The sequence below is a fragment of the Brevundimonas sp. genome (genome assembly GCF_029945885.1).
Lineage (GTDB): Bacteria > Pseudomonadota > Alphaproteobacteria > Caulobacterales > Caulobacteraceae > Brevundimonas.
Genome location: NZ_JAQSDK010000006.1, coordinates 169,148 through 224,624, shown reverse-complemented (window position 1 = coordinate 224,624; position 55,477 = coordinate 169,148). Strand labels below are relative to the sequence as shown.

Below are 55,477 nucleotides of genomic sequence, written 5' to 3'. Positions count from 1 at the left end.
AGGACAATACGCCCCACTGGTCACCGGCTGATCTGGCCGGGGTGACCGACGCCGATTTGGATGCCCTGTTCGCGCCCCTGCCGGCGGACGCCGAGTGGACGCCACTCTGAGTCCTCTTGCGTCCGCGCCGCAATCGGGGCGTATCTGCCACAACGCCATTCGGGAAATCGCCATGTTCAAGACCCTGCTTCTCGCCGCCGCCGCCTCGGTTACGCTGTCCGGCTGTCTGATCATCGCCGCCGACGGCGGGGAGCGCACGGTGGTGACGACGTCCTCATCGGCCGCCGCCTACAGCGCCCCGGCTCCGACGACCGCCTGGTACCAGGCCGCCGTGGCCGATACGCGCCGCCCGGCGGAAGAGGTGGCGCGGGACGCCCTGCGGCATCCGGTCGAGATGCTGGCCTTCATCGATCTGGCGCGCGGCAACCGCATCGCCGACATCCGGCCGGGTGCCGGCTATTTCACCCGTCTGTTCTCCAGCGTCGTCGGCCCGACCGGTCAGGTCTATGCCTTCGTGCCCAACCGCACGGCCGTGCGCGAGAACGGGGCCGCCGACGCCCTGGTGGCCAGCTACGGCAATGTCAGCCGGGTCAACGGTGACCTCGACACCATGACCTTCGACCAGCCGCTGGACGTGGTGTTCATGAGTCAGGAGTATCACGACTTCCACATCCCCGGCTTCGGCGTCGACGTGGCGAAGATGAACCGCGCCGTCTATGCGGCCCTGAAGCCCGGCGGCCAGTTCGTGGTCATCGATCATCAGGGCGCGGCCGGGACCGGCAACAGCCAGGTCTCGACCCTGCACCGGATCGAGGGCGACTTCCTGCGCCGCGAAATCGAGGCCGCCGGCTTCATCTTCGAGGGCGAAAGCCGCGCGGTGGCCAATGCCGCCGACGATCACAGCCTGAACGTCTTCGATGACGCGATCCGCGGCCGTACCGACCAGTTCGTCTACCGCTTCCGCAAGCCGGACTGACAAAACCGCCCCGGCTGCGCTGGCGAAGCGGGGCCGGAGAGGCTAACCCTGCCGCAAAATCGCACAGGGAGACCGCCGCCATGACCCGCAAGATCGCCTTCATCGGACTCGGCAACATGGGGGGCGGCATGGCCGCCAACCAGGCGAAGGCCGGGCACGAGGTCCGCGCCTTTGACCTGTCGCCGGCAGCGCTGGAACGGGCCGTGGCCGCGGGCTGTGTCGCCGCCGGGTCTGTGGCCGAAGCGGTGCAGGATGCGGACGTCGTCATCACCATGCTGCCCGCCGGGCCGCATGTGCTGTCGGTCTATTCGGAACAGATCATCGGCACCGCGCCGAAGACCGCCCTGCTGCTGGACTGTTCGACCATCGACGTCGACACGGCGCGCAAGGTCGCCGGCCTGGCCAAGGCCGCGGGCTATGCCTTCGCCGACGCCCCGGTCTCCGGCGGCACGGTCGCGGCCGACGCCGGGACCCTGGCCTTCATGGTCGGCTGTGACGAGGCCGATTTCGCCCGGGTTGAGCCGGCGCTGGAGCCGATGAGCCGGGTGACGATGCGCGCCGGTGACCACGGGGCCGGGCAGGCGGCCAAGATCTGCAACAACATGATCCTGGGCATCACCATGATCGGCACCTGCGAGGCCGTGGCCCTGGCCGAGAAACTGGGTCTGGACCCGGTCAAATTCTTCGACATCGCCTCGAAGTCGTCGGGCCAGTCGTGGAGCGTCAGCAGCTATTATCCGTGGCCCGGCCCGGTGCCGACGGCCCCGTCCAACCGCAACTATGACGGCGGCTTCGCCACCGCCATGATGCTGAAGGACCTGAAGCTGGCCCAGGACGCGGCGGCCAAATCGGGGGCCTCGACGCCGCTGGGGGCGCAGTCCGAGGCGCTGTTCCAGCTGTTCGACCGGCTGGGCTACGGCGGACGGGACTTTTCGGCCATCCTGCAGCTGCTGCGCGGCCAGCTGGATCAATTGCCGAAATGATCCAGATCAAGGCGGCCTGATCCCGACCCGGGCAGGAAAACAGCTTGCGGAATCGTCGCGAATCCAGAGTTGAGAACCGTTATCAATTAAGGGTTTGCGGCGATTTGTCCGTGCGTTTGCGTGGACAGACGAAGCCAATCGGCGCAATACGCGATCGTCTTTCCGGGCGAATCATGTAGCGCCCGGAGCGGAAAAGAGCTGTCATCTTGTACGACTACAAGGCTGCATTCGAGACCGCCGTCGAGCAGGTCAAGAGCGAGGGGCGCTACCGCGTCTTCGCCGACATCAAGCGCGTGCGCGGTCAATTCCCGATGGCGACCCGTCGCCGCGAGGACGGATCCGAGCAGGACGTCGTCATCTGGTGCTCGAACGACTATCTGGGCATGGGCCAGCATCCGGCCGTGGTGGAGGCCATGCAGGCCGAGATCGACCGTGTCGGTGCCGGATCGGGCGGGACGCGCAACATCTCGGGCACGACCCGGTCGGCCGTCGACCTGGAGGTCGAACTGGCCGCCTGGCACCAGAAGGAAGCGGCGCTGCTGTTCACCTCGGGCTATGTGGCCAATGAGGCGACCCTGACGACCCTGCAGCGCATCCTGCCGGGCCTAATCATCTTCTCCGACTCGCTGAACCACGCCTCGATGATCGCGGGCATCCGCAACGGCGGTTGCGAGCGGCACATCTATGCCCACAACGATCTGGTGCACCTGGAACGCCTGCTGCGCGACGCGCCGGCCGAGGCACCCAAATTGATCGCCTTCGAGAGCGTCTATTCGATGGACGGCGACATCGCCGACCTGACCGGGACCATCGCCCTGGCGAAGCAATACGGGGCCATGACCTATCTGGACGAGGTCCACGCCGTCGGCCTGTACGGCGCGACCGGGGCCGGCGTGGCCGAGCGCGACGGAGTGCTGGACGGGATCGACATCGTCGAATGCACCCTGGGCAAGGCCATCGGCGTGATGGGGGGCTATATCGCCGCCGACGCCATGATCATCGACGCCGTGCGCAGCTGGGCCGCGGGCTTCATCTTCACCACCAGCCTGCCGCCGGCCCTGACCGCCGGAGCCCTGGCCTCGGTGCGCCATCTGAAGGCCAGCCCGGAGCTGCGCGTCGCCCACCAGGAACGCGCCGCCACCCTGAAGTCGCGCTTCGCCGCCGCCGGCATCCCGGTGCTGCCCAGCGAGAGCCATATCGTACCGGTGCACGTCGGCGATCCGGTCCACTGCAAGCTGATCTCGGACATGCTGCTGGAAGAGCACGGCGTCTATGTCCAGCCGATCAACTATCCGACCGTGCCCAAGGGCACCGAGCGGCTGCGCTTCACCCCGTCGCCGAACCATACCGATGCGATGATGGACGATCTGGTCAGGGCGATGGACCGGCTGTGGACCCACTGCAATGTGGCGCGCAGGCCTGTCGCCGCCTGATGAGCCAGCCGGACATTGGCGGGATCATCCTCGAGAAGGTCCGCAACGGTCTGTATCTGAAGGTTTCGGCCATCCACGTCGCCACCGGGCGCGAGGTCTGCGCCGTTGGCCCGGCGGCCGAGCCCAAGGCGGTCGAGCGTCTGGCCATCGCCAAGCTGAAACGGGCCATGGCCGCGGGCTGACCACCAGATGTTGTGGCCGGACGCGCCACGGCCTAGATATATCGCCTTCCACATCCAGCCGTGAGCCCTGCCGTGACCGTACCCTTCGTCCATGACGCCTATTTCTCGCGCGGCCTGGCCGAGGCCGATCCGGAGATCGCGCGCGGCATCGCCGGCGAACTCGGCCGCCAGAAGGAACAGATCGAGCTGATCGCCTCGGAAAACATCGTCTCGAAGGCGGTGCTGGAGGCCCAGGGGTCGGTCCTGACCAACAAATACGCCGAGGGCTATCCCGGCCGCCGCTACTATGGCGGCTGCGAATATGTCGACGTCACCGAGAACCTGGCGCGCGAGCGGGCCAAGGAACTGTTCGGCGCGGGCTTCGCCAATGTGCAGCCGCACTCGGGGGCCCAGGCCAACCAGGCGGTGTTCATGGCCCTGCTGCAGCCTGGTGACACCTTCCTGGGCATGGACCTGGCCTGCGGCGGCCACCTGACCCACGGCAGCCCGGCCAACCAGTCGGGCAAATGGTTCCGGCCGGTGACCTACAAGGTCAAGGAAGACGACCACCTGATCGACTACGACCACGTCCAGGCGATGGCCGAGGCGGAAAAGCCCAAGCTGATCGTGGCCGGGGCCTCGGCCTACAGCCGACACATCGATTTCAAACGCTTCCGCGAGATCGCCGACAGCGTCGGGGCGTATCTGATGGTCGACATGGCCCATTACGCAGGCCTGATCGCCGGTGGAGCCTATCCGGATCCGGTCGCTCACGCCCATGTCACCACCACCACCACCCACAAGACCCTGCGGGGCCCACGCGGCGGCATGGTGCTGACCAATGACGGCGACATCGCCAAGAAGATCAATTCCGCCGTCTTCCCCGGCCTGCAGGGCGGACCGCTGGAGCATGTGATCGCCGCCAAGGCCGTGGCCTTCGGCGAGGCGCTGAAGCCCGAGTTCAAACTCTATGCGCAACAGGTCGTCGACAATGCCCGGGCCCTGGCCAGGGTGCTGGAGGAGCGGGGTCTGGCCATCGTCTCGGGCGGCACCGACAGCCATCTGATGCTGGTCGACCTGCGGCCCAAGGGTGTGACCGGCAAGGCGACCGAGGCGGCCCTGGAGCACGCCCTGATGACCTGCAACAAGAACGGCGTGCCGTTCGACACGGCCCCCTTCACGGTGACCTCGGGCGTGCGGCTCGGGACCCCGGCGGGGACGACGCGCGGCTTCGGCATCGCCGAGTTCCAGCAGGTCGGCCACTGGATCGCCGATGTGATCGACTCCATGCAGGGCACGGACGAAGCCGACGCCACCGTCCAGGCCCGGGTCGCCGACGAGGTGCGGGCCCTGACCCGTCGCTTCCCGATCTATGGATAGACGCCGATGAAATGCCCCTTCTGCGGCCATCAGGATACCCAGGTGAAGGACAGCCGCCCGTCGGATGACGGTGCGGCCATCCGCCGTCGCCGGTCCTGCCCCAACTGCAACGGGCGTTTCACCACCTTTGAGCGGGTGCAGCTGCGCGAGCTGATGATCCTGAAGCGCAACGGGCGGCGGACCCCGTTCGACCGTGACAAGCTGGAGCGGTCGCTGGGTATCGCCCTGCGCAAGCGGCCGGTGCAGCCGGAGCAGATCGAACAGCTGGTCAGTCGTATCGTGCGACAGCTGGAAAGCCTGGGTGAGACCGAGATTCCGTCCAGCACCGTCGGTGACTTCATCATGAAGGCGCTGAAGGGCGTCGATGAAGTGGCCTATGTCCGCTACGCCTCGGTCTACAAGGATTTCCGCCACACCGGCGATTTCGCCAAATTCCTCGGCGACGAAGGGCTGGATGAGCCCGGTCGCAGCTGATGCGATCGCGCGTTACCCTGAAATTGGCGACGTCGCTGGACGGTCGCATCGCCACGGCGTCCGGCGAGAGCCGCTGGATCACCGGTGAGCCCGCCCGTCAGGCCGGACACCGGCTGCGCGCCGCCCATGACGCCGTGCTGGTCGGGGTCGGGACCGTGCTGGCCGACGACCCCGAACTGACGGTGCGTCTGCCGGGGCGGCCGGTCGACCAGCCGCTGCGGGTGGTGCTGGACAGCCGGTTGCGCACCCCGGCCACGGCCCGGATCGCCGGGACCAACACCCTGATCCTGACGGCGGCCGAGCCGTCGCCGGTCGGCGAGGCTGAGGTTGAGCGGGTCGAGGCCCCGGACGGCCGACCGTCCCCGAAGGCGGTTCTGGCGGCCCTGAAGCGGCGCGGCATCGGCATGCTGATGATCGAGGGCGGCGGCGAGGTCGCGGCCTCCTTCATCGCCGCCGGTCTGGTCGATGCACTGGAGTGGTTCCGGGCCCCGATTCTGCTGGGCGGCGACGGTCGCGCCTGTGTCGCCGGCCTGGCCCTGGCCCGACTTTCCGACGCACCGGCCTTTCGGCGCCTTGCGGTTGAACCCTGCGGTGACGACCTGTGGGAACGTTACGAGAGGGTCTGAATGTTCACCGGCATCGTCACTGACATCGGCAGGGTTCGCGCGGTCAGCCAGACCGCGCGGGATCGCCGCTATGAGATCGAGACCGCCTGGGACACGGCGACGCTGGATCTGGGGGCCTCGGTCAGCCACGCGGGCTGCTGCCTGACCGTGGTCGAGACCGGGCCCGGCTGGTTCGCGGTCGAGGTCTCGGGCGAGACCCTGTCGAAGACGACCCTGGGCGAGTGGCAGGCCGGAACACGGGTCAATCTGGAGCGGGCCGCGAAACTGGGCGACGAACTGGGCGGTCATATCGTCTCGGGCCATGTCGACGGTCTGGGCCGGGTGGTGGCGATCACGCCGGAGGGCGGGTCGCACCGGCTGACGATCGCGGCCCCGGCCCCGTTGCACCGCTATATCGCCGCCAAGGGCTCGATCACCATCGACGGGGTGTCGCTGACGGTGAACACGGTCGAGGGCCGGGAATTCGGCCTGAACATCATCCCCCATACCTGGACGGCGACCACCCTTGGGACGCTGAAGGCCGGCGATCCGGTCAATATCGAGATCGACATGCTGGCGCGATACCTCGCGCGGTGGCAGGAGACCGCGTGATGCAAACCGCCGCCAACCACAACGACAGCCCCATCAGCCCGATCGAGGACATCCTCGAGGATGCCCGTAACGGCAAACCCTATATCCTCGTCGATGCCGAGGACCGGGAGAATGAGGGCGACATCATCATTCCGGCCCAGTTCGCCACGCCGGACCAGATCAATTTCATGGCCCGCCACGCGCGCGGCCTGATCTGCCTGGCCATCACAAGCGAGCGCGCCCGCCAGCTGCGCCTGCCGCCGATGGCCGCCGAGAATCGCGAGAGCATGGGCACGGCCTTCACCGTCTCGATCGAGGCGAAGGAGGGGGTGACGACCGGCATCTCGGCCGCCGACCGCGCGCGCACCGTCCAGGTCGCCGCCGACCCGACCCGGGGTGCCGACGACATCGTCTCGCCCGGCCATGTCTTTCCGCTGGTCGCGCGCGACGGCGGGGTGCTGGTCCGCACCGGCCATACCGAGGCCGCCGTCGACATCAGCCGGATGGCCGGCCTGACCCCGGCCGGGGTGATCTGCGAGATCATGAATGACGACGGCACCATGGCGCGGATGCCGGATCTGGTGGCCTTTGCCCAGCTGCACGGGCTGAAGATCGGCACCATCGCCGACCTGATCGCCTATCGCCGCCGCACCGAACGACTGGTCGAGCGGGTCATGGATACGCCGTTCGAGAGTGTCCACGGCGGCCCGTTCCGCCTGATGCTGTTCCGCAATGCCATCGAGGGGGTCGAGCATGTCGCCCTGGTCAGCGGCAAGATCGACCCGGCCAGGCCGACCCTGGTGCGGATGCACCAGGTGGATTTCGCCGCCGACCTGCTGGGCCATGTCGAGGCCCGCCAGGACTATGTGCCGCTGGCCCTGAAGGCGATCAGCGCCCATGACGGGGCCGGGGTCACCGTCTTCCTGCGTGATCCGGAGCTGCATGGTCTGGAAGAGCGGCTGTCCGGTGTGAAAAAGCCCGCCTCGGCCGACCGGTCGATCCGCAACTATGGCGTCGGGGCCCAGATCCTGCTGGACCTCGGCGTGCGGGACATGATCGTGATGAGCTCGACCCGACCGTCACCGACCGCGCTGGAAGGCTATGGCCTGCGCATCGTCGGCTGGCGTGACATGGACGGAGAAGACCAATCCTGACCGAACCTGACCGCGTCCTGATCGTCGAGGCGCGCTATTATGATGATCTGGCCGACGCCCTTCTGGAGGGGGCGAAGAATGCCCTGACGGCCCGCGGGGCGCGATTCGATGTCGTCACCGTGCCCGGCGCGCTGGAAATCCCGACCGCCATCGCCCTCGCCGAAGAGGCCGGTCGCTATCCGACCGCCCCGCGCTATGACGGCTATGTGGCCCTGGGCTGTGTGATCCGCGGCGAGACCTATCATTTCGAGATCGTTTCGGATCAGTCAGCGGCCGGTCTGTGCCAGCTGGGCATCAAGGGACTGCTGATCGGCAACGGCATCCTGACCGTCGAGGACGAAGCCCAGGCCTGGGCCCGGGCGCGGCTCAGCGAGGGCGACAAGGGTGGCGGCGCGGCGCGTGCCTGTCTGGATCTCATTGCGTTGAAGAAGCGCCTGCGCGTAGGACTGGCGTCGTGACCGAACCCAACAGCATCCAGGCCGTCATCGCCCAGCTGGCCGAAGCGCAAAAGCAGCGCGCCGAGCCGCATCTCACCTCGCGCCAGCGTCGTGCCCGCACGGTCGCCCGCCTGGCCGCCGTCCAGGCCCTGTACCAGATGGAACTGGCCGGGGAGGGCGTCGACACAGTGATCACCGAATTCCTGTCCCACCGCTTCGACTCCGACCTGGAGGGCGAGGTCATGGCCGAGGCTGACGAGGACTATTTCCAGGAGATCGTGCGCGGGGTGATCGGCGGCCAGCGCGACATCGATGCGGCGATCAAGGCCCGACTGGCGTCCAACTGGCGCATGGAGCGGCTGGATTCGACCCTGCGTGCCCTGCTGCGGGCCGGAGCCTGGGAACTCCGCGAGAGGCGTGATGTGCCGCGCGAAATCGTCATCGACGAATATGTCGAACTGGCCAAGGCCTTCTTCGACGACGCCGAGGCGAAATTCGTGAACGCGGCGCTCGACGGCGTGGCGCGTGATGCCCTCGGTTGATGTCGCCGGAGAATTCGAGACCATCCGGCGGCTGCTCGCGCCGCTGGCCCATCCTGAATGGGGCCGGAACCTGCTGGACGATGTCGCTGTCGTGCCGTCCCGGGCCGGATACGATCTGGTCCTGACCAAGGACTCGATCGTCGAGGGCGTTCATTTCCTGCCCGAAGACCCGATGGATACGGTGGCGCAGAAGCTGCTGCGGGTGAACCTGTCCGACCTGGCCGCCAAGGGGGCCGAGCCGTTCGGCTATCTGCTGGGCTGTTTCTGGTCGACCCGCTGCGGCTGGCCCGAACGCGAGGCCTTCGCCGCCGGTCTGAAACACGACCAGACCGAATTCGACGTCGCCCTGCTGGGCGGGGACACGGTCGCCACCTCCGGCCCGGCCAGTTTCTCCCTGACGATGCTGGGCTGGACGCCCAGGGGCCGGACCGTCGGCCGCGACGGGGCCCGACCCGGGGATGTCGTTCTGGTCACCGGGGCGATCGGCGACGGCTTTCTGGGGCTGCAGGCCGTCAGGGGGATGCTGTCGCTGGAACCCGGGCGGATCAGGGCCCTGGTCGATCACTATCGTACACCGATGCCGCGGGTGGCCTTTGCCGAACAGATCCGCGACCTGGCCACCGCCGCCATCGACGTTTCGGACGGTCTGGTCGCCGACCTCGGCCACCTCGCCGTCGCCAGCGGGGTGGCGCTGCAGATCGATCTCGGCACCCTGCCGGTGTCGGCCGCCGGTCTGGCGTGGCTGGACGGCCGGGTCGACCCGGAGGACGCCCGGGTCCAACTGGCGACCGGGGGCGATGACTACGAGATCGCCTTCACAGCCCGCGCCGGCGACGAGGACAACCTGCGCCGCGCGGCTGAACGCCAGCATCTGCGGCTGACGACCATCGGCCGGGTCGTCGCCGGGACCGGCGTCACGGTGCGTTCGGGCGGCAGGGTCGTCGCCGTCGGCCAGCCGGGCTGGACCCACGGCTGAGCGCAACGGAATCCTAAGGGATCGTCGCCATGATGTGGTCATGCGTCGTCGTGATCTCATTGCCGGAACCGTTGCCGTGGCAGCCGCCGCGCCGTCTGTGGCCCTGGCCTCGGAGAACGAATCACCGACGGACTCCGCGCCGCTCGCGGTTGCCGGTGTGGGCCTGCCGATCATCGCCGGGGGTCGAGTTCGCAACTACATCTTCGTCACGCTGCGCCTGCATCTCGGCCGCGGCCAGACGGCGGAACGGGTCCGGACGAAGGAGCCCTATCTGCGGGACGCCCTGACCCGGGCGGCCTACCGAACCCCCTTCACGGTCGCGGACGACTGGAATGTGATCGACGTTGCGGCCCTGTCCGCGAGCCTGATGCGGTCGGCCACGACCCTGGTAGGACGCGGGGCGGTGACCCGGGTCGAGGTGTTCAGCCAGGTCCCCCGCCACCGGACCCGCACCCCGGCCGGCTGACCCTGTAAAAACCGTTGTTGCGTCTGACCGGCGCATTTGGCAACTTTCCGCCGCAATTCCCCATGGACGCATTGTCGCGTCCGTTGCGCACGGGGGGACCGGAAGGCGGAGAGAGGCGAAAACGCCCCACCGCGCCAAGGGTCCGGGCGCCATGTTTGCACAGGGAAACGAAACGCCATGACGTCATACCTATGGCTGGTCATCGCAGCGGGGGCGCTCGGCGTGCTCTTCGGTGCCGTCCAGACCGCCTCGCTGATGAAGGCCAGCACCGGCAACGAGAAGATGCAGGAGATCGCCGCCGCGATCCAGGAGGGCGCGTCCGCCTACCTGCGGCGGCAATATACGACCATCGCCATGGTCGGGGTGGTCATCCTGATCGCCGCCTACCTCCTGATCGGCGTCTATGCCGCCGTCGGCTTCGTGATCGGTGCGGTCCTGTCGGGCCTCGCAGGCTTCGCGGGCATGCTGATCTCGGTCCGCGCCAATGTGCGCACGGCCCAGGCCGCGTCCGAGAGCCTGTCCAAGGGTCTGGACCTGGCCTTCCGCTCCGGGGCCATCACCGGCATGTTCGTGGCGGGCGGTGCCCTGCTGGGCGTCGCCGGCTACTACGGCATCCTGACCGAAGGTCTGGGTCTGGACCGCACGGGTCGTGAGGTCATCGACGGCCTCGTCGCCCTCGGCTTCGGGGCCTCGCTGATCTCGATCTTCGCCCGTCTCGGCGGCGGTATCTTCACCAAGGGTGCGGACGTCGGCGGCGACATGGTCGGCAAGGTCGAGGCCGGTATCCCCGAGGATGACCCCCGCAATGCCGCGACCATCGCCGACAACGTCGGTGACAATGTCGGTGACTGCGCCGGCATGGCCGCCGACCTGTTCGAGACCTATGCGGTGACCACGGTCGCCACCATGGTGCTGGCGGCGATCTTCTTCCGCGGCCAGCCCTATGTCGACGTGATGATGCTGCTGCCGCTGGCCATCTGCGGCATCTGTATCCTGACCTCGATCATCGGCAGCTTCTTCGTCCGTCTGGGCAAGAGCCAGAACATCATGGGGGCCCTGTACCAGGGTCTGATCGTCACCGGCATCCTGTCGGCGATCGCCGTCTATGTCGTCATCGACAGGCTGGTCACCGGCGCGATCACGACCAACAACGGTCTGGTCATCGAACCGATGAGCCTGTTCTGGTCCGGCATGGTCGGTCTGGGCGTCACCGCGGCCATCGTGGTGATCACCGAATACTATACCGGGTCGAATTTCCGCCCGGTCCGTTCGGTGGCCAATGCCTCGGTCTCGGGCCACGGCACCAATGTCATCCAGGGCCTGGCCGTCTCGCTTGAGTCGACCGCCCTTCCGGCCCTGACCATCATCGTCGGCATCATCGTCAGCTTCCAGCTGGCGGGTCTGTTCGGCATCGCCATCGCCACCACCACCATGCTGGGTGTGGCGGGGATGATCGTCGCCCTGGACGCCTTCGGCCCGGTCACCGACAACGCCGGCGGCATCGCCGAGATGGCGGGCCTGCCCGCGGACGTCCGTCACGTCACCGACGCCCTCGACGCGGTCGGCAACACCACCAAGGCCGTGACCAAGGGCTATGCGATCGGTTCGGCGGGCCTCGGCGCGCTGGTGCTGTTCGCCGCCTATACGTCGGACCTGCAGTATTTCGCCGCCAACGCTGCGGAATATCCGTTCTTCGCCAATATGGGCGAGATCGATTTCGGCCTGACCAATCCGTATGTCGTCGTCGGCCTGCTGTTCGGGGGGCTACTGCCCTTCCTGTTCGGCGGCATGTCGATGATGGCCGTCGGGCGCGCCGCCGAGGCCGTGGTGGCCGAGGTCCGGCGTCAGTTCCGCGAGAACCCCGGCATCATGACCTATGAGGTCAAGCCGGAGTACGGGCGGGCGGTCGACATCCTGACCAAGGCCGCGATCAAGGAGATGATCGTGCCCAGCCTGCTGCCGGTGCTGTCGCCGATCGTCCTGTTCGTCGCCGTGCTGTCGATCTCGGACAAGGCCACCGCCTTTGCCGCGCTCGGGGCCATGCTGATGGGCGTGATCGTCACCGGCCTGTTCGTGGCCATCTCGATGACCTCCGGCGGCGGGGCCTGGGACAATGCCAAGAAGGTGATCGAGGAAGGATTCACCGACAAGAACGGCGTCGTCCACGGCAAGGGCTCCGAAGCCCACAAGGCCGCCGTCACCGGCGACACGGTCGGGGATCCCTACAAGGACACCTCCGGCCCGGCGGTGAACCCGATGATCAAGATCACCAACATCGTCGCCCTGCTGCTGCTGGCGGTGCTGGCGAGCGGCAAGATCGTCTGATCGTACGCGCCCCGGGTCCTGCCCGGGGCGCGGACCGGTTCTTCCGGTTTCCACCGAAACGAAAGACGCCCCGGAGAGCAATCTCCGGGGCGTCTGTCTGTCTGGATGCCGGCCGGCTCCCTAGTCGGGGCGGCGCTGGCCCGGCTGGTTCTCGTCGGTCTGGGGCAGCTGGCCGCGGCCGACGTTGCCGAGCAGCTGTTCCATGATGGTCAGCTCACGGCCCCGCGTCGGGGTCTCGCGGCGCTGCATGTCCAGGTCCTGGCCGTCCTCGAGACCCAGGGTCCGGACCGAGGCGACCTGTTCGGCGTCGTTGAAGACGATCTCGGTCACGCTGCGCTGGGTGACCTGCGGCAGGTTGTAGGTGTATTTTTCGGTCGTCTGGCTGATGTAGTACCAGATGCTGTCGCCCTCGAAGGTCGAGGTGGTCGACGGACTGCCCAGCCGGGCGATCACGGTTTCCTTGGTGTCGGTCCCCGCGACGATGTCGGTCGGCTTGACGTCAACGTTCTGGAATCCATTGACTCCGATAGTCGGGGCGCAGGCCGTGGCCAGGGCCGCCATCGAGACGAGGGCGAGCAGTCGGGCGGTGGAAAACGGCGTCAAACGGGGCATATGCAGGAGCCTGTGACAGAACAAGGTCTTTGACCTAACCGGACCCGCGTCCTAGTTCAACGGCGCGGCAGAAAAGGGGCCGTAATATCATGCTCAAGAATTTGCTCCGATCCCGCCCGGCCGCCGTCGATGGCGACGCCCTGTATGCCCTGGCCGTGACCCAGGCCCGTCGCCCGGACTTCTACACCCGCCTGGGGGTGGAGGATCGGATCGATGCACGGTTTGAACTCTATACCCTGCATGTCCTGCTGCTGGTCCTGCGCCTGCGCGACGATGGCGACCGTGGCGGCGAGGCCGCCCAGGTCCTGTTCGACACCTATGTTTCAGCCCTGGACAACACGCTGCGCGAACTGGGCGTCGGCGACGTGTCCGTGGGCAAGAAGATGCGCAAGCTGGGCGAGTCGCTCTACGGCCGGATGGCCGCCTATGAGGCCCCGTTGCGGGCCGCCGACCCTGACGCCCTGGCCGCCGGCCTGGCCCGCAACGTCTATGGTCATGATGACGGGGCCGCCGCCGCCGCCCTGGCCCGTTACGCGATTGCCAGCCGCGCATGCCTGGCCGGCCAGGATTTCACGGCCGTGGTCCGGGAGCCCGAATGGGCGGAGATTTCAGCATGAGCGTCCTGCCCGAGCTTCCTTTCAGCGTCCCGGTCCGCCTGAACCAGATCCCCGGCGGGGTGACGCGCACCCTGGAACCCGACGTCGCGGCCCGCGCGCGGATCGCCCGGGCGCTGGACCTGGCCTCGCTGGATGCCTTTGTCGCCGATATCAGCCTCAAGCCGGCGGCCGAGGGCTGGCGACTGTCGGGACGGGTCAAGGCCAGCGCGGTCCAGACCTGCGGCCTGTCACTGGAGCCCCTGCCGGTGGAAATCGATTCGGCGTTTTCGATCACGCTGAGCGAAGCCGTCGAGCCCGATACCGACGAGATTGTCATCACCGTCGAGGATGATTCGCCCGACCTGATCGAGGACGGCCGCGTCGACCTCGGCCAGTATGCGGTCGAGCAGCTGGCCCTGTGCCTCGACCCGTTCCCGCGCAAGCCGGGGGCCGAGTTCGTCCAGCCGGAGGAGCCGGCCGAGGTGTCGCCGTTCGCCGTTCTGAAGGCCCTTCAGACCAGGACCCCGCCCGAGCAAGGTTGACGCGACGGCGAGCCGGTTGCATCCCCCCCGAGCGGCGCTATCGTCAGCCGCCCTTGCCGGTGCCGCAGCACACGGCGCGACGGAGTCGAATTCCACTTGGCATCCCCTGTTCTGATCTCGCTCGACGCCATGGGCGGGGACTTCGGTCCCGCCGTCGTGGTCGCCGGCATTCGTGACTATCGCCAGCGCCATGGCGGGGAGGGCGTGCGGTTCCTGCTGCACGGCGACGAGGCGGCGATCAGCGCGGAAATGAAACGCTGCCACCTGACGGACGAGGTCTGCGACATTCGCCATACCGACAAGGTGGTGGCCATGGACGAGAAGCCGGCCCAGGCGATGCGTCGGGGCAAGGGCTCGAGCCTGTGGAACGCCATTGAGGCGGTCAAGGCCGGTGAGGCCGGGGCCGTCGTCTCGGCCGGCAATACCGGGGCGCTGATGGCGATTTCCAAACTGCTGCTGCGGATGGCGGCTCCGGGACTGGAACGCCCCGCCATCGTCGCCAGCTGGCCGACCTCGCGTGGCGTCACCGCCGTGCTGGACGTCGGGGCCAATATCCAGTGTGACGCCGAGCAGCTGGTCGAGTTCGCCATCATGGGCGAGGCCTTCCACGCCGCCGTACACGGCGTCGCCCGGCCGACGATCGGTCTGCTCAATGTCGGCTCCGAAGACATGAAGGGCCATGACGACGTTCGTGAGGCCCACGCCATCCTGCGCGACGGCGGGCTGGACCTGGACTATCGCGGCTTCGTCGAGGGCACCGACATCGCCAGGGGCACGGTCGACGTCATCGTCACCGACGGCTTTACCGGCAATATCGCCCTGAAGACGGCCGAGGGCGTGGCCCGGTTCATCTCGACCCTGATGAAGGAGGCCCTGACCTCCAGCCTTCAGGCCAAGCTGGGCGCGCTGATCGCCCTGCCGGCCCTGCAGAAGATGAGGCAGAAGATCGACCCCAGCGCCATCAACGGCGGTCCGTTGCTGGGCCTGAACGGCATTGTCGTGAAGAGCCACGGCGGGGCCGACGCCAAGGGATTCGGCAATGCCATCCGCACCGCGGTCGATCTGGCCCGCAGTGATTATATGACCAAGGTCAGTGTCAGCCTGCAGCGGCTCGTCACCGTGCTTGAACAACCACCTGTAACGGCGCCGGATAGCGATCCCGCCGGGGAGAGTCTGTAGTGAGCGTTATCCGCAGCGCCGTGACCGGCGTCGGCTCCTATCTGCCCGAAACCATCGTCACCAATGCCGACCTGTCCAAATTCGTCGACACCTCCGATGAGTGGATCGTCGAGCGGACCGGCATCCGCCAGCGCCACAGGGCCCGCGACGACCAGCCGACCAGTGATCTGGCGGTCGAGGCGGCCCGCAAGGCCCTGGCCGACGCCGGGCGCACGGCCGCCGATGTCGATCTGATCGTGGTCGCCACGACCACGCCGGACATGACGTTTCCGGCCACGGCCGCGATCGTGCAGCACAAGCTGGGTGTGGGTGTCTGTCCGGCCTTTGACGTCCAGGCCGTCTGTTCGGGCTTCGTCTATGCCCTGAGCGTGGCCGACGGCTTCGTCGCCCGTGGCCTGGCCAGATGCGCCCTGGTCATCGGGGCCGAGGAAATGACCCGGCTGATGGACTGGAACGACCGCACGACCTGCGTCCTGTTCGGCGACGGAGCCGGGGCCGTGGTGGTCGAGCCGCGCGAGGGGCAGGGGACCAAGGCCGACCAGGGCCTGCTGGGCTTTGCCCTGCGCTGCGACGGCAGCAAGTCCGACCTGCTGTATGTCGACGGCGGCCCGGCGACGACGGGGGCGGTCGGCCATCTGCGCATGTCCGGCAACCAGGTGTTCCGCCATGCCGTGGTCAATATCGCCGAGGCCATCACCGCCGCGGCCAAGGCCGCCAATATCGAGATCGCCGACGTCGACTGGTTTGTGCCGCACCAGGCCAACCAGCGCATCATCAAGGGCGTCGGCGACCGGCTGGGCCTGGACGAGAACAAGGTCATCTCGACCGTCGCCACCCACGCCAATACCTCGGCGGCCTCGATTCCGCTGGCGCTGGATGCGGCGATCCGTGACGGCCGTATCAAGCGGGGTGACCTGGTGCTGATGGAGGCCATGGGCGGCGGGCTGACCTGGGGAGCATGCGCGCTTCGCCTGTAACGTGCATTTGCCCCTTTCCATTTGATCGCGCTTGCTCTTTGATGGTGCGAGGGACTGTTTGGCAGGGGGAAACCAGCCATGAGCGATCACCATACCCTGACCCGCGCGGATCTTTGCGAAGCCGTGCATGACGAGGTCGGCCTGTCGCGTCAGGAGTGTTCGACCCTGGTCGAGCGCACGCTGGAACTGATCGTCGAGTCGCTGGAACGCGGCGAGACGGTGAAACTGTCGGGCTTCGGCGTCTTCCAGGTGCGCGAGAAGCGGGCCCGGATGGGCCGCAATCCCAAGACCGGCGAACCGGCGGCGATCAACCCGCGCCGGGTGATCAGCTTCCGGGCCTCGCAGATCATGAAGGGCCGGGTTCACGACGCGGTCGTCAAGGCCTGACCCCATGGCCAAGGGCCCCAACGCCTTTCGCACCATTTCGGAAGCCGCCGACGACATCGGCGCGCCGCAACATGTGCTGCGCTTCTGGGAAACCAAATTCACCTTCGTCAGTCCGCTCAAGCGGGCCGGGGGGCGGCGCTTCTACCGGCCGCAGGACATCGCGCTGCTGAAGGCGGTGCGCCGTCTGCTGCATGACGAGGGCCTGACCATCAAGGGCGTCCAGCGCCTGCATCGCGAGCTGGGTGTCCAGAAGCTGGCCGCCTTTGGCGATCCGGATGCCGGCGTCAGCTTCAGTCCGTCCGCCCTGGATGAGGCCGGGCTCGACGACAGCGGGTCGCTCCCGTCGGCCGGGGACACCAACCCGGTTCGGCTGCAGACGGTGCTGGCTGAAATCGAGGGCGCGCGGATGCGGCTTGAGGCTGTTCTGGACCGTTGAACACAAAAGCCCGCTTTTGGGTTTGCGGGCGGGCCAGCCCCCGGCTATAGAGCCGCCTCTCGGAGCGTGGCGCAGCCTGGTAGCGCACTTGACTGGGGGTCAAGGGGTCGCAGGTTCGAATCCTGTCGCTCCGACCATTTTCGTAAAGAAAATCGGTTGGTTGAAGGGGTCGCTTTCGAGCGGCCCCTTTGCAATTGGGCGCGCTGGGCCGCGCATTTGCCCATCGCGCCGCCAGGAGCGGGCGCGGGAAAGCATTGCATTGACCGCCCCCCATGGCCGAACCTGCGGCCAGCCGCTCCTGAGCGGCACCGCGCGATTCTCGTTATCGCGGCGGACGGGGGCCAGGACGGGACCGGACCATGCTGATCGAAGCCATCATCGACGGTGCCTATCGCGGCATCCTGGGGCGCGAGCCGGACGACGCCGGGCGTCAGTCCGCCCTGAATGCCCTGGCGGGGGGACATCTCACCCTGGACGAATTGTTCGCCAACATGCTTGAGTCGCCCGAGTACCGCCGTAGCCAGGCCGATGGTGCGCTGGTCTTTCGGCACACCAAGCCGGTCTGCACCCTGATCGAGGACCGGCTGCGTCTCTGGATCGACCTGGCCGACCGCCACGTTTCGCTCGGCTGCCTGGCGGGCGACTATGAACCGTCCGAGACGCGCTTCATCCTGTCCCATCTGCAACCCGGCGACCGCTTCCTGGACATCGGGGCCAATGTGGGCTGGTTCGCCATTCGCGCCGCCGAGCGGGTCGGTCCGACCGGTCATGTTCATGCCTTCGAGCCGCGGGCCGCGACGGCGAGCCTGCTGGACCTGTCCATCCGCGAAAACGGCTTCGACAGTCGGGTGACCCTGCACCGGCTCGCCCTGGGGGCCCAGGATGGCATGACCCGGCTTCTGGGCAGCGAGACGTCGAGCAACCTCGGCGGTTTCCGGCTGGCCCGGGATGACGGCGACGTCTTCGACGGCATGACCAGCGAGGCCGTCGAGATGGCGACCCTCGACAGCCTGTCCATCGACGCCCCCGTCAGCCTCATCAAACTTGATGTGGAAGGAGCCGAGCCCCTGGTCCTGAACGGGGCCCGGGCCCTGCTCGCGCGCGACCGCCCGGTGATTCTCAGCGAGGTCTTCGGGCCAGGCCTGCGCCAGGTCTGCAATATGGATGTCGCCGGCTATGCCGATCTGATCACGGATCTGGGATACCGGATCCATAGCCTGGAGAACGGCACCGTCGGCGACCGGGTCGAGCATCCGGCAAGCCTTGACGGGCCGGACCCGGTCAATGTGGTCCTGATCCCGGCCCAAGCCCGGGGCTGAACCAGAGCGGCCGTGGCCTGATCAGGCCGGTGAGCCGATCGGAACGGGCTGCCACCAGGAGGCGGTGCCTATTTGCGGCGACCGCCCTGTTCGGCCCAGCGCAGCAGGGGGATCAGGGGCAGGCCCCAGGCCGTGCCCGCGACACCGTAGAACAGAAGATCAATCCACCAGGCCCTGGGCAGGTAATCGCCGATACTGATCACGGCCCAGATGTAGACGGTGAGAAAGGCCAGAACGCCGACGGCGGCGACGAGGCGGCGCAGGCGCGGCGGCATCAGCGCTTGTTCCGGAACAGGAAGAAGCCGAACAGGGCCACCGCCGAGGCGGCCATGGCGGCGACGACCCAGACCCAGCCGTCCATCGTGCCGACGGCAAACACGCGCACGGCCAGGAACCAGCCACACAGGGCCCCGACGCCGGACACCAGCAGGGTGGCGAACAGGCCGCGACGGCCGGTCAGCTGGTCGGCGATCCAGGCCAGGACAAGGGCCCCGACGACCGCGACGATGATATCGGCGTATTCCACCGGGGGTCTCTCCTGGTTGCGACGACACGTCCGTCGATTGCGACTCGATCTGGCCACGAGAGGCGGGCATACCGCCCGTGTCCCGGCGCGCTGGTTGGCGCGCCGGACATTGTATCGGGCGGAACAGCGGGCGTCGAATGAAGCGTTTTGACAGTGACCGGAACCGGGCGGTGGCGATCTGGCTTTTCGCCTGCGCCGCCCTGGTTTTTGCCATGGTCGTGGTCGGCGGGATCACCCGTCTGAGCGGCTCAGGCCTGTCGATCACCGAATGGAAGCCGTTGATCGGGGCCCTGCCGCCGATGAACGCGGCCGACTGGGCCGACGCCTTCGCCCGCTACAAGGCCATTCCGCAATATACCCAGGTCAATGCCGGCATGAGCCTGGCCGAGTTCCAGGGCATCTTCTGGTGGGAATGGTCGCACCGGCTGCTGGGGCGGCTGGTCGGCGTGGCCTTCGCCGTACCCTTCGCCATCTTCCTGGTGCTGGGGTGGATCCCCCGGCGGCTGATCTGGCGCTGCGGCCTGCTGCTCGGCCTGGGCGGACTCCAGGGCCTGATCGGCTGGTGGATGGTGTCCAGCGGCCTGGTCGACCGGGTCGATGTCGCCCCCGAACGGCTGACCATTCACCTGGGCCTGGCCCTGCTGCTGTTCATGGGCCTGGTCTGGACCGGGCTGGAAGCCCGGGCCGGGTTCCACAATTCCCGCCCTCCCGTCGGCTGGAGCCGCGCGGCGGCCCTGCTGCTGGCGGCCGTGTTTTTCCAATGCCTGCTGGGCGGACTGGTGGCCGGGGGCAAGGCCGGCTTCGTCTATACCGACTGGCCGCTGATGAACGGGGCGATCCTGGCCCCGGTCGACTGGTCAAAAGGGGCTTTGGCCTTCCTGCATGACCAGGCCCTGATCCAGTTTGATCACCGGATCTGGGCCTATGGCCTGCTGGTCGCCGGGACCGCCTATGCTGTTCTTGTATGGCGCGGGCGGCTGGTCGACGGCCTGGGAGCCTCGGCCTATGTCGTGGCGGCCACCCTGTGGCTGCAGGCCGCCCTGGGCATCGCCACCCTGATGCACGGGGTGCCGCTGTGGCTGGGCGCGCTACATCAGGCGGGGGCCGTGGTCGTGCTGTGCGCAGCGACCGTCAACCTGTGGCTGGTCCGACGGTCGCAGGCGCGGATCTTTACGTCCGGATGGCGTCCCAAGGGCCTGTGATCGCCAGGGTGATGCCCGGGTACTGGATGTTGACGAACAGGGTGCCGCCGTCGGGCGAGAACACCGCCCCGGCGAATTCGGAATTGCCCAGGAAGACGTTGCGGCCGATCGTGTAGAGTTTGCCGTCCGGGGTGACGCCCCTCAGGTGGTTGCGGATCTCGCTGGAATAGTTGTCCTCGCAGACGATCAGATGACCCCAGGGCGCGACGATGATGTTGTCGCCCATGTTCATCACCTTCTCGTCCGTGGATTCCACGAACAGCTGGATCCGGCCCGGGCGCAGGCGCTCGCCCAGGTTCCCCTCGAAGCGGGAGGGGACGTAACGCAGGATCTGGCCGCGCTGGATCGGCCCGCCCGAGGTCGCCGTCAGATACATCTCGCCGTCGCCCCAGTGCAGGCCCTCGCCGCGCGAGACCAGGGTCGCGCCGGCCGCGTGACCGCGCTTGCGCAGGTCATCGTTCGGGCTGTCGACGTCCTCCATGTCGATCCAGACCACCTCGCGCCAGTCGCCGACCGACCAGAGCCGGTCGTCATTGTTCGAGGAGTCCGCGCCGCGCGCGTCGCGGAAGGCCATGGCCTGCAGCCTGCCGCCGTCGATCAGCCTGCCGCGGGTGGCGGGGATGAAGCGGTAGAACAGGCCGTCGACCTTGTCCTCGGTCATATAGAGGATGCCGGTGCGGGGATCGACGCAGACGGCCTCGTGGTCGAAGCGCCCCATGGCCTTCAGCGGCACAGGGTCGACCAGACCGGTAGCCGTGGCCGGGACCTCGAACACATAGCCGTGGGCCCGGGTCACATCGGCGTTGTCCGGCTTCTCCTCGGTCTCCTCGCACGACAGCCACGAGCCCCAGGGGGTGATGCCGCCGGCGCAGTTGGTGCTGGTGCCGGCCAGGCTGAGGTGCTGGCGGACCGTCTCGCCCGTGGCCATGTCATAGATCACGGTGGTGGTGCCGCCGGGCAGGGGGCGACCGTCCTTGTAGGTGTCATAGGCCCGCTCGACGTCCAGCAGTCCGATCCGCTCCTGATGGTAGCCGCCGGGGCCCCAGTTGCGGTGCAGGGCGGACGAGCCTTTCAGTTCGTGGTTGCGGACCAGGGCGACGCGGCTGCCCTCGAGGGCGAAACAACCCATGCCGTCGAACTGGCCGGGCACCAGCAGGCCGTCGTCCATCGTCTCTCCGCCCTGCGAGATGACGCGGTAGGAAAAGCCTTCCGGCAGGTCGAGCAGCTTGTTGGGGTCGGCGACCAGCGGGCCATAGCCCTCGACCTCGTTGATATAGGTTTCGGCGGCCGGATCAGCGGCGGCGCGGGCCTGACGCGCCAGGCCGGTGAAGGCGAGGGCGGCAGCCCCGGTGGTGAGCAGGCCGCGGCGGTGCAGACGCATGGTGGACTCCGGTAAACTGGAACCGGCTTATGCCTCCGGCATCCGGGGTCGTCATCATGGTTCTGTGACGCTTCAGGCACCGAAAGGTCGCAGGCTGGACGGAATTCGTGCGGTATTTTAATACCGTTTACCGTTTTCCGTTTATAATCAACACGCTCTGCTCATTGCTGGTCCACAACCTGCATTGACCGGAACCGATCCATCCTCTATCAGCGCGCCTTCCGCTCGTTCCACCTTCGGTCCGGGCCACACCGTTCGTCTCCCAGGAACCCCACGTCATGCTGAAGAGCACTACGGCTGCGTTGAAGCCGGCCGACGTTGTGAAGAAATGGATTGTCATCGACGCCGAAGGCGTCGTGGTCGGTCGTCTCGCAACATTCATCGCCATGCGTCTGCGCGGCAAGCACCGCCCGGACTTCACCCCCCACGTCGACAGCGGTGACCATGTCATCGTCGTCAACGCCGACAAGGTGGTCTTCACCGGCAAGAAGCTGACCGACAAGATCTACTATCGCCACACCGGTCACCCGGGCGGCATCAAGTCGACCACGCCCGAGAAGGTCCTGAACGGCCGCTTCCCCGAGCGCGTGCTCGAGAAGGCCGTCGAGCGCATGCTGCCCAAGGAAAGCCCCCTGGCCCGCGCCCAGATGACCCATCTGCGTCTGTTCTCCGGTCCGAGCCACACCCACGAAGCCCAATCGCCCGAGACCGTCGACTTCAAGTCGATGAACTCCAAGAACACCCGGAGCGTCTGAGAATGACCGACGTCACCAACGAAGCCCCGGCCGCGACCGGTTTCGACGCCCTGCAGGGCCTCGGCACCTCGGACGGCTCGAACGACGCCCCCGTCTATGTCCAGAAGCTGGACGCCCAGGGTCGCGCCTATTCGACCGGCAAGCGCAAGAACGCCATCGCCCGCGTCTGGGTTCAGCGCGGCACCGGCAAGATCACCATCAACGGCAAGGATCAGCTGCAGTATTTCGCCCGCGAAATCCTGCGCATGATGATCGCCCAGCCGCTGACCGTCGCCGACCGTGAGACCCAGTATGACGTGGTCTGCACCGTCGAGGGTTCGGGCCTGTCCGGCCAGGCCGGCGCCATCCGCCACGGCCTGTCGCACGCCCTGACGCATTTCGAACCGGAACTGCGCAAGGTCCTGAAGCCGCATGGCTTCCTGACCCGCGACAGCCGCGTCGTCGAGCGCAAGAAGTACGGCCGGGCCAAGGCTCGCAAATCCTTCCAGTTCTCGAAGCGCTAAACCGTTTCATCGGTTATGGATTGGGGGCGCTCCGGGAAACCGGAGCGCCCTTTTTCTTTTGGAGTTTGGGGATGTGCCATTTCATCACCCTTGTGGCCTCAACGGATGACGTAGCGGCTCTCGACGCACGAATGCGCACGCACGGTCGGCGGGCTCTGGCCAGCCGCAACGTGTCGATCGAAGCGATCCTGACACCCGGTGAGTATCAGTATCTGTCCACGAGCACCTGCGACTGCGGCACCGTGTTCGCCCCGACGCTGCCACCCAAGGAGCCGGTTGACCGGGCCGCCGCGCTCCGACGCAATGGCTGGTCCGAGGCGAAGATTGGGCGAGCGATGGCTGCGGCGACCGAGGCGTCGGAGAAGAAACCTTTTGAGCCGCTCGATTCGATCAATCTGTGGCGCGCCATTCTGTTGGACCTGCTCTACGGCATGAAATTGAAATCGGTTGGCATTCTCGTCCACGCCTATCAGGGCTCCATCGCGACGGAACGCTTCGACACCAGCCGCACGGAGGTCCGCGCAGCCAGTCTTGACGAAGCGCTGATGAACCTTGGTGAGGATCGCCTTATGACGGTATCCCCATGACCCACACCATCTTCATCGACGGCGAGGCCGGCACCACGGGCCTCGAAATCCGCGAGCGGCTGGAAGCCCGCCCGGATCTGGAGCTGATCCTGCTGGGCGACCGGCGGCGCGATCTGGACGCACGGCGCGAGGCGCTGAACAGCGCCGATGCGGTGATCCTGTGCCTGCCCGATGACGCGGCGATCGACGCCGTGGCCATGATCGACAATCCCAAAGTGCGGGTCATCGACGCCTCGACCGCCTATCGCGTCGCGCCGGGCTGGGTCTATGGCTTCGCCGAGATGGGCCTGCGCCAGCGCGAGGCCATCGCCTTCGCGACCCGGGTGTCAAACCCCGGCTGCTATCCGACCGGCTTCATCGGCCTGATGCGACCGCTGGTGCAGGCCGGGCTGGTGCCGACCGACTGGCCGGTCACGGTCAATGCGGTGTCGGGCTATTCCGGCGGCGGCAAGGCGATGATCGCGGAATTCGAGGGTGGCCAGGCCGACGCCTTCCGCGCCTACGGCCTGTCGCTGAAGCACAAGCACGTGCCGGAGATGACGAAACACGCCGGGCTGGAACGGCCGGTCCTGTTCGCCCCGGCGGTCGGCAACTATCGCCAGGGCATGCTGGTCGAGGTGCCGCTGCATCTGTCGGCCCTGCCCGAGACGCCGTCGATTGAACGGCTGCACGGAGCCCTGGTCGAGGCCTATGCCCGGACCCGATTCGTCGAGGTCGTCGATCTGGACGAGACCGAGGCCATGACCGGGATCGATCCCGAGGGGTTGAACGGCACCAATACGATGCGGCTGCATGTGTTCGGCGACCGCGACGGCGGCCAGGCGCGGCTGGTGGCCCTGCTCGACAACCTGGGCAAGGGGGCCTCGGGCGCGGCGGTGCAGAACCTGAACCTGATGCTGGGGCTCAGGGAAGACGCCGGGCTGGACTGATATCCGTTCATTCCCGCGGAGGCGGGGACCCAGGTTTGAACGGCAAAGAGACGGGTCAGACCCACCGGTCGCAATCCAACCACCCGCAAAGAGGCTAACGCCTGGGTCCCCGCCTCCGCGGGGATGCCCGGAATCTGTGGGGGGTGAAACCACCCGGCGCTTTCCATCGTATATGGGACATGACCCAGATCGTCCTGCACCGTCGCACCCTGCTGTCCAGCGCCGGCGCGCTGGCCCTGTCGGCCTGTTCACCCGGCGTGGCCGACGCGTCCGAGCGGCAATATGCCGACTCGCCGTTCCGGCGGCTGACCGAGGCCCAATGGCGCGAACGCCTGCCGGCGGCCAGTTTCAACGTGCTGCGACGCGAGGCGACCGAACGGCCCTACACCAGTCCGCTGAACGACGAGCACCGGCGCGGCACCTTCGTCTGCCGGGGTTGTGACCTGCCGCTGTTCCGCTCGCGCTGGAAATACGACTCCGGCACCGGCTGGCCCAGCTTCTACGACGTCATCGCCGCCAATATCGGCACCAAGCGCGATTTCGCCATCGGCATCCCGCGCACCGAATATCACTGCGCCCGCTGCCTGGGCCATCAGGGTCACATCTTCGATGACGGGCCGCGGCCGACCGGAAAACGCTATTGCAACAACGGCGTGGCGCTGCGTTTTCAGCCCGCCTGACGGGCCTTCAGGGCCGATTCCACGGTGACACCCAGCCAGACGGCGGCGATGATCACCAGCAGGCCGTAGTCATGCCCCGGGAACACCAGGGGCACACCGGCGGCCAGGATGACCAGCAGCGGGAACAGGCTGGCCCAGACGGCGGTGGTGGCCGCCTCGGCATGAACCATCGGTGGCCGCTGCAGCTTCATGCGGCGGCTCCACAGACCGTTCAGCACCACATAGGACACCGGCACGACCACGGCGAGGACGAGGTATTTCAGGGCACGTCCCGGCTCGCCGAACACGGCCGCGGTGGTGACCAGCAGGGCCACGGCCACGCCCGTGGTCAGGGCCAGCAGCAGGTTCGGTTCGATACGCGTCAACTCTTCACCTTCACATAGCTGCCCGGGGCCGGTTCGATCGGCTTCAGCGGGCCCTTTTTCGGATCGCGCGCCGCGACCTGGTCGCCGGATCGTTCATGCAGCCATGCCGCCCAGTGCGGCCACCAGCTGCCCGGGTGCTCGACCGCCCCGGCCTGCCACTCTTCCAGGGTCGCGGGCAGGGCAGGGTTGGTCCAGTGCTGGTATTTGTTGGCCGAGGGCGGATTGATGACCCCGGCGATATGGCCCGACCCGGCCAGGGTCAGGGTCACGTCGGCATTCGCAAAGGCCCGGGCCGAGCGATAGACCGAATTCATCGGCGCGATATGGTCCTCGCGGCTGGCCTGGAAATACAGGGGGATGGTGACCTTGGTCAGGTCGACCGTTTCGCCACCGATGGTGAACTCGCCTTTTGCCAGCAGGTTCTTGCCGTACATGCTGCGCAGATAGTCCATGTGCAGCCGCTTGGGCATGCGGGTCTGGTCGGCGTTCCAGAACAGCAGGTCGAAGGCAGGCGGCGACTTGCCCATCAGATAGTTGCTGACGAAGAACGACCAGATCAGGTCGTTGGAGCGCAGCGCGTTGAAGGTGTCGGCCATCGAGGCCCCCGGCAGGATCCCGCCCGCCGCGTCCATCATCTTCTCGATCTCGTTGAGCCAGTGCTCGTCGGTGAACAGCAACAGATCGCCGGCCTCGGCGAAATCATGCTGGGCGGCGAAGAAGGTGGTGGCATTGACCCGCTTGTCGCCCCTGGCCGCCATATGGGCCAGGGCCGCGCCCATCAATGTGCCGCCGATGCAGTAGCCGACGGTGTTCAACCGGTCGGTGCCGCACTGTTCCATGACTTTTTCGGTGGCGCGGTAGATGCCCTTTTCCAGATAGTCGTCGAAGCCCCAGGCCGCCTTGTCCTTGTCCGGATTGACCCAGGAACAGACGAAGACGGTGAAGCCCTGGGCCGAGAGCCAGCGGATCATCGAATTCTGCGGCTGCAGGTCCAGGATGTAGAATTTGTTGATCCACGGCGGGAAGATCAGCAGCGGGATGGCGCGCTGCTGGTCGGTGGCGGCGTCGAACTGGATCAGTTCGAACAGCTCGTCGCGCCAGACCACCTGGCCGGGGGCGGTGGCGACATTCTCGCCGACGACAAACTGGCCGTAGTCGGCCTGGCTGATCTTCAGCTTGCCGGCCCCGCGCTCCATGTCGGCGGCGAAATTCTGCATCCCCTTGACCAGGGATTCGCCATTGCTCTCGGCCATGGCCTTCAGCGCCGCCGGATTGGAGGCGAGGAAGTTGGACGGCGAGAAGGCGTCGGTCAGCAGCTTGGTGAAGAACTCGGCCCGGCGGCGCGTGCGCGGATCGACATCCTCGACGCTGGAGACGAGGCCGTTCATCCAGTCGGACGTGGCCAGATACGACTGACGCATCACGTCGAACATCGGGTTTTCCGACCAGGCCGGATCCTTGAACCGCTTGTCCTTCGACGGCGGGGCCGGGACCTCCTCGCCGGCGGCGCGGCGGGCGGTGTCGGACCACAGGGTCATGTAACGACCGAACAGGTCGGCCTGGGCCGCGAACAGCCGGTCCGGGCGCGAAGCCAGGCTGGACATGACCTCGGTCATGGCCGGGCCGATGTTGAACGGATCCGCCGACAGGGCGGCCGGGCGGTCCGCCTTGCTGAGCGCGGCCTCGGCGATCGCGGTCTGGGCGGTCATCGCCGCCCGGGCCAGGTTCATCGACAGGGTTTCGATCATCCGGCGCTGGTCGGCAGCCAGATCGGCGACGGGATCGACGGCCGTATGCGGGGTTTCGGGAGCCGCCGATTCGGGGACCGGGGTCTCGACTGCAGGCTTTTTCGCCGCCGCGGCGCGCGGCCGGGCCGACGTCGGGCGACCGGCCTTGCGCGGCGCGCGCGCCGGAGCGGCGGCAGCCTCGCCGGTGGGCTTTGACGGGCGCTTGGCCATGGTCGGAGTCCCTGGATTCGTCACTTGCGGTCACAGGGCGGCGGCACCGCCCTTCCGCCGCTCCCGATCATGGCATATGACCGGGTCCGAAATGAACGCGTCACTACGGAAAAAATTGGTCGGGCTGCTGTCGGGAGCGATTCTCGCGGGTCTGACCGGCTGCGCGGCCACCTCGACCGGGGCCGATCCGTTGAACGCCACGGTCGCGGCCCTGGTCGATTCCCATCGCACCTATCCGCGCTGGGAAGACTTCCCGGCCACCCCGACCGACCTGCCGTCGGCGTCGGTCGTGGCCGGCGAGGTCGCCACCCTGAACGTTACCGGCGGATCCCTGACCGGAGAGGTGGCGCGGCTGGACTGGACCCTGTCCGACCCGGACGCCTATGTCGCCGCCGTCATGGCGCGGGTCGCGGCGGCCCGGATTGCCCCGGCCACGGCCCGGACCCGGGCCGAGATCGACGCCATCGCCGACGACCTGCGTGAACGCGGCCGGGCCCCACCGCCCATCGCGCGACGCTGACACCCTTCCACAAGCTCGCCCGGACGACAGAATCCGGAGATCATCGTCCCAGGAGATCATCCATGGCTGACCAGGCCCCCTATTCCTCGACCCTCGCCGCCGATGCGGCCCGGGTCACCGAGCTGGCGGCGATCGCCTCCTATGCCGGAATCGGCCGGGGCGACGAGAAGGCCGCCGACCAGCTGGCCGTGGACGCGATGCGCACGGCGCTGAACGCCCTGGATATCGACGGCAAGATCGTCATCGGCGAGGGCGAGCGCGACGAGGCCCCGATGCTCTACATCGGCGAGAAGGTCGGCACCGGCAAGGGACCGGCCATCGACATCGCCCTCGACCCGCTGGAAGGCACGACCCTGACGGCCAAGGCCATGGCCAACGCCCTGTGCGTGCTGGCCATGTCGCCCGGCGGCGGCATGCTGCATGCGCCCGACACCTATATGGACAAGATCGCCATCGGCCCCGGCTACAAGCCCGGCCTGGTCGATCTGGACATGAGCCCGCAGGACAATGTGCGGGCCCTGGCCGGGGCCAAGGGGGTTCACCCGCACGAGATCACCGTCTGCGTGATGGACCGGCCGCGCCACGCCGATCTGATCACCGCCCTGCGCGAGGTCGGGGCCAAGGTGGTGCTGATCACCGACGGCGACGTGGCCGGGGTGATTCATACGGCCGAGCCCGAGACCGGCATCGACCTGTATCTGGGATCGGGCGGAGCCCCCGAAGGGGTGCTGGCGGCAGCGGCGCTGAAATGCGTCGGCGGCCATTTCCAGGGCCGGCTGATCTTCCGCAATGACGACGAGCGGGCCCGGGCCGAAAAGACCGGGGTCACCGATTTCGGGCGCAAATACGATCTGCATGAACTGGTGTCGAAGGACGCCATCTTCGCCGCCACCGGGGTGACCAAGGGGGCCATGCTGGACGGCGTGAGGATCAGCGGCGGTTTCGTCTCGACCCACACGCTGGTGATGGATTCCAGCACCCGCACGGTGCAGCGTATCCGCACGACGCGGCCCGTCTGATGGCCGACGGCGGGCCCGTTCCGGCCGCCGAACCCGCCTTCCTGGGGGTGACCCGCTCGCTGTCCGGCCGGGTCTGGCGGCAACGCCCGGCCGAGGCCGCGACCATCCGGGCCCATATGCAGGCGCTGGACCTCGAAGAGCCGCTGGCCCGCGCCCTGGCGGCCCGGGGCGTTCGCGCCGACCAGGGGGCCGACTTCCTCGCCCCCACGCTCAAGGCCCTGTTTCCGGACCCGTCCAGCTTCATGGACATGGACGCCGCCGCCGCCGCCATCCTCGACGCCGTGCAGGCCGGATCGTCGGTGCATGTCTTCGCCGACTATGATGTCGACGGGGCCTCCAGCGCCGCCCTGCTGGTGCGCTGGTTCCGCTCCCAGGGACTGGACCTGCCCATCTATGTGCCCGACCGGATCACCGAGGGCTACGGGCCCAGTCCGAAAGCCTTCGACACCCTGAAAGCGTCCGGGGCCGATCTGGTCATCACCGTCGACTGCGGCGCGGCCGCCAACGAGGCGGTGGCCCATGCCTCGGCCATCGGGCTGAAGGTCGTCGTCATCGACCACCATATGATGCGCGAGCATCCGCCGGTCTGCGCCGCCGTGGTCAATCCCAACCGCCCCGGCTGCAACTCCGGCCAGGGCAATCTGGCGGCGGCAGGGGTGGTGTTCGTGCTGCTGGCGGCCCTGAACCGCGAGGGACGGGCCCGGGGTCTGTTCACCGACCGGCCCGAGCCGGACATCCGCCAGTGGCTGGATCTGGCGGCCATGGGCGCGATCTGTGACGTCACGGGCCTGACCGGCTTCAACCGCGCCCTGACCAGCCTCGGCCTCAAGGTCATGTCGGACTGGCGCAATCCGGGGCTGAAGGCCCTGCTGGCCGCGGCCGGGGCCGAGGAAGGGCCGGCCAAGAGCAACCACGCCGGCTTCATCCTGGGGCCGCGCATCAATGCGGGGGGGCGAATCGGCAAGTCCGACCTCGGGGCCCGCCTGCTGTCGACCGACGATCCCACCGAGGCCGCGAGCCTGGCCCAGGAACTGGACGCCCTGAACATCGCCCGCCGCGAGGTCGAGCGCGAGGTCACCGACCAGGCCCAGCGCCGGGTCGAGGCCACCGGGGCCCACGCTGACGGTTCGGCCGTGGTGGTCATCGCCGGTGACGACTGGCATCCCGGCGTGGTCGGGATCGTGGCCGGCCGTTTGCGGGAACGCTGGCGCAAGCCGGTCGTGGTGATCGGCGTCGACGCGGTCAACGGCATCGGCAAGGGCTCGGGCCGGTCCCAGCCGGGCATGAACCTCGGCAAGGCGGTGCAGGCGGCGTGGGAGACGGGCGTGCTGATCGCCGGGGGCGGCCACGCCATGGCGGCGGGCCTGACTGTCCGCGCTGACGATATCGACCGGCTGCGCGACTTCCTCAATGACCGGATGATCGGCGAACAGGCGGGGGCCGAGGTGCTGGACCGGGTCGAGCTGGATGCCCTGATCGAACCGGGCGCAGCCAGCCGGGCCCTGTTCGAACAGTTTGAACGGCTGGCCCCGTTCGGCCCGGCCAATCCCGAACCGTTGTTTGCCCTGCACGGGGTGCAGGTGCGTGACGCGGTGGCCATGAACGGCGGCCATGTCCGCTGCCGCCTGGTCGGGGCCGACGGGGCCTCGGTCAAGGCCATCGCCTGGCGCTGTGCCGACCTGCCGGGGGGCAAGGTCCTGCTGGCGGGGCAGGGCGGACTGAGCGTGGCCGGCCGGCTGAAGGCCGACGACTGGAACGGCCGCCGCGGCGTACAGTTCGAGATCGAGGACATCGCCGACCCGCGCATGGGCTGAACCGGCGTCGCTCAAAAAACCTTTGCAGACCCGTAGACTTGGGCTTGCACGACCCGGAATCGGCGGCTATATCGCCCGCTCGCCGCGCAGTGGTCCCTTCGTCTATCGGTTAGGACGTCAGGTTTTCAACCTGAAGAGAGGGGTTCGACTCCCCTAGGGACTACCACGCGGCCTTCCCCTGACATCCCGGCTTTCGCTTCACCACCCCCGGCGGTGAGCCCTGTCGACCGCGCGATCTTTATTGCCAAGCTGGGCTATAAAGGTCGCCTTGGTTGAAATTTGATGCTGCCTGAAGCTGTGATTTGGGGGAAATTTCTGTTTTTCCCTTTTCAGGCGTTCGCCGAACCATGTTAGCGTGTGACCGGTCTGCGACACAAGTCGGACCGGGGGAGGCATGGTGTCAGAATACGAAGGGACCGAAACCCAGGCGGTCGTCCGCGTCACCGGCCGGGTCAAATGGTTCGATGCCGGCAAGGGCTACGGCTTTATCGTTCCCGATGACCCGGACCTAACCGACCTCAAGGACGTGCTGATTCACGTGTCCAGCCTGCGGGACAGCGGGCGGGACGTCGCCGCCGAGGGCGCGCCGATCGTCTGTGACTGCGTCTTCCGTCCAAAGGGCTGGCAGGTCGCCGAAGTGGTCGAGGTCGGCGATGCGCCGCCGGGCGTGACCGGGGCCGCGTCCCACAGCAGATCCGGCTATGACGGCTTGCGAACCTATAATGAGCCCCGCGCCGCGCTCGACGATATCGCTGCGGGCGGTCCGATGGAGCTGGCCGTCGTCAAATGGTTCAATCGCACCAAGGGCTACGGTTTCGTGGTGCGCAACGGCGAGCCAGGCGATATCTTTGTCCATGTCGAGACCCTGCGGCGTTGCGGTCTGGATGATCTCCTGCCCGGCGAGACGGTGGCGGTGCGATTCGCCGACGGTCCCAAGGGGCTGGTGGTCGCGGAAATCAAACCGGGCGACTGATCTCGCCCCGAAAAGGCGAATTGCGATGTCCAGCCGACGTTCAATCCTGACCGCGCTTCTGGCGGCGGTACTGCTGGCCCCGATTGTCGGCTGCGCCGGTGCCCAGCCCCCGAAGGATGCGACCGGACGTCCGCTGGAACCCCTGACCATCGTCACCGCCAGCGGCGCGCATGAATTCATGGTCGAGATCGCTGACGAGGAACCCGAACGCCAGCGCGGTCTGATGTTCCGCGAACCCCTGGCCGATGATCGCGGCATGTTGTTCGAATTCCCCGATGTGGCCGAGCGGGCCTTCTGGATGCGCAATACGCCCAGCTCTCTGGATATCCTCTATATCGACCCCCAGGGCCGGATCGTCTCGATCGCCAGCCACGCCGTGCCGTTTTCGGAACTGCCGATTCCCTCACGGGGGGGGGCCAGCGGGGTGCTGGAACTGCGCGCCGGGCGAGCGGAAGAGATCGGGGCCAGGGCCGGCGACACGGTCAAACATACGTTCTTCCAACCGGAGGGCTGATCACGCGTTGCGGCGGAGCGGGGTCCGTGGCAAGAGACGCCTCCGCCGGTTCGGAGTGTAGCGCAGCCTGGTAGCGCATCTGGTTTGGGACCAGAGGGTCGGAGGTTCGAATCCTCTCACTCCGACCATCGGCACCCCGGGTCTCTGGACCCCGGGTCAAGGAACGACTATCCCGGCCGCAGGCGGCCGTGTGCGCCGCGAGCGGCGAATTCTGGAGACCCGGCCATGCTGGCGCGCATCTATCGACCCGCGAAAACCGCGATGCAGTCCGGCAAGGCCAGAACCCACGACTGGCGGCTGGAGTTTGAACCGGCCTCGGCCCGCACCATCGACCCGCTGATGGGCTGGACCAGCTCCACCGACATGAATGGCCAGGTGCGGCTGAGCTTTGAGACCAGTGGGGAGGCGGTGGCCTATGCCGAACGGCACGGCATCCCGTTCCGCCTGCAGGAACCGCAGGAACCGCCGGTGATCATCAAGACCTATGCCGACAATTTCGCCACCGCGCGCAAACAGCCCTGGACCCACTGAGTCCACCCCGCTGCCCCCGACCGCCCACCTCCGGCCCTGGCCGCAGGCGCCCATAGCTCAACCGGATAGAGCACCCGCCTTCTAAGCGGACGGTTGCAGGTTCGAGTCCTGCTGGGCGCGCCAGGCGGCGAAACCCTGCTCCAGGTCCGCGATCAGGTCGACCGGATCCTCCAGGCCGACAGGCAGGCGCAGCAACGGACCGGCCCGGTCCGGCGGGCTCAGGCGATGCGTCAGCTGCGCGGTCTCGTGGGTGATCAGGCTCTCGAACCCGCCCCACGAAAAGCCGAGCCCGAACAGGGTCAGGGCATCGCGCAGGGCATCGGCCGCCGCCAGTGAGCCACCCTTCAGCGCCAGGCCGGTCCAGATCGCTCCCTCCAGATCCGACAGGGCCGCCCTCAGCTCGGCGGCCGCGCCCAGATCCTCAATGCCATAGACCGGCCCGCCGGCCGGATCGCGCATCAGGGCGGCCCGGTCATTGAGCAGGGTCGAGCCGCGCTCGATCGGCGGGTTCACGGGGCGACGTCCGCGCCCCCGGCGGGTGGCGGCGGCGATCAGTCGGGTACGGTCGGAACAGGGGGCCATGACGATCGTCTTGCTCGGACGGGTTGCGATTGCCTCGCCAAAAGCCTCTAAAGCGTGAGACGGTGCAAGGCTCCGACGGCCGAGGTCGGGCGGGATACGGCGAGGCGCGGATGACCATGAGGGCGATCTGGCGGACAGGGACGGCGGCACTGGCCTGTCTGTTCCTGGCGACCTGCGGACGCGACAGCGCCCCGGCCGAGACCACGCCGGCGCACACCGGAAACCCCGCGCCCCGGACCACGACCCTGGAGCCGATCGTCAGCCCCACGCTCCAGGCCGTCAAACGACGCGGTCGTCTGAACTGCGGCGTCCACGAGGGACTGGTCGGCTTCGCCTATACGGACAATCGCGGCCAGTGGCGGGGCTTCGACGTGGACTTCTGCCGGGCCATGGCGGCGGCCATCTTCAATGATCCGAACGCCGTGCGCTTCGTGCCCCTGACCATCGGCCAGCGGTTCGAGGCCCTGAAGGACGGGCGGATCGACGTATTGTGGCGCAACACCTCCTGGACCATGACCCGCGACGCCGGCGAGGGCCTCAGCTTCGCCGGGATCAACTATTTCGACGGCCAGGGTTTCATGGTGCGCCGGGCCCTGAACCTGAACAGCGCGGTCGAGCTGAAAGGCGCGCGCGTCTGTGTCCAGGCCGGATCGACGTCCGAGCTCAATGCCGCCGACTATTTCCGCTCGCGCGGCATCGACTACCGGGCCGTGGTCCTGCCCAATGAGGAAGCCGCCCGTCAGGCCTATGCCCGCGAGGACTGCGACGCCCTGACCGCCGACATCTCGGCCCTGGCCGCGGCGCGGACCACCCTGTCGAACCCGGAACAACACGCCATCCTGCCGGACGTGATCTCCAAGGAAGCCCTCGGGCCCGTGGTGCGGCGCGGCGATGAACAGTGGACCTCGATCGTGCGCTGGACCCTGGACGCCGTGATCATGGCCGAGGAGCTGGGGGTGACCCGGGCCACGGTCGCCGCCGAGGCGAAGGATTCGACCGACCCGCGTGTGCGCCGCCTTCTGGGCAGCGAAGGCGAGTTCGGTCCGATGCTGGGACTGTCGAAGGGCTGGGCCCGCAATGCCGTCGGGGCCGTGGGCAACTATGGCGAAATCTTCAATCGCAACCTGGGTGACGATTCCGCGCTCGACCTGGCCCGCGGCTTGAATGCACAATGGAACGCACGACCCGGCGGGCTGATCTACGCCCTGCCGATTCGATAGACGCCACTCAAGAGCGCCCCGGGGGACCACCAATGGACACGATCAAGCGCGGCAAGCTGCCGCTTCACTGGCTGATGCTGATCGGCTTCGTCGTCGGCCTGGGCGGCGGCCTGTTCGTCAATCTGACGATCGGGGCGGACGCCGGCTGGGTCCAGTGGCTGACCTCGAACATCACCGGTCCTGCCGGCCAGATCTTCCTGCGCCTGCTGTTCATGCTGGTGATCCCGCTGCTGTTTTCGGCCCTGGTGGTCGGGGTGGCCGAGATGGGGGACCTGAAGGCGCTGGGCCGGGCCGGTACCAAGACGCTGCTGCTGACCGTGGTCGTCTCCAGCATCGCCGTGTTCATCGGCATCGCCATGGTCAACATCTTCCGGCCGGGTGACGGCGTCGACCCGCTGCTGGCACAGCGGCTCCTCGAAGAGGGCGCGGCCGGGGCCGCAAATATTGTCGGCAATGCCCCCAGGTCCGTCGAACTGGGCCAGTTCTTCCTCGACCTGATCCCGTCCAATGTCTTCACCGCCGCCTCGCAGAACCAGATCCTGCCGGTGATGGTCTTTGCCCTGCTGTTCGGCATCGGCCTGGTCATGGCCAGGAGCCGCTCGACCGATCGTCTGCAGGAGGTGATCGAGGGCATTTTCGAAGTGACGATGAAGCTGATCAACCTGGTCATCAAACTGGCCCCGATCGCCATCGCCTGCCTGATGTTCAACCTCGCCGCCCTGTTCGGCTGGGAGCTGCTGGTCCGTCTGGCCGCCTATGTCGGCGTCGCCGTCGGAGCGATGCTGATCCATATGTTCGTCGTCTATCCGATCGTGGTCTGGACCCTGGGCGGCATGTCGCCGGTTAAATTCTTCAGCGCCATCCGCGAGCCGATGGTCGTGGCCTTCTCGACCGCCTCGTCCAACGCCAGCCTGCCGGTGTCGCTGCGGGCCGCCGAGTTCGAACTGAAACTGCCGCGCAAGATCGCCCGCTTCGTCCTGACCGTCGGGGCCACTGCCAACCAGAACGGCACGGCCCTGTTCGAGGGGGTGACGGTGCTGTTCCTGGCCCAGTTCTTCAACATCGACCTGAGCATCACCCAGCAGGTGGTGGTCATGCTGGTCTGTATCCTCGGTGGCGTCGGCACCGCCGGCGTTCCCGCCGGCTCGCTGCCGGTGGTGGCGATGATCCTGGTCATGGTCGGGGTCCCGGCCGAGGGCATCGGCCTGATCCTGGGCGTCGACCGCTTCCTCGACATGTGCCGCACCACGCTGAACGTGACCGGCGACCTGGTGCTGGCCACGGTGGTGTCGCGCGGCGAGAGCGACGACATCGTGCCCGAAGGTCTGGCCGAGCCGGTGGCGCCGCCGGCCTAGCTCCTGATCGGAGAGGTCTCGATCGCCGTGTCGTCCCGACCGCCCCATTCGGTCCAGCTGCCGTCATAGACGCGCGACGGGCGGCCGAGGACGGCAAGCCCGAGGGACAGGATGGCGGCGGTGACGCCACTGCCGCAGCTGGTGATCACCGGCCGGTCCGGATCGATCCCGGCCGCGGCGAAGGCCGCCTCCAGGGCCGCGCCGCGCTTCATGGTCGAGTCCGGGGTCAGGATGGCGGCAAAGGGCAGGTTGCAGGCCCCCGGCATATGGCCGCCGCGCAGGCCGGGACGCGGCTCCGGCGCGGTCCCGGCGAAACGTCCGGCCGAGCGGGCGTCCAGAATCTGGATCCCGGCGTCGGGCGCGGCGGCGACATCGGCCCGGTCGGCGACAGCATCGGCATCAAGGTGCGCGCGGAACGATGCCGGGCCCAGCGGCGTTCGCGACCCGGACTCCAGCGCCCCGCCCGCCGCGCGCCAGGCGGGCAGGCCGCCGTCCAGAACCCGGACCCGGTCAGCCCCGAACGTCCGGAACATCCACCAGATGCGCGCCGCCGACACCAGGCCGGGGGTGTCATAGACGACAATGTCATCCTGATCGCCGATGCCCAGGGCCGAGACATGGGCGGCAAAAGCCTCCGCCGTCGGCAGCATATGGGGCAGGGGGTTGGACCGGTCCGATCCGGCCTCCAGATCGAAGAAGACCGCCCCCGGTATCCGTTCCCGTTCAAAATCCACCCGCCCGTCCCGACCGTCCAGATGCCAGCTGGCGTCAACGATGCGCAGGTCAGGACGACCGAGCAGGGGCTTGAGGTCAGCGGCGGTGATCAGGGGGCAGAGCTGGGTCATGGCCCGACCCTATATCAGACCCGGTTCAGCGCCAGCTGGATCACATCGGTGCGGCCCGACCGGAATCCCGCTTCGCAATAGGCGAGATAGAAGCGCCACAGCCGGCGGAACCGCTCGTCGAAACTGCCCATGCGGCGAATGTCGGGCCAGGCCGCCTGGAAGCGCTGGTCCCACAGGGCCAGGGTGTCGGCATAGTCCTTGCCGAACCGCTCGACGGCCTGCCACGCCAGCCCCGACTGTTCGATCACCGGCCGCAGCCGGTCCTCGGACGGCAGCATGCCGCCGGGGAAGACGTATTTCTGGATGAAGTCCGTGCGGCTGTTGTAGTCCTCGAACAGGGCGTCCTGGATGGTGATGATCTGCAGGCCGGCGCGGCCGCCGGGCACCAGGACCTCGCGGATCTTGTCGAAATAGGCGGGCCAGTATTCCTTGCCGACCGCCTCGAACATCTCGATCGAGGCGACCCGGTCGAACCGGCCCTCGACGTCGCGATAGTCCAGCATCCGGATGTCGGTCCGGTCGGCCAGACCGGCCTCGAACAGGCGCTGGCGAGCGAAATCATGCTGTTCCTGCGAGATGGTCACCCCGGTGACATGGGCCCCGATCTCGCGCGCCGCATATTCGGCGAACCCGCCCCAGCCGCAGCCGATCTCCAGCACCGTCTGGCCCGGCTTCAGATCCATCATCCGGGCGAGCGCCGCATATTTGCGCGTCTGGGCCGTGTCCAGACCGTCATCCGGGGCCGCAAACCGGGCCGAGGAATAGGTCATGGTCGAGTCCAGCCAGGCGGCATAGAAGGCATTGCCCAGGTCATAGTGGGCATGGATGTTCTTGCGTGACCCGGACCGGCTGTTGCGACGACGCCGGTGCGACAGCCCGTTGATCAGCCGCATGACCGGATTGCCGTCGACCACCTGGCGGATGTGATCATAGTTGGCGGCGATCGACTCCAGCAGCACCGCCAGGTGCGGTGTCTCCCACTCGCCGGCCATATGGCCCTCGGCGAAGCCGATGTCGCCGCTGGCCAGGACCCGGCGGGCAAACCGGTAGTCGCGCACATCCAGAATGGCGGACGGGCCGGGGCGGGCCCCGTCGAGTTGATGAACCTCGCCATTGGGCAGCTGCACCGACAACCGGCCATAGGTCCAGTTGGCCGCCAGCAGCCGCAGCAACAGGCCGAACCCCCGCGGGGTCCGGGCCGCCACGGCCGAGACCTCGGCCGGCACGGCGGTCATGTCCGCCCCCCCGTGACGGTGAACTCAGTCAAGGGCGTCGACCCGGGCCTGGCTGACGGTGCGCAGGGCCGCCAGGGCGCGCAGACGCGCCTCGGCATGGTCGACGATCGGCCGGGGATAGTCATGGCCCAGCCGGACCCCGGCATGACGCAGGATTTCAGGCGGCGCGGTCCACGGCGCGTGGAGCCAGCGGTCGGGGAGACCCCGCAACTCGGGGACCCATGTCCGGACATAACGACCGTCTGCATCAAATTTCTCGCCTTGTGTGACCGGGTTGAACACGCGGAAATACGGTGCGGCGTCGGCTCCGGATCCAGCGACCCACTGCCAATTCTGAATATTGCTGGCCGGATCGGCGTCGACAAGGGTGTCACGGAACCAGGATTCGCCCGCCCGCCAGTCGATCAGCAGATCTTTCACCAGAAAGGAGGCGACGATCATGCGGACGCGATTGTGCATCCAGCCGGTCGCCCAGAGCTGTCGCATCCCGGCATCGACGATCGGAAACCCGGTGCGCCCGGCCTGCCAGGCGGCCAGGCCCGCAGGGTCGTCACGCCACGGCATGGTGTCATATTCCGGTCGGAAGGCCCGGTCCGCCATGGCCGGAAACTGGTGCAGCAGATGGGCCGAAAAGTCGCGCCAGCCCAGTTCGGTCACGAATTTATCGGCCTCGGCTGCCGGTGCCGCCCCCGATGCGGCAGCGGCCCGGGCGGCGGCAAGGGCCCGCCACGGACTGATCTCGCCGAAATGCAGATGCGGGGACAGCCGGCTGGTGGCGGCCAGGGCCGGTCTGTCGCGCCCCCGACTGTAGTCGGACAGGCCGGTCGCCACGAAGGCGTCGAGCGCCGCCGCGGCACCGGCCTCGCCCGGCCTCCAGTCGAACCCGGCGGCCCAGTCCGGCCGGACCGGACGCAGGGCCCAGCTGTCGAGGTCATCACTGGCGAGGTCGGCGAGACCGGGAATCACGGCCGGTGCCGCCCTGGGCGACGGCGGCTCGGCCACGGCCATCAGGGCCCGCATAAAGGGGGTGAAGACCCTGTAGGGGCCGCCGCTGCCGGTCCGCACCGAGCCCGGCCGGGCCAGCAGCGAGCCGTTGAAACCGCGACAGTCGACACCCTCGGTCTTCAGCCCGTGGGCGATGGTCGCGTCACGCTCCCAGGCCTCGGGCTCGAACAGCCGGTTCAGGACCACGGCATCGGCCCCGGTTTCGGCGATCAGACGGCGCAGCTCGGCCTCGGAGTCCCCGCGACGCAGGATCAGCGGTGCCCCCCGCGCCGACAGGTCGGCGACCAGGGCCCGCAGCGACCCGTCCAGCCACCACAGGGACGCCGCCCCCGCGCCACGCACCTGGCGGCCCTCGTCATGGATGTAGACCGGCAGGACCGGACGTCCGGTCGCCAGGGCCTGGCCGAGGGCCGGATTGTCGGCCAGGCGCAGGTCGCGGCGAAACCAGACGATAACGGGGCTATTGGACGGGGCAGTCTCGGTGGTCACGGGGCCGATCTCCATGATAGATTGCGCACAGTTACGGCTGACGCCACCTGATGGCCGCATAGACCCGGCATCGACCCAGCGTCACAAGCCCCAATTCAGTCGAAAGTCCCGCCCGTGAGCCGACCCAACGCCATCATCACCCTGTCCGAAGGCCTGAAGCGCCCGGTCGTCATCGGCGGCGGCAACCGCATCGCCTTCATCGCCGGCCCCTGCCAGCTGGAAAGCCGCCAGCATGCGCTGGAAATGGCCCATGCGCTGAAGGAAATCGGCGAGCGGCTGAACGTCGGCATCATCTACAAGACCAGTTTCGACAAGGCCAACCGCACCTCGGCCAGCGCCGCCCGCGGTCTGGGGCTGAAGGACTCCCTGCCGATCTTCGCCGAGATCCGTGAGGTTACGGGCCTGCCGGTGCTGACCGACGTCCATTCGGAAGCCCAGGCCGCCGAGGCCGCCCAGGCTGTCGACGTGCTGCAGATTCCGGCCTTCCTGTGCCGCCAGACCGACCTGCTGCTGGCCGCCGCCGCGACCGGCAAGGCCATCAACATCAAGAAGGGCCAGTTCCTGGCTCCCTGGGACATGAAGAACGTCATCGCCAAGGTGGCCGGGGCCGGCAATCCCAATGTGATGGCCTGCGAGCGGGGCGTCAGCTTCGGCTACAACACCCTGGTGTCGGACATGCGCGCCCTGCCGATCATGCGCGAGATCGGCTGCCCCGTGGTCTTTGATGCGACCCATTCGGTACAGCAGCCCGGCGGGCAGGGCACCTCCTCGGGTGGCCAGCGCGAGTTCGTACCGGTTCTGGCCCGGGCCGCCGTGGCCGTCGGTGTCGACGCCGTCTTCATGGAAACCCACCAGGACCCGGACAATGCCCCGTCGGACGGCCCCAACATGGTGCCGCTGAACCAGTTCGAGGCCCTGTGCGCCGAGCTGATCGCCTTCGACGACCTGGCCAAGGCCGTGATGGCCAAGGCCCGGTGAATCCGGTAGCCCGGTTCCATGACTGATCCGACGTCCGACCCGCGCCCGCTCGACCTGGGCGCGCTGCAGGCCCTGCTGGAGCGGGTGCGTGACCTGAAGGTCGCCTGCGTCGGCGACCTGATGCTGGATCGCTATGTCTATGGCGAGGTCAACCGCATCTCGCCCGAGGCGCCGATCCCGGTGCTGCGGGCGGGTCGATCGGTGGCCATGCCGGGTGGCGTGGGCAATGTCGCGCGCAATGTCGCCGCCCTGGGGGGCCAGGCGCGCCTCGGGGCCGTGGCCGGGGCCGATGCGGCCGGGGACGATCTGAACCGGTTGATCGCCGACGAGCCGCGCATCGAGGACTTTGTGGTCCGGCCGGCGGGCGCGAGCACCGTGGTGAAGACCCGGTTCGTCGCTGCGGGTCAGCAACTTCTACGTCTCGACGACGAGGCCGGCGACCGGCAATCGCTCGACGATAGCGATGCCTTTTCCACCGCTTCAGCCATACTCCTGTCAGACTATGCCAAGGGTGTGGTCAGTGACGGCCTGATCGCTGCAGCCCTGGCCTCGGCCCGGGCCAGCGGCGCGGCGGTGGTGGTCGACCCCAAGGGGCGCGACTTCGCCCGCTACGGGGCTGTGGACGTGATCAAGCCCAATGCCAGTGAACTGGCCGGAGCCACCGGCCTGCCGGTCGAGACCGATGCCGAGGTCGAGGCGGCCCTGACCGCCCTGCTGGCGGCGACGAGCGCGAAAGCCATCGTCGTCACCCGGGCGGGCAAGGGGATGAGCCTGGCCCGTCGCGACGGCAGCATCCGCCATTTCCCGGGCCGGGCCCGTGAGGTGTTCGACGTCTCCGGGGCCGGGGACACCGGCCTGGCCGCCCTGGGGCTGGCGCTGGCGGCCGGGGCCCCGCTGGAGACGGCCGTCCAGTTCGCCATCCTCGCCTCGGGCGTGGTGGTCGGCAAGGCCGGCACCGCCGTGGTCACCCCGGCCGAGCTGATCGACGCCGAGATGAGCCAGCACGCCCATGCCGCCCACGCCAAGGTCACGCCGCTGGATGAGCTGGCGGCCGAGGTCGAGGCCTGGAAACGCCAGGGGCTGAAGGTCGGCTTCACCAACGGCTGTTTCGACATCCTGCACCGCGGCCATGTCGCCTATCTGGCCCAGGCGCGCGGCTGGTGCGACCGGCTGGTGGTGGCGCTGAACACCGATGAGTCGGTGCGCCAGCTGAAGGGCGAGGGCAGACCCGTCAACGATCTGGACAGCCGCGCCGCGGTGATCGGCGGCCTGTCCAGCGTCGACCGGGTCACCGCCTTCGGCGACCCGACCCCGATCGCCCTGATCGAGCGCCTGCGCCCCGATGTGCTGATCAAGGGCGCCGACTATACGCGCGAGGGCGTGGTCGGTGGCGACGCGGTCGAAAGCTGGGGCGGGGTGGTCCGTCTGGCCACGTTCAGCGACGGCTATTCCACCACGCGCACCATCGAGAAGATGAAGGACCCCGCATGAGCCGTCAGATGATCGTGGTGACCGGCGGGGCCGGCTTCATCGGCTCCAACATCGTGGCCCGCCTGTGCGCCGACGACCGCCACGACGTGGTCGTGTGCGACCGGCTGGAAACGGCCGACCTCGCCAAATGGAAGAATATCGCCAAACACCCGATCGCCGACTTCTGGCAGCCGGAAGAGCTGTTCGACCAGCTGGAGCGCCACGCCGAGGACATCCTGGCCGTCGTGCATATGGGAGCCATCTCGGCCACCACAGAGCCGGACGCCGACCTGATCCTGCGCACCAACTACACCCTGTCGCGTGATCTGTGGGACTGGTGCGCCATCCGCGACTGCCGGCTGATCTATGCCTCGTCGGCCGCCACCTATGGCGACGGCGACCAGGGGTTTGACGACAAGGACGATCTTGACTCCCTGTCCGCGCTTCGTCCGCTAAACGCCTACGGATATTCAAAATTCCTGTTCGACCAGTATGCCCTTCGTCAGGCGGAGCGCAGCCAGGCCCCCGCCCAGTGGGCCGGGCTGAAATTCTTTAACGTCTATGGCCCCAACGAGGGTCACAAGGGCACGATGAAGTCGGTCGTGGCCCAGATCTGGCCCAAGGTGGCGGCCGGTCAGCCGGTCACCCTGTTCCGTTCGCACCGCCCCGACTATGCCGACGGCGGCCAGATGCGCGACTTCGTCTTCGTCGACGATGTGGTCGACATCATCGTCTGGCTGCTGGAGACGCCCTCGGTCTCGGGCATCTACAATGCCGGTTCCGGTCAGGCCCGCTCCTTCGCCGACCTGGCCCGGGCCACCTTCGCCGCCGCCGGTAAGGAGCCCCATATCGACTATGTCGATACGCCCGAGCTGATCCGCGACAAATACCAGTATTTCACCGAAGCCCGGATGGATCGGATCCGCGCTGCCGGTTTCGAGGGCCAGTCGACGCCGCTGGAAGAGGGGGTCCGGCGCTATGTGCAGGACTATCTCGCCACCCCGGACCCGTATCGATGACCGGCCCGCGGCTGACCTTGCGCCAATGGGTTGGCTGGACCGGCTTCGCGCTGGTGTTCGTGCTGGTGGCCGCGATCCTGGTCTGGCGCGGCGACATCCTGAAGGCCGGGCTGGATCCGCAGATCCCGTTCCAGACCTATACGCCGCCACCGCCGCCTGACTATGCGACCCCGGCCGCCTGGGCCCTGCGCGATGCCCGCACGGACGATGCCGGGCCCGCCTCGGTCTTCTTCGTCCATTCGACCACCTATGACGGAGGCCGCGAATGGAACGGTCCGATCGCCGACCCGGATGCTGACGCCTATCTGAACCGGGTGGTCCTGCCGAACTACGCCGGCCCCTTCGCCCGGATCGGTGCCATCAGCGCGCCCCTCTATCGCCAGGCCAGCCTCTACACGCGGATGACGCTGCGGGATGACGCCCGCGAAGCCCGGGCCTTTGCCTATGGCGATATCGTCGCCGCCTTCGACGTCTGGCTGGCCGCCCATCCCGACGGCCCCCTGGCGCTGGCCGGTGTGGAGCAGGGGGGCGAACTGCTGGAGCGTCTGGTGCGGGAACGGATCGCGGGCGAACCGGCCCTGCGCCGGCGACTCGTGGCCGTCTATCTGATGGATGTGGTGGTGCCCACGGCCGGCCTGTCGCCGGCGGTTCCGGCCTGCGTCACCCGCAACCAGACCGGCTGTATCGTCGCCTGGTCACCGGTCGCCTTCGACAATGACGGGGCGGCGCGCGGCCGTCTGCGCCGGGCCCTGGTCTGGAACGAGCGGGGCCAGCTGGTGGAACTGGGCGACCGGGCCGCCCTTTGCGTCAATCCGGTCACCGGATCCACGAACACCCAGCCGGTCGAGGCCCGCCATCACCGCGGGGCGACCAATGCCACCGGTCTGGAGCAGGGGGCCCGCCCGGCCCTGATCGCCCGCGAGGTCGCCACCGAATGCCGCGACGGCCTGCTGCGCTACACCCAGCCGAAGCTGGAGTCCTTCCGCGAAACGGGAAGCTGGAGCGATCGGAGAAAAGCTCGCCCATACAACCTGTTCTACGGTGATATCGAAGCGGACGTTGAAGCCCGCCTCGCACTCTGGCTGCGCGACCAGCCCCCCACCTAGTCCGTTCCGGCGCGGTCGTTGCGCCAGTCGAACAGGGATTCCAGAACCTGCACCGCCTGACCCCGGGGCGAGCTGAGGTCGGGATCGCGATTGAGCACCAGACGGGCGTCGTCGGCGGCGGTCTGCATCAGGGCCCGGTGGCGCACCGGATCGGCGAAGCGATAGGCCGGAAAGCCGCTCTGGCGCAGGCCCAGGGGATCGCCACCACCACGCAGGCGGAAATCCTCCTCGGCGATCTCGAACCCGTCCTCGGTCCGGCGCAGGGTTTCCAGACGTTCGCGGGCCGTATTGCCCAGCCCGCCGTCCTGGCCGCCGTACAGCAGGATACAGGCACTGGCCTTGGCCCCGCGTCCGACCCGCCCGCGCAGCTGGTGCAGCTGGGCCAGACCGAAGCGATCGGCGTGTTCGATGACCATGATGCTGGCATTGGGCACATCGACCCCGACCTCGACCACGGTGGTGGCGACCAGGACCGGCAGGCGACCGGCGGCGAATTCGGCCATCACGGCCTCACGCCGCGCCCCGGGCATCTGGCCATGAGCCAGGCCGACCTCGACCCCGAGCACGCGGGCCAGATCGACGGCCCGGGCCTCGGCCGCCGCCAGGTCGCTGGCCTCGGACTCGGCCACCAAAGGGCAGATCCAGTAGGCTTGGGCCCCGCTGTCGACAGCGGCCTTCAGGCGTTGGGCCACCTCGCCGATCCGGGCCAGGGGCAGGACGGCCGTGGCCACCGGTGTACGACCCGGCGGCTTCTCGGTCAGGCGCGACACCTCCAGCTCGCCGTACTGGGTCAGTTCCAGGGTGCGCGGAATGGGGGTGGCCGACATGGTCAGCAGATGCACGGCACCCGTGCGCGCATCGCCCTTGGCCTGCAGCCGCTGGCGTTCGCTGACCCCGAACCGGTGCTGTTCGTCGATCACCGCCAGACCGAGACGATCAAAGACCACGGCGTCCTGAAACAGGGCGTGGGTGCCAATGGCCACAGCCGCGTCGCCGGAGGCCAGGGCCGCCAGCCGCTCGCGCCGCTCACCGGCGGTGTCACGGCCCGTCAGCAACACGCTGCGCACCCCGGCGGCCTCCAGCATCGGGGCCAGCCGCTGAAAATGCTGACGCGCGAGAATCTCGGTCGGAGCCATCAGGGCGGACTGGACGCCCGACGACGCCGCATCGGCCATGGCCAGGGCCGCGACCGCTGTCTTGCCCGAGCCGACATCGCCCTGCAGCAACCGGCCCATCTGTTCGCCCGAGGCCAGGTCGGCGCGAATCTCGGCGATGGCCCCGGCCTGGGCTCCGGTCAGGGTGAAGGGCAGGGCGGCCAGCAGGGCAGCCGAGGCGTCGCCCGGCACGATACGCGACGCCGGGGTGACCCGGCGCGCCTGTCGGCGTCGCGCGAGAGCCAGCTGATGGGCCAGCAGTTCGTCATAGGCCAGCCGCTGGCGCACAGGGGCGTCCGGCTCCAGATCCGCCAGACCGGTGGGCGCGTGCAGGGCCACGATCGCCGCGTGCCAACCCGGCCAGCCGCGCGCCGCCAGCCAGGCCGGGTCCTGCCATTCCGGCAGGTCGGGAGCCACGGCCAGCGCCCCCAGCACCAGTTTGCGCACCACCCGCGAGGTCAGGCCCGCCGTGGCGGGATACACGGACTCGACCACCGGGATCTCGTCGGCCTTGTCGGGCGACAGGATATAGTCCGGATGGGCGATCTGCACCTCGCCGTTGAAGCGTTCGACCTTGCCCGAAACCAGACGACGCTCCCCCGCCGGGGCCAGGCGGTCGATATGGGCCGGCGACCCGGCGAACCAGATCATATGGATGAAGCCGGTATCGTCGCTGGCCCGCATCTTCAGCGGAGCCCCGACCTTGTGCGGCGGGATCAGCCGGTCGATGACCACCTCGAACACCCCGACCTCGCCCTCGACGGCCGCGGCCGCCGTGGTGCGGTGTCGCAGGATCAGCCCGGTCGGGCCGAGAAACAGCACATCCCGCACCAGCGGCCCGGCCAGTTTTTGCACCAGCGGCAGGATGCGCGGCCCCACGCCCTTCAGGCTGGAGACCTCCGCGAACAGGGGAAAGAGAATCTGGGGCCGCATGATGGAGACAGCATAGCTGGCGAAACGGTCCATGGAACGCTATCTGGACGCGTCAGTGAAACGAATAGACCGGGCAAGGATCCTTGTGGCCGATACGAACGCGCGTCTGAAAGAACGAATGGGCCGGATCATCTTCCGGGCCTGGCGTCGCGGCTTCCGCGAAGCCGACCTTGTGCTGGGCCCTTTCGCCGAACAGGTGGGGCCGACGCTGGACACCGCCGAGCTGGATGCGTTTGAGTCCATGCTCGAGGCCGAGGATCACGACCTCTATGCCTGGATCATCGGCAAGACCCCGATCCCGGCCGAACACGACGGGCCGGTGATGGCCCGTCTGCAGGCCTTCATGCGCGAGCATGTCGCCGCCGTGGTGGCCGAGGGGGCCGGGTAATGGACGGCAGTCTGCCCGGGCGGATCGATTCGGAACTGGGCGGTGCCCCCGAGGGTCTGGACGCCCTGACCGTGGCCGAACGGATGGCCGCCAGCGGCGGCGTCGGTCTGTTCGTCGCCCGGGACCTGGGCCGGGCCACCGAGTTCAGCCAGGCCCTGGCCTTCTTCGCCGGCGATCTGGAGGTGCTCGACTTCCCCGCCTGGGATTGCCTGCCCTACGATCGGCTGAGCCCGTCATCCTCGGTCTCGGCCGCGCGGATGGCCACCCTGACCCGGCTGTCACACCGCGCCCCGGACGATCGCACCCCGCTGCTGATCGTGACCACGGTGGCCGGGGCCATCCAGCGCACCCCGCCGCGCACGATGACCGACAGCGCGGGCTTCGAGGCCCGCGTCGGTCGCGACCTCGATACGGCGGCGCTGGAGATCTATTTCAGCACCAATGGCTATATGCGCGCCTCGACCGTGTCCGAGCGCGGCGAATATGCGGTACGCGGCGGCGTCATCGACGTCTTCCCGCCCGGGTTCGACGAGCCGGTGCGGCTGGACATGTTCGGATCGGAGCTGGAATCGATCCGGACCTTCGATCCGGCCACCCAGCGCTCAACCGGCCAGCTGAAGATCGTGGCCCTGTCGCCGGTGTCCGAGGCCCTGCTGAACGCCGAGACCATCTCGCGCTTCCGCACCGGCTATCTGAACCTGTTCGGCACCGGGGGCGATGACCCCCTCTATGCCGCCGTCAGCGAGGGGGCGCGCCGGCAGGGGATGGAGCACTGGCTGCCGCTGCTCTATCCGCGGCTGGAGACCCTGTTCGACTATCTGCCGGACAGCGCCGCCGTCTTCCTCGACAACCAGGTCGAACAGGCGCGGGCCGAACGCTGGACCCTGACCGCCGATGCCTGGGACGCCCGACACGAAGCGTCAAAGGCCAAGGCCGGTACCGCCAACCGCGCGCTGAAACCGGCCGCCCTGTATCTGGACGAAGGCGACTGGAACAGCGCCCTGGCCGGACGGGCCGTGCGCCGCTTCACCCCGCTGCAGGGGCCGGGCGAAAACGTCGGCGGCCGGCTGGGGCGGACCTTCGCCGCCGAACGGGCCCAGGACAGCGTCAATCTGTTCGAGGCCGTCGCCGCCCATGCGCGCGACCTGAAGGCCGAAGGCCGGCGCGTGCTGTTTGCCTCATGGACCGAAGGGTCGTCCGAACGTCTGGCCGCCATGCTGGCCGACCACGGGCTCGACCATGTGATCGCCGTCCGCAACTGGGCCGATGTCCAGGCGGCCCCGCGCGAGATGATGCTGCGCGGTGTCCTGCCGGTCGAGCATGGCTTCGTGACCGACGATGTCGCGGTGATCTCGGAAACCGACATCCTCGGTGACCGGCTGGCGCGACCGCGCCGCAAGCGCCGCGCCTCGAACTTCCTGGCCGAGGCCTCGGCCCTGACCACCGGCGACCTGGTGGTCCATCTGGACCACGGCATCAGCCGCTATGAAGGGCTGAAGACGCTGGAGATCCAGCAGGCCCCGCACGACTGCCTCGAGCTGCTGTATGCGGGCGAGAGCAAACTGTATCTGCCGGTCGAGAACATCGACCTGCTGACCCGCTACGGCACCGACAGCGACGGGGTCCAGCTGGACCGGCTGGGCGGGGCCGGGTGGCAGTCCCGCAAGTCCAAGGCCAAGGCCCGTCTGCGCGACATGGCCGAGGGGCTGATCGCCCTGGCCGCCAAGCGGGCGATGCGGACCTCCGAGTCGATCACCCCGCCACATGGTCTGTTCGACGAATTCTGCGCCCGCTTCCCCTATGAGGAAACCGACGACCAGCTGAACGCCATCGGCGATGTGCTGGAGGACCTCGGCAAGGGCACGCCGATGGACCGGCTGATCTGCGGCGACGTCGGCTTCGGCAAGACCGAGGTGGCGATCCGCGCCGCCTTCGTCGTGGCCATGAGCGGCCAGCAGGTGGCTATCGTCTGCCCGACCACCCTGCTGGCCCGCCAGCATTTCAGGACCTTCAGCGAGCGTTTCGCCGGCTGGCCGATCACCGTGCGCCACCTGTCGCGGATGGTCACAGCGAAGGACGCGGCCGAAACGCGGGACGGGCTGAAGACCGGCCAGTTCGAGATCGTGGTCGGCACCCATGCCGTCCTGTCAGATCAGGTCGGGTTCCGCGATCTTGGCCTTGTTATCGTTGATGAAGAGCAGCATTTCGGGGTCAAGCACAAGGAGAAGCTGAAGTCGCTGCGTGCCGACGTCCACCTGCTGACCCTGACCGCCACACCGATCCCGCGCACCCTGCAGATGGCCCTGTCGGGCATCCGCGAGATGTCGATCATCGCCACCCCGCCGGTCGACCGGCTGGCGGTGCGGACCTATGTCACGCCCTGGGACCCGGTGCTGGTGCGCGAGGCCCTGCTGCGCGAGAAATATCGCGGTGGTCAGGCCTACTATGTCGCGCCGCGGCTGAAGGACCTGCCCGATATCGAACAGTTCCTGCGCGAGCACGTGCCCGAGGTGAAATTCGTCGTCGGCCACGGCCAGATGTCCCCGACCCAGCTGGAGGACGTGATGAGCGCCTTCTACGACGGCACCTATGACGTGCTGCTGTCGACCACCATCGTCGAGAGCGGTCTGGACATCCCCACGGCCAACACCTTGATCGTGCACCGGGCCGACATGTTCGGCCTGGCCCAGCTGCACCAGATCCGCGGCCGCATCGGCCGGTCCAAGGCGCGCGCCTTCGCCTATCTCACCACCCCCACGAACAAGCCGATGAGCCTGTCGGCCGAGCGGCGGCTGCAGGTGCTGCAGTCGCTGGACAATCTGGGGGCCGGCTTCCAGCTGGCCAGCCACGATCTGGACCAGCGCGGCGGCGGCAATCTGCTGGGCGACGAACAGTCGGGCCATATCCGCGAGGTCGGGGTCGAACTGTACCAGCAGATGCTGGAGGACGCCGTCGCCGAGCTGCGCGAGAACGGCGAGGGCGAGGCTCCGGACCGCGGCTGGTCACCGGCCATCAATGTCGGGGCGGCCGTCCTGATTCCCGAGGCTTACGTCCCGGACCTCAATGTTCGCCTCAGCCTGTATCGCCGTCTGTCGGACGCGGAAAAGAGCGAGGAGCGCGAGGCCCTGGCCGCCGAGCTGATCGACCGGTTCGGTCCGCTGCCGGACGAGGCCCGGCAGCTGCTGCGCATCGTCGGCATCAAGGCCAATTGCAAGACGGCCTGCGTCGAACGCATCGACATCGGGCCCAAGGGGGCGGTGCTGACCCTGCGCAACAACACCTTCCCCAATCCGATGGGACTGGTCGGGCTGATCCAGAAGAACCACGCCTTCTGGAAGCTGCGGCCGGACCAGAAGATCGTGGTCAAGGGCGACTGGAACACGCCGGAAGACCGGTTGAAGGTCGCCGAACGGATCACCACCGACCTGGCGCGCGTCGCGGCGGCGGCCTAGACGGTTCAGGGGACGGCGAGCCGCCCCCCGGATCGACGACCTCAGTCGGGACCGGTCCTGACAGGGCGGGTGCCGATGTCACGCGAGGCCCGTTCCAGGACGGCCCCGGGCGATTCAACCTCGACGGCCTCGGCGGCCCCGACATCGAACTCGACCACGAAGGGCGAACGGTCCGGACCGGCGTCGAAGGCGGTGCAGCCGATGACCGCGGCGATCCGCTCGGCGGCGATCCGCCCGGCCGCGGCCGGTGTTGCCGGCAGGGCCAGGGCGAAGACATCAGGGGACAGCCGGGCGGCGGTGTCCTCGGTGCGGATCAGGCGCGAGACCATGGCCCCGATCTGGGGCAGGGCCCGGTCCAGCCAGCCGTCCTTGCGGGCCTGGAGCACGGCCTCGGTCTCGGCCACGCGCAGGACACAGACCGACAGCGGTCGCCGCCGCGCCCGGGCTCCGCCGGAAATCCGTGCCAGATGGGCGGCGAACAGTTCCGGGGTGAACAGGCCGGTCGTGGGATCGGTCAGACCCGAACCCCGGGCCGATTCCAGGGATTTGCGGATACTCTGGTGACGGCGGTGGCCGAGGGCCAGGGTGACGACCCGGTCAGCGGTGTCGTCCTCGGCCGAATCGGCGGCGGCGACGTCGGCGAAGCCGCGATTGTACAGCTCGCCCAGATTGATCTCGCCGCTGCCGCGCAGGTAGAGGACCACCGGGATATGGTACAGACGGGTATTGCGCTTCATGCCCGCCGCGATCGACAGGGCCGGGGCGTGGTCCTCGGCCCCCCACAGGATGGCGGCGTCGAACGGCCGCTCATGCAGATAGTCGAAGGCGGTATAGGGGGTGGGGGCGGCCACCACGTCGCAGCCGCGCGCCACCAGGGCATTGGACAGGGCCAGGAAGCGATGGTCCGGCTTGCCCGCCGCCAGGATACGTAACGGCGAACTGTCCATCACCATCGCGGGCAGGGGCGCGCCCCGCTCGGCGAAGGTGGCCTCGCGCTGGGTCATCTCCTCGGCAGCGATGGCCGTGCGCACCAGATGTTCCAGCCGCAGCGCGGCCTGAACGGCATGCGGCGGCGTCGACATGGCGATGTCCGCGCCGGCCGGACGCTGCGCCCCGACGGCCATACCCACGGCCATGACCGGCAGATGGCGCGGCAGAACGGCCTGATGCAGGGCGGCGATGGTGGCCTCGACGTCCGGGGCGCGCGCATCGACGATGGCGGCCTCGACCGGCAGGTCAGCCAGGCTGGCCAGGGCCGCGGGCAGGGACCGCGCCGTGACCGTCGTCCAGCCCAGGGCGTCGAGCCCCTGACACAGGGGGCCGATCAGACTGTCGTCAGGCGCGACAATCAGAATACGCGGATCGAAACCCAAACACTGTCTCCATGGTCCCGGTCCGTCAGCACTGCACACGCCTCGCGCGAACCCCGGGCGACCATAGCGACGGCCGGGCCGCACACGCAACGCCACAACCGCGAATGACCGGGGATGAACCTGCCGCTTTCCCCGCAGGTAAATTGCGCTAGACTTGCCGACTGGGCGGCTGCGGGAACCGGATTGAATCTGAAATCGGACATTGCCGAGGCCCGTTACCTGGGCCGACCGTCGTTCTGGGGCCGGCTGGCCGTGCGCGCCTTTACCCGCAGTTGGGGCCGGGATGTCATGCTCTATACGGGCGGGGTGTCCTTCTTCGCCCTGCTGGCGGTGTTCCCGGCCATCGCCATCCTGATCGGCTTCTACAAGGCGGTGATGACCATCGCCCAGGTCGGCGAACAGGCCGCGGCCCTGGCCGATGTCCTGCCGACCGCGGCCCGGGCCATCTTCCTGGCCGAGATCGAACGGCTGGCCAATACGTCGGCGCGAACCGTCTCGACCCAGAGCGCCTTCGCCCTGATCGTCGGTGGCTATGCAGCTCATCGCGGATTCAAGGCTTTACTGGCCGGACTGAACCTTATTCATGACGAAACCGAGCCGCATGGCTTCTTCCGGTTCAACCTGCTGGCCTTCTTCGTCGCCCTCGTCGCCTTCGCCCTGTTCACCCTGGTGTCCGGGGCCGTGGTCACCCTGCGTCTGCTGCAGCACGCCGGGGCCGACATCCAGATCAGCGACAGCGGCCTGCCCTATGACGGCCTGCTCCCGGCGCTCGGCCTCGCCCTCGGCCTGACCCTGCTCTACCGCTATGCGATGTCGCACCGGGTGCCGGTCGCCTGGGCCCCGGCGATTGCCGGCGGACTGGTGGCCACGGTGATGTCGATGGTGTCCTCGTGGCTATGCGCCATCTATGTCGAGCAGATCGCCCTGCTGGGCGCGACCTACGGCTCGGTCGGCGCGGTCGTGGTCTTGCTGATCTGGCTGTCGTGGAACGTCAACGCCATCTTCTACGGCGGGGCCTTTGCCACCGAGCTGGAGATCGCCCTGCGGGCCCACAGAATGGCCTCGCTGGACCCGCCCGCGCCCCTGCCGGACTCCGTCGTCAATCTGTCGGAGCGGCGGGCGTCTCGACGGTAAGCGACAGCACGCCGTCGACCTCTTCAATGCCGATCATCCGCCCCCCGATCTCGCTCATCAGCCAGGGGACGTCGATGCGAGCCATCGCGTCCGTCGCCAGCAGGGTCAGCTGCGTGCCGGGAGCCAGGCCGGTCATGGCCCGCCGCAGCCGCAGGCTGGGCACCGGACAGCGATGGCCGCGCGCGTCGACGATGACCGGACCGGTCCCGCTCATCCGGCCTGCAGCCGGTCAATCAGCAGATCCAGCGCCACCCTGACGCTGGCAAGGCGGACCGCCTCCCGGCCGATGCCGCCGAAGCGGTGTTCGACATGGATCACACCGTCCGGCCCGGCGGCGGCAAAATGAACCAGGCCGACCGGCTTGTCCGGTGCCCCCCCGCCCGGTCCGGCAATTCCCGTCACGGCGACACTGACCTTCGCCAGCGACCGGGCCAGGGCCCCCGTCGCCATGGCCCGCGCCACCGCTTCGGACACGGCCCCGTGGGCCTCGATCAGGGCGGCCGGCACAGCGACCAGATCGGTCTTGGCGGCATTGCTGTAGGTGACGAAGCCGCGATCAACCACCGCCGACGATCCGGCCACCCCGGTCAGGGCCCCGGCCACCAGCCCTCCGGTGCAGCTTTCGGCCGTCGCCACCTGCAGACCGCGCCCGATGGCCAGCCGGATCACGGTCGCGGCGAGGGCATTGATGTCATCTGGGAACATGAGTCTATCCGAAGCGGGCGCGAGTCGGTCTAACGTGGCCCCCGGCCGCCGATCTGTCGACGGGGCCCGGGACGGGAGAGACGGATGAGCGACGCCGCGATCGACCGGAGCCTGGCCGCGCCGGTCTCCGACCGCCTGACCCCCTGGCTGTTCGCCGTGGCCATCTTCACCTCGGCCGCCCTGGTGTTCGTGGTCCAGCCGATGGTGACCCGGCTGGTCCTGCCGATGCTGGGCGGATCGCCGGCCGTCTGGAACACGGCGATGGTCTTCTTCCAGACCGCCCTGCTGGCCGGCTATGCCTATGCCCATCTGCTGCAGAAGGTCGGGTCGATGCGGATCCAGCTGGGGGTGCACCTGGCCCTGCTGCTGGCCGCGGCCGTGACCCTGCCGCTGTCGATCAGCGGCGTGACCGGCGACCCGGATCCGTCCGCGCCGATCCTGTGGCTGCTGGCGACCCTGACCCTGTCGGTCGGGGCCCCGTTCGCCGTCCTGTCCGCCACCGCCCCGCTGCTGCAGGCCTGGTATGCCCGGGTCCGGGCCGGCCATCCGGACGGCCAGAATCCCTACGGCCTCTATGCGGCCTCCAACCTCGGCAGCTTCCTGGCCCTGCTGGCCTATCCTGTGGTGGTCGAGCCGCTGGCCGCCCTGTCCAGCCAGCGCTGGGGCTGGAGCGGGGGCTATCTGCTGTTCGTGCTGATGATCGCCACCCTGGCCGGTGTGGTCTGGTATCGCCGGGCGGATCGCACCCTCGAGCCGCCGCGCCTGGTGCGCAGCCCGCCGGTCGCCTGGCGGGAAAAGGGCAAATGGGTGCTGCTGGCGGCGGCCCCGTCCAGCCTGATGCTGGGCGTCACCGCCCACCTGTCGACCGATGTGGCCTCGGCGCCCTTCCTGTGGGTCATCCCGCTGGCCCTGTATCTGCTGACCTTCGTCATCGCCTTCCAGACCCGGCCGTGGATCCCCCTGCCGGTGACCCTGACGATCGCCGGGGCGCTCGGGGCGGTCTGCGTCAGCTTCACCGCCTTCCGCACCGGGGCCTGGCCGCTGATGTTCGCCCTGCATCTGGCCACCTTCTTCTTCCTGGCCCTGATGTGCCACCAGCGTCTGGCCGAGCGTCGGCCACCACCGGACCGGCTGACCGAATTCTATCTGTTGATGTCCCTGGGCGGGGTCGTCGGCGGGGCCTTCACCGCCCTGCTGGCCCCGGTCATCTTCAACATGGTCTGGGAATATCCGCTGGTGCTGGTGCTGGTCGGCCTGGCCCGGCCCTGGCACCGCGCCGAGGTTCAGCGCTGGGAAATCCTGACCTTCGTCGCGGCCGTTCTGGTCTGCGCCGTGCCGCCGCTGCTGTCGGCCGTCTTCCAGGCCGACTGGGATCTGGCCTGGGCCTACAATCGCCATTTCGACTGGCGCATGGAACAGCTGACCCAGGTGATCCTGATGTTCGCGATGATCGGGGCCTTTCTGCTGCGCGACCGCACCCCGGCCTATGTCATCCTGCTGGCCCTGATCACCCTCTCGGCCCAGCATATCGCCCGCGGCTATGACTGGACCTACAGCGAGCGCAGCTTCTTCGGCGTGATGCGGGTCGCCAATGTCCCCGACCCGAAACTGGGCGGGGACGTCCACGTCCTGATGCACGGCACCACCCTGCACGGGGCCCAGGCCCGGGCTGCGCCCTCCGAATGCCGGCCGACCCTCTATTATGCGACCGTCACCCCGATCGGCCAGGCGACCCAGATGGTGCAGTCGCGCGGCCCCGGGGCCAATATCGGCGTGGTCGGCCAGGGCTCGGGAGCCATGGCCGCCTACAAACGGCCGGGCGACCGCCTGACCTTCTTCGAGATCGATCCGATGGTCGACCGGCTGTCGCGCGATCCGGACTGGTTCACCTACATCTCCCATTGCGCGGCCGGGCCGGTGCGCACCGTACTGGGCGATGCGCGGCTGACGATGGCGCGCGAGCCGGCCGGGACCTACGACCTGCTGATCATCGACGCCTTCTCGTCCGACGCCGTGCCGACCCATCTGCTGACGGTCGAGGCCATCGACGGCTATCTGAAGCTGTTGAAGCCTGACGGGGTGGTGGTGCTGCACCTGTCGAACCGCAACCTCGACATCACCCTGCCGGCCGCCGCCGCCGCGCGGGCCCTGGGCGTGGCCAGCCGCCACCGCATCTATATCGAAACCCCGGACTCACCGGTGATGGCCGAGGCCTCGACCGAGGCC

General features: G+C 68.2%; 58 protein-coding genes and 4 tRNA genes (2 of these 62 cut by a window edge). 48 read left to right on the top strand and 14 right to left on the bottom strand.

The genetic code is table 11. From position 1 onward, the window contains the following. The 15 genes from PSV00_RS05260 to PSV00_RS05190 all read left to right on the top strand — a co-directional run. On the top strand, positions 1-110 hold the 3' end of the coding sequence (locus tag PSV00_RS05260) for an enoyl-CoA hydratase/isomerase family protein (RefSeq protein ID WP_300445448.1). Its footprint begins 940 nt before the window's first position; only the last 110 of its 1,050 coding nucleotides appear in the window; its start codon lies beyond the left edge, outside the window; the stop codon is at positions 108-110. Between the two features lie 62 nt (positions 111-172). Beyond that, the gene (locus PSV00_RS05255; RefSeq protein ID WP_300445447.1) at positions 173-976 is read left to right on the top strand and encodes a hypothetical protein; all 804 of its coding nucleotides are present in this window, start codon (positions 173-175) and stop codon (positions 974-976) included. Next, positions 973-1,959 (top strand): 3-hydroxyisobutyrate dehydrogenase, encoded by a 987-nt coding sequence (gene mmsB, locus PSV00_RS05250; RefSeq protein ID WP_366944637.1) that lies wholly within the window; start codon positions 973-975, stop codon positions 1,957-1,959. Before PSV00_RS05255 ends, mmsB begins: the two co-directional genes overlap by 4 nt. A 206-nt stretch (positions 1,960-2,165) precedes the next feature. Then, positions 2,166-3,392, top strand: coding sequence for a 5-aminolevulinate synthase (hemA, locus tag PSV00_RS05245; protein WP_300445446.1), 1,227 nt, complete (start codon positions 2,166-2,168; stop codon positions 3,390-3,392). After that, complete coding sequence (locus PSV00_RS05240) at positions 3,392-3,574, top strand: hypothetical protein (protein WP_300445445.1); 183 nt, start codon at positions 3,392-3,394, stop codon at positions 3,572-3,574. Before hemA ends, PSV00_RS05240 begins: the two co-directional genes overlap by 1 nt. A gap of 72 nt (positions 3,575-3,646) precedes the next feature. Beyond that, on the top strand, positions 3,647-4,933 hold the full coding sequence (gene glyA / locus PSV00_RS05235; protein WP_300445444.1) for a serine hydroxymethyltransferase: 1,287 nt from the start codon (positions 3,647-3,649) through the stop codon (positions 4,931-4,933). A gap of 6 nt (positions 4,934-4,939) precedes the next feature. Continuing rightward, positions 4,940-5,407 carry a transcriptional regulator NrdR gene (gene nrdR / locus PSV00_RS05230; protein WP_300445443.1) on the top strand — a complete coding sequence of 156 codons (468 nt, stop codon included), beginning with the start codon at positions 4,940-4,942 and terminating at the stop codon, positions 5,405-5,407. Then, complete coding sequence (locus PSV00_RS05225) at positions 5,407-6,033, top strand: RibD family protein (RefSeq protein WP_300445442.1); 627 nt, start codon at positions 5,407-5,409, stop codon at positions 6,031-6,033. Before nrdR ends, PSV00_RS05225 begins: the two co-directional genes overlap by 1 nt. After that, positions 6,034-6,624: a riboflavin synthase gene (locus tag PSV00_RS05220; protein WP_300445441.1), complete on the top strand. Its 591-nt coding sequence runs from the start codon at positions 6,034-6,036 to the stop codon at positions 6,622-6,624. Then, entirely contained in the window at positions 6,624-7,757 is a 1,134-nt protein-coding gene (gene ribB, locus PSV00_RS05215; RefSeq protein WP_300445440.1) for a 3,4-dihydroxy-2-butanone-4-phosphate synthase, read from the top strand. The genes PSV00_RS05220 and ribB overlap by 1 nt, the downstream gene beginning before the upstream one ends. Next, positions 7,754-8,215 (top strand): 6,7-dimethyl-8-ribityllumazine synthase, encoded by a 462-nt coding sequence (gene ribH / locus PSV00_RS05210; RefSeq protein ID WP_300445522.1) that lies wholly within the window; start codon positions 7,754-7,756, stop codon positions 8,213-8,215. The genes ribB and ribH overlap by 4 nt, the downstream gene beginning before the upstream one ends. Then, the gene (gene nusB, locus PSV00_RS05205) at positions 8,212-8,736 is read left to right on the top strand and encodes a transcription antitermination factor NusB (protein WP_300445439.1); all 525 of its coding nucleotides are present in this window, start codon (positions 8,212-8,214) and stop codon (positions 8,734-8,736) included. Before ribH ends, nusB begins: the two co-directional genes overlap by 4 nt. Continuing rightward, positions 8,723-9,712, top strand: a complete 990-nt coding sequence (gene thiL, locus PSV00_RS05200) for a thiamine-phosphate kinase (RefSeq protein WP_300445438.1) — start codon at positions 8,723-8,725, stop codon at positions 9,710-9,712. The genes nusB and thiL overlap by 14 nt, the downstream gene beginning before the upstream one ends. Positions 9,713-9,752: 40 nt before the next feature. Further along, the gene (locus tag PSV00_RS05195) at positions 9,753-10,178 is read left to right on the top strand and encodes a hypothetical protein (RefSeq protein ID WP_300445437.1); all 426 of its coding nucleotides are present in this window, start codon (positions 9,753-9,755) and stop codon (positions 10,176-10,178) included. A 177-nt stretch (positions 10,179-10,355) separates the two neighbouring features. After that, positions 10,356-12,503, top strand: a complete 2,148-nt coding sequence (locus tag PSV00_RS05190) for a sodium-translocating pyrophosphatase (RefSeq protein ID WP_300445436.1) — start codon at positions 10,356-10,358, stop codon at positions 12,501-12,503. 120 nt (positions 12,504-12,623) lie between these two features. Here PSV00_RS05190 and bamE read toward each other — a convergent pair whose 3' ends face one another. Beyond that, complete coding sequence (bamE, locus tag PSV00_RS05185; protein ID WP_300445435.1) at positions 12,624-13,115, bottom strand: outer membrane protein assembly factor BamE; 492 nt, start codon at positions 13,113-13,115, stop codon at positions 12,624-12,626. A gap of 89 nt (positions 13,116-13,204) precedes the next feature. On the opposite strand from bamE, the gene PSV00_RS05180 reads away from it, so the two are divergent. The 8 genes from PSV00_RS05180 (at position 13,205) to PSV00_RS05145 (ending at position 18,551) form a co-directional block, all read left to right on the top strand. Then, positions 13,205-13,732 carry a ubiquinol-cytochrome C chaperone family protein gene (locus PSV00_RS05180; protein WP_300445434.1) on the top strand — a complete coding sequence of 176 codons (528 nt, stop codon included), beginning with the start codon at positions 13,205-13,207 and terminating at the stop codon, positions 13,730-13,732. Continuing rightward, a complete protein-coding gene (locus PSV00_RS05175) occupies positions 13,729-14,253 on the top strand; it encodes a DUF177 domain-containing protein (RefSeq protein ID WP_300445433.1) in 525 nt (174 codons plus the stop codon). The genes PSV00_RS05180 and PSV00_RS05175 overlap by 4 nt, the downstream gene beginning before the upstream one ends. Before the next feature lie 96 nt (positions 14,254-14,349). Continuing rightward, positions 14,350-15,432, top strand: a complete 1,083-nt coding sequence (gene plsX / locus PSV00_RS05170) for a phosphate acyltransferase PlsX (RefSeq protein WP_300445432.1) — start codon at positions 14,350-14,352, stop codon at positions 15,430-15,432. Further along, positions 15,432-16,409, top strand: coding sequence for a beta-ketoacyl-ACP synthase III (locus tag PSV00_RS05165; protein WP_300445431.1), 978 nt, complete (start codon positions 15,432-15,434; stop codon positions 16,407-16,409). The genes plsX and PSV00_RS05165 overlap by 1 nt, the downstream gene beginning before the upstream one ends. A 78-nt stretch (positions 16,410-16,487) precedes the next feature. Next, positions 16,488-16,796: an integration host factor subunit alpha gene (locus tag PSV00_RS05160; protein WP_300445430.1), complete on the top strand. Its 309-nt coding sequence runs from the start codon at positions 16,488-16,490 to the stop codon at positions 16,794-16,796. Positions 16,797-16,800: 4 nt separating this feature from the next. Continuing rightward, a complete protein-coding gene (locus tag PSV00_RS05155) occupies positions 16,801-17,232 on the top strand; it encodes a MerR family transcriptional regulator (protein WP_300445429.1) in 432 nt (143 codons plus the stop codon). Positions 17,233-17,292: 60 nt separating this feature from the next. Continuing rightward, positions 17,293-17,369, top strand: a tRNA-Pro gene (locus PSV00_RS05150). A gap of 222 nt (positions 17,370-17,591) precedes the next feature. Next, a complete protein-coding gene (locus PSV00_RS05145; protein WP_300445428.1) occupies positions 17,592-18,551 on the top strand; it encodes an FkbM family methyltransferase in 960 nt (319 codons plus the stop codon). 68 nt (positions 18,552-18,619) lie between these two features. Here PSV00_RS05145 and PSV00_RS05140 read toward each other — a convergent pair whose 3' ends face one another. Both PSV00_RS05140 and PSV00_RS05135 read right to left on the bottom strand, forming a co-directional pair. Next, positions 18,620-18,826 carry a DUF2842 domain-containing protein gene (locus PSV00_RS05140; RefSeq protein WP_300445427.1) on the bottom strand — a complete coding sequence of 69 codons (207 nt, stop codon included), beginning with the start codon at positions 18,824-18,826 and terminating at the stop codon, positions 18,620-18,622. Beyond that, positions 18,826-19,077 (bottom strand): transglycosylase, encoded by a 252-nt coding sequence (locus PSV00_RS05135; RefSeq protein WP_300445426.1) that lies wholly within the window; start codon positions 19,075-19,077, stop codon positions 18,826-18,828. Before PSV00_RS05135 ends, PSV00_RS05140 begins: the two co-directional genes overlap by 1 nt. Before the next feature lie 137 nt (positions 19,078-19,214). On the opposite strand from PSV00_RS05135, the gene PSV00_RS05130 reads away from it, so the two are divergent. After that, complete coding sequence (locus tag PSV00_RS05130; RefSeq protein ID WP_300445425.1) at positions 19,215-20,279, top strand: COX15/CtaA family protein; 1,065 nt, start codon at positions 19,215-19,217, stop codon at positions 20,277-20,279. Here the strand turns inward: PSV00_RS05130 and PSV00_RS05125 are convergent. Continuing rightward, positions 20,248-21,660, bottom strand: coding sequence for an alkaline phosphatase PhoX (locus PSV00_RS05125; protein ID WP_300445424.1), 1,413 nt, complete (start codon positions 21,658-21,660; stop codon positions 20,248-20,250). The genes PSV00_RS05130 and PSV00_RS05125 overlap by 32 nt on opposite strands. Before the next feature lie 278 nt (positions 21,661-21,938). Between PSV00_RS05125 and rplM the strand changes: the two genes are divergently transcribed. From rplM to msrB, 5 genes are all read left to right on the top strand, one after another. Then, on the top strand, positions 21,939-22,415 hold the full coding sequence (gene rplM / locus PSV00_RS05120) for a 50S ribosomal protein L13 (protein ID WP_300445423.1): 477 nt from the start codon (positions 21,939-21,941) through the stop codon (positions 22,413-22,415). 2 nt (positions 22,416-22,417) lie between these two features. Next, positions 22,418-22,918, top strand: coding sequence for a 30S ribosomal protein S9 (gene rpsI / locus PSV00_RS05115; protein WP_300445422.1), 501 nt, complete (start codon positions 22,418-22,420; stop codon positions 22,916-22,918). A gap of 71 nt (positions 22,919-22,989) precedes the next feature. Further along, entirely contained in the window at positions 22,990-23,505 is a 516-nt protein-coding gene (locus PSV00_RS05110) for a hypothetical protein (RefSeq protein WP_300445421.1), read from the top strand. Further along, the gene (argC, locus tag PSV00_RS05105) at positions 23,502-24,434 is read left to right on the top strand and encodes an N-acetyl-gamma-glutamyl-phosphate reductase (protein WP_300445420.1); all 933 of its coding nucleotides are present in this window, start codon (positions 23,502-23,504) and stop codon (positions 24,432-24,434) included. Before PSV00_RS05110 ends, argC begins: the two co-directional genes overlap by 4 nt. A gap of 179 nt (positions 24,435-24,613) precedes the next feature. Beyond that, positions 24,614-25,114: a peptide-methionine (R)-S-oxide reductase MsrB gene (gene msrB / locus PSV00_RS05100; protein ID WP_300445419.1), complete on the top strand. Its 501-nt coding sequence runs from the start codon at positions 24,614-24,616 to the stop codon at positions 25,112-25,114. Here the strand turns inward: msrB and PSV00_RS05095 are convergent. Both PSV00_RS05095 and phaC read right to left on the bottom strand, forming a co-directional pair. Further along, the gene (locus PSV00_RS05095; RefSeq protein WP_300445418.1) at positions 25,102-25,479 is read right to left on the bottom strand and encodes a hypothetical protein; all 378 of its coding nucleotides are present in this window, start codon (positions 25,477-25,479) and stop codon (positions 25,102-25,104) included. The two genes, msrB and PSV00_RS05095, sit on opposite strands and share 13 nt — an antisense overlap. After that, positions 25,476-27,437: a class I poly(R)-hydroxyalkanoic acid synthase gene (phaC, locus tag PSV00_RS05090; RefSeq protein WP_300445417.1), complete on the bottom strand. Its 1,962-nt coding sequence runs from the start codon at positions 27,435-27,437 to the stop codon at positions 25,476-25,478. The genes PSV00_RS05095 and phaC overlap by 4 nt, the downstream gene beginning before the upstream one ends. Before the next feature lie 115 nt (positions 27,438-27,552). On the opposite strand from phaC, the gene PSV00_RS05085 reads away from it, so the two are divergent. The 9 genes from PSV00_RS05085 (at position 27,553) to PSV00_RS05045 (ending at position 32,931) form a co-directional block, all read left to right on the top strand. Then, positions 27,553-27,957: a hypothetical protein gene (locus PSV00_RS05085; RefSeq protein WP_300445416.1), complete on the top strand. Its 405-nt coding sequence runs from the start codon at positions 27,553-27,555 to the stop codon at positions 27,955-27,957. A 62-nt stretch (positions 27,958-28,019) separates the two neighbouring features. Continuing rightward, entirely contained in the window at positions 28,020-28,976 is a 957-nt protein-coding gene (glpX, locus tag PSV00_RS05080; protein WP_300445415.1) for a class II fructose-bisphosphatase, read from the top strand. Beyond that, positions 28,976-30,790: a single-stranded-DNA-specific exonuclease RecJ gene (recJ, locus tag PSV00_RS05075; RefSeq protein WP_300445414.1), complete on the top strand. Its 1,815-nt coding sequence runs from the start codon at positions 28,976-28,978 to the stop codon at positions 30,788-30,790. Before glpX ends, recJ begins: the two co-directional genes overlap by 1 nt. A gap of 91 nt (positions 30,791-30,881) precedes the next feature. Next, positions 30,882-30,956, top strand: a tRNA-Glu gene (locus PSV00_RS05070). A 228-nt stretch (positions 30,957-31,184) separates the two neighbouring features. Next, complete coding sequence (locus PSV00_RS05065) at positions 31,185-31,763, top strand: cold shock protein (RefSeq protein ID WP_300445413.1); 579 nt, start codon at positions 31,185-31,187, stop codon at positions 31,761-31,763. Between the two features lie 25 nt (positions 31,764-31,788). Next, positions 31,789-32,277, top strand: a complete 489-nt coding sequence (locus tag PSV00_RS05060) for a DUF192 domain-containing protein (protein ID WP_300445412.1) — start codon at positions 31,789-31,791, stop codon at positions 32,275-32,277. 51 nt (positions 32,278-32,328) lie between these two features. Further along, positions 32,329-32,405: transfer RNA gene (locus PSV00_RS05055), tRNA-Pro, on the top strand. Between the two features lie 97 nt (positions 32,406-32,502). Then, the gene (locus PSV00_RS05050) at positions 32,503-32,808 is read left to right on the top strand and encodes an ETC complex I subunit (RefSeq protein ID WP_300445411.1); all 306 of its coding nucleotides are present in this window, start codon (positions 32,503-32,505) and stop codon (positions 32,806-32,808) included. 46 nt (positions 32,809-32,854) lie between these two features. Continuing rightward, positions 32,855-32,931, top strand: a tRNA-Arg gene (locus tag PSV00_RS05045). Here the strand turns inward: PSV00_RS05045 and PSV00_RS05040 are convergent. Further along, entirely contained in the window at positions 32,890-33,267 is a 378-nt protein-coding gene (locus tag PSV00_RS05040; RefSeq protein ID WP_300445521.1) for a PLP-dependent transferase, read from the bottom strand. The genes PSV00_RS05045 and PSV00_RS05040 overlap by 42 nt on opposite strands. Before the next feature lie 233 nt (positions 33,268-33,500). Here PSV00_RS05040 and PSV00_RS05035 point away from each other — a divergent pair, with 233 nt between their 5' ends. Next, positions 33,501-34,610, top strand: coding sequence for an amino acid ABC transporter substrate-binding protein (locus PSV00_RS05035; RefSeq protein ID WP_300445410.1), 1,110 nt, complete (start codon positions 33,501-33,503; stop codon positions 34,608-34,610). 32 nt (positions 34,611-34,642) lie between these two features. Then, entirely contained in the window at positions 34,643-35,965 is a 1,323-nt protein-coding gene (locus PSV00_RS05030; RefSeq protein ID WP_300445409.1) for a dicarboxylate/amino acid:cation symporter, read from the top strand. On the opposite strand, the gene sseA is transcribed toward PSV00_RS05030, so the two are convergent. From sseA to PSV00_RS05015, 3 genes are read right to left on the bottom strand one after another with little or no spacing between them, the layout of a single operon-like run. Further along, positions 35,962-36,810 (bottom strand): 3-mercaptopyruvate sulfurtransferase, encoded by an 849-nt coding sequence (gene sseA, locus PSV00_RS05025; protein WP_300445408.1) that lies wholly within the window; start codon positions 36,808-36,810, stop codon positions 35,962-35,964. The two genes, PSV00_RS05030 and sseA, sit on opposite strands and share 4 nt — an antisense overlap. A gap of 14 nt (positions 36,811-36,824) precedes the next feature. Further along, positions 36,825-38,045, bottom strand: a complete 1,221-nt coding sequence (locus tag PSV00_RS05020) for a cyclopropane-fatty-acyl-phospholipid synthase family protein (protein ID WP_300445407.1) — start codon at positions 38,043-38,045, stop codon at positions 36,825-36,827. Positions 38,046-38,069: 24 nt separating this feature from the next. Then, positions 38,070-39,539: a deoxyribodipyrimidine photo-lyase gene (locus PSV00_RS05015; RefSeq protein ID WP_366944635.1), complete on the bottom strand. Its 1,470-nt coding sequence runs from the start codon at positions 39,537-39,539 to the stop codon at positions 38,070-38,072. Between the two features lie 114 nt (positions 39,540-39,653). On the opposite strand from PSV00_RS05015, the gene kdsA reads away from it, so the two are divergent. Genes kdsA through PSV00_RS04995 form a run of 4 tightly spaced genes read left to right on the top strand, consistent with a single transcriptional unit; the run spans position 39,654 to position 44,112 of the window. Next, entirely contained in the window at positions 39,654-40,517 is an 864-nt protein-coding gene (gene kdsA / locus PSV00_RS05010) for a 3-deoxy-8-phosphooctulonate synthase (protein ID WP_300445405.1), read from the top strand. 18 nt (positions 40,518-40,535) lie between these two features. Continuing rightward, the gene (gene rfaE2 / locus PSV00_RS05005; RefSeq protein ID WP_300445404.1) at positions 40,536-42,008 is read left to right on the top strand and encodes a D-glycero-beta-D-manno-heptose 1-phosphate adenylyltransferase; all 1,473 of its coding nucleotides are present in this window, start codon (positions 40,536-40,538) and stop codon (positions 42,006-42,008) included. Beyond that, entirely contained in the window at positions 42,005-43,006 is a 1,002-nt protein-coding gene (rfaD, locus tag PSV00_RS05000) for an ADP-glyceromanno-heptose 6-epimerase (protein WP_300445403.1), read from the top strand. The genes rfaE2 and rfaD overlap by 4 nt, the downstream gene beginning before the upstream one ends. Continuing rightward, on the top strand, positions 43,003-44,112 hold the full coding sequence (locus PSV00_RS04995; protein ID WP_300445402.1) for a DUF3089 domain-containing protein: 1,110 nt from the start codon (positions 43,003-43,005) through the stop codon (positions 44,110-44,112). The genes rfaD and PSV00_RS04995 overlap by 4 nt, the downstream gene beginning before the upstream one ends. Here the strand turns inward: PSV00_RS04995 and recG are convergent. Continuing rightward, entirely contained in the window at positions 44,109-46,199 is a 2,091-nt protein-coding gene (gene recG, locus PSV00_RS04990; RefSeq protein ID WP_300445520.1) for an ATP-dependent DNA helicase RecG, read from the bottom strand. The genes PSV00_RS04995 and recG overlap by 4 nt on opposite strands. A gap of 31 nt (positions 46,200-46,230) precedes the next feature. Between recG and PSV00_RS04985 the strand changes: the two genes are divergently transcribed. Both PSV00_RS04985 and mfd read left to right on the top strand, forming a co-directional pair. After that, the gene (locus tag PSV00_RS04985; protein WP_300445401.1) at positions 46,231-46,587 is read left to right on the top strand and encodes a succinate dehydrogenase assembly factor 2; all 357 of its coding nucleotides are present in this window, start codon (positions 46,231-46,233) and stop codon (positions 46,585-46,587) included. After that, complete coding sequence (gene mfd, locus PSV00_RS04980) at positions 46,587-50,039, top strand: transcription-repair coupling factor (protein ID WP_300445400.1); 3,453 nt, start codon at positions 46,587-46,589, stop codon at positions 50,037-50,039. Before PSV00_RS04985 ends, mfd begins: the two co-directional genes overlap by 1 nt. 41 nt (positions 50,040-50,080) lie before the next feature. Here mfd and PSV00_RS04975 read toward each other — a convergent pair whose 3' ends face one another. Further along, positions 50,081-51,412 carry a diguanylate cyclase gene (locus tag PSV00_RS04975; RefSeq protein ID WP_300445399.1) on the bottom strand — a complete coding sequence of 444 codons (1,332 nt, stop codon included), beginning with the start codon at positions 51,410-51,412 and terminating at the stop codon, positions 50,081-50,083. A 183-nt stretch (positions 51,413-51,595) separates the two neighbouring features. Here PSV00_RS04975 and PSV00_RS04970 point away from each other — a divergent pair, with 183 nt between their 5' ends. After that, positions 51,596-52,546: a YihY/virulence factor BrkB family protein gene (locus PSV00_RS04970; RefSeq protein ID WP_300445398.1), complete on the top strand. Its 951-nt coding sequence runs from the start codon at positions 51,596-51,598 to the stop codon at positions 52,544-52,546. Here PSV00_RS04970 and PSV00_RS04965 read toward each other — a convergent pair. After that, positions 52,512-52,760 (bottom strand): sulfurtransferase TusA family protein, encoded by a 249-nt coding sequence (locus PSV00_RS04965; RefSeq protein ID WP_300445397.1) that lies wholly within the window; start codon positions 52,758-52,760, stop codon positions 52,512-52,514. The two genes, PSV00_RS04970 and PSV00_RS04965, sit on opposite strands and share 35 nt — an antisense overlap. Then, on the bottom strand, positions 52,757-53,251 hold the full coding sequence (locus PSV00_RS04960; RefSeq protein WP_300445396.1) for a CinA family protein: 495 nt from the start codon (positions 53,249-53,251) through the stop codon (positions 52,757-52,759). The genes PSV00_RS04965 and PSV00_RS04960 overlap by 4 nt, the downstream gene beginning before the upstream one ends. 84 nt (positions 53,252-53,335) lie before the next feature. Here PSV00_RS04960 and PSV00_RS04955 point away from each other — a divergent pair, with 84 nt between their 5' ends. Further along, a protein-coding gene (locus PSV00_RS04955; protein ID WP_300445395.1) for a fused MFS/spermidine synthase crosses the window boundary here: on the top strand, positions 53,336-55,477 show its 5' portion. Its footprint extends 150 nt past the window's final position; the window shows 2,142 of its 2,292 coding nt (coding positions 1-2,142); it begins with the start codon at positions 53,336-53,338; its stop codon lies off the right edge, out of view.

Bases quoted from the DNA above. Each gene is read 5' to 3' on its own strand.
- PSV00_RS05220 (WP_300445441.1), top strand. From the start codon at position 6,034: ATGTTCACCGGCATCGTCACTGACATCGGCAGGGTTCGCGCGGTCAGC.
- PSV00_RS04965 (WP_300445397.1), bottom strand. From the start codon at position 52,760: ATGAGCGGGACCGGTCCGGTCATCGTCGACGCGCGCGGCCATCGCTGT.
- phaC (WP_300445417.1), bottom strand. From the start codon at position 27,437: ATGGCCAAGCGCCCGTCAAAGCCCACCGGCGAGGCTGCCGCCGCTCCG.
- PSV00_RS05030 (WP_300445409.1), top strand. From the start codon at position 34,643: ATGGACACGATCAAGCGCGGCAAGCTGCCGCTTCACTGGCTGATGCTG.
- rfaD (WP_300445403.1), top strand. From the start codon at position 42,005: ATGAGCCGTCAGATGATCGTGGTGACCGGCGGGGCCGGCTTCATCGGC.
- PSV00_RS05180 (WP_300445434.1), top strand. From the start codon at position 13,205: ATGCTCAAGAATTTGCTCCGATCCCGCCCGGCCGCCGTCGATGGCGAC.
- PSV00_RS05160 (WP_300445430.1), top strand. From the start codon at position 16,488: ATGAGCGATCACCATACCCTGACCCGCGCGGATCTTTGCGAAGCCGTG.
- rpsI (WP_300445422.1), top strand. From the start codon at position 22,418: ATGACCGACGTCACCAACGAAGCCCCGGCCGCGACCGGTTTCGACGCC.
- PSV00_RS05125 (WP_300445424.1), bottom strand. From the start codon at position 21,660: ATGCGTCTGCACCGCCGCGGCCTGCTCACCACCGGGGCTGCCGCCCTC.
- PSV00_RS04960 (WP_300445396.1), bottom strand. From the start codon at position 53,251: ATGTTCCCAGATGACATCAATGCCCTCGCCGCGACCGTGATCCGGCTG.
- PSV00_RS05060 (WP_300445412.1), top strand. From the start codon at position 31,789: ATGTCCAGCCGACGTTCAATCCTGACCGCGCTTCTGGCGGCGGTACTG.
- PSV00_RS05175 (WP_300445433.1), top strand. From the start codon at position 13,729: ATGAGCGTCCTGCCCGAGCTTCCTTTCAGCGTCCCGGTCCGCCTGAAC.
- PSV00_RS05240 (WP_300445445.1), top strand. From the start codon at position 3,392: ATGAGCCAGCCGGACATTGGCGGGATCATCCTCGAGAAGGTCCGCAAC.
- PSV00_RS05040 (WP_300445521.1), bottom strand. From the start codon at position 33,267: ATGCGCGATCCGGCCGGCGGGCCGGTCTATGGCATTGAGGATCTGGGC.
- PSV00_RS05155 (WP_300445429.1), top strand. From the start codon at position 16,801: ATGGCCAAGGGCCCCAACGCCTTTCGCACCATTTCGGAAGCCGCCGAC.
- PSV00_RS05145 (WP_300445428.1), top strand. From the start codon at position 17,592: ATGCTGATCGAAGCCATCATCGACGGTGCCTATCGCGGCATCCTGGGG.
- msrB (WP_300445419.1), top strand. From the start codon at position 24,614: ATGACCCAGATCGTCCTGCACCGTCGCACCCTGCTGTCCAGCGCCGGC.
- recG (WP_300445520.1), bottom strand. From the start codon at position 46,199: ATGCGGCCCCAGATTCTCTTTCCCCTGTTCGCGGAGGTCTCCAGCCTG.
- PSV00_RS05140 (WP_300445427.1), bottom strand. From the start codon at position 18,826: ATGCCGCCGCGCCTGCGCCGCCTCGTCGCCGCCGTCGGCGTTCTGGCC.
- PSV00_RS05195 (WP_300445437.1), top strand. From the start codon at position 9,753: ATGCGTCGTCGTGATCTCATTGCCGGAACCGTTGCCGTGGCAGCCGCC.
- PSV00_RS05110 (WP_300445421.1), top strand. From the start codon at position 22,990: ATGTGCCATTTCATCACCCTTGTGGCCTCAACGGATGACGTAGCGGCT.
- PSV00_RS05020 (WP_300445407.1), bottom strand. From the start codon at position 38,045: ATGACCGCCGTGCCGGCCGAGGTCTCGGCCGTGGCGGCCCGGACCCCG.
- sseA (WP_300445408.1), bottom strand. From the start codon at position 36,810: ATGACCCAGCTCTGCCCCCTGATCACCGCCGCTGACCTCAAGCCCCTG.
- thiL (WP_300445438.1), top strand. From the start codon at position 8,723: ATGCCCTCGGTTGATGTCGCCGGAGAATTCGAGACCATCCGGCGGCTG.
- nrdR (WP_300445443.1), top strand. From the start codon at position 4,940: ATGAAATGCCCCTTCTGCGGCCATCAGGATACCCAGGTGAAGGACAGC.
- PSV00_RS05035 (WP_300445410.1), top strand. From the start codon at position 33,501: ATGACCATGAGGGCGATCTGGCGGACAGGGACGGCGGCACTGGCCTGT.
- ribB (WP_300445440.1), top strand. From the start codon at position 6,624: ATGCAAACCGCCGCCAACCACAACGACAGCCCCATCAGCCCGATCGAG.
- PSV00_RS04995 (WP_300445402.1), top strand. From the start codon at position 43,003: ATGACCGGCCCGCGGCTGACCTTGCGCCAATGGGTTGGCTGGACCGGC.
- PSV00_RS05050 (WP_300445411.1), top strand. From the start codon at position 32,503: ATGCTGGCGCGCATCTATCGACCCGCGAAAACCGCGATGCAGTCCGGC.
- glpX (WP_300445415.1), top strand. From the start codon at position 28,020: ATGGCTGACCAGGCCCCCTATTCCTCGACCCTCGCCGCCGATGCGGCC.
- PSV00_RS05065 (WP_300445413.1), top strand. From the start codon at position 31,185: ATGGTGTCAGAATACGAAGGGACCGAAACCCAGGCGGTCGTCCGCGTC.
- mfd (WP_300445400.1), top strand. From the start codon at position 46,587: ATGGACGGCAGTCTGCCCGGGCGGATCGATTCGGAACTGGGCGGTGCC.
- argC (WP_300445420.1), top strand. From the start codon at position 23,502: ATGACCCACACCATCTTCATCGACGGCGAGGCCGGCACCACGGGCCTC.
- PSV00_RS05255 (WP_300445447.1), top strand. From the start codon at position 173: ATGTTCAAGACCCTGCTTCTCGCCGCCGCCGCCTCGGTTACGCTGTCC.
- PSV00_RS04985 (WP_300445401.1), top strand. From the start codon at position 46,231: ATGGAACGCTATCTGGACGCGTCAGTGAAACGAATAGACCGGGCAAGG.
- PSV00_RS05190 (WP_300445436.1), top strand. From the start codon at position 10,356: ATGACGTCATACCTATGGCTGGTCATCGCAGCGGGGGCGCTCGGCGTG.
- recJ (WP_300445414.1), top strand. From the start codon at position 28,976: ATGGCCGACGGCGGGCCCGTTCCGGCCGCCGAACCCGCCTTCCTGGGG.
- rfaE2 (WP_300445404.1), top strand. From the start codon at position 40,536: ATGACTGATCCGACGTCCGACCCGCGCCCGCTCGACCTGGGCGCGCTG.
- PSV00_RS05225 (WP_300445442.1), top strand. From the start codon at position 5,407: ATGCGATCGCGCGTTACCCTGAAATTGGCGACGTCGCTGGACGGTCGC.
- bamE (WP_300445435.1), bottom strand. From the start codon at position 13,115: ATGCCCCGTTTGACGCCGTTTTCCACCGCCCGACTGCTCGCCCTCGTC.
- PSV00_RS05130 (WP_300445425.1), top strand. From the start codon at position 19,215: ATGAAGCGTTTTGACAGTGACCGGAACCGGGCGGTGGCGATCTGGCTT.
- rplM (WP_300445423.1), top strand. From the start codon at position 21,939: ATGCTGAAGAGCACTACGGCTGCGTTGAAGCCGGCCGACGTTGTGAAG.